Here is a 57,017-nt window from a genome sequence, read left to right on the forward strand (position 1 = left end):
ACGCCGATGGCATAGGCGAGCTGGATGGTGCATTTGTCCGACAGGCCCGCCGCCACCACATTCTTGGCCAGATACCGCGCCGCATAAGCCGCGGATCGGTCCACCTTGGTGGGGTCCTTGCCGGAAAAGGCGCCGCCGCCATGGGGTGCCGCCCCGCCATAGGTATCCACGATGATCTTGCGGCCAGTCAGCCCGGCATCGCCATCCGGCCCGCCGATTTCGAACTGGCCGGTGGGATTGACGAAGAACTTTTCCTCCGGCGGCATCCATCCTTCGGGCAGCACATCCACCACATGCCCGCGCACGATTTCGCGCAGGTCGTTCTGGTCGAATCCCTTTGCGTGCTGGGTGGACACCACCACGCTTTCGGCCCCCACCGGTTTGCCGTTTTCATATTTCAGCGTCACCTGGCTTTTCGAATCCGGCTCCAGCATGGGTTCGCTGCCGTCATGGCGGCGCGCGGCCAGCGACTTCAGGATTCGGTGGGAAAAGTCGATCGGGGCGGGCATCAGGCTGTCGGTCTCGTCACAGGCAAAGCCGAACATGATGCCTTGATCCCCGGCGCCTTCATCCTTGTCGGCGGCGGGGTCGCTATCCACCCCGGCGGCGATGTCAGCGGACTGCTCGTGCAGATAGTTGTCAAAGGCAGCGGTTTCCCAGTGGAATCCCTCCTGCTCATAACCGATCTCGCGCACCGCCTTGCGGGCCACAGCTTCGATCTCGGCATCCGTGAAGCGGGGGCCACGCACCTCGCCGGCCACCACGATGCGATTGGTGGTCACCAGGGTTTCGGCGGCGACGCGGGATTCCGGCTCGGCGCCGATAAACAGGTCAACGATTTCATCGGAAATGCGATCCGCCACCTTGTCGGGGTGGCCTTCCGAGACGGATTCACTGGTAAAGAGATAATGACTCATCGGGTACGTCCTTCCCTGAACACCGGGGCTCAATAGCGATAATGGTCAGGCTTGAACGGACCCTGCCGTTGCAGCCCCAGATAGGCGGCCTGCTCTTCGGTCAGCTCGGTCAGCCGGGCATTCAGCTTGCCCAGATGCAGCTTGGCCACCTTTTCATCCAGATGCTTGGGCAGCACATAAACCTGGCGCTCATAGGCATCGCCCCGCGTCCACAGTTCGATCTGTGCCAATACCTGATTGGTGAAGCTGGCGGACATGACAAAGCTGGGGTGGCCGGTGGCGCAGCCCAGATTCACCAGCCGCCCCTTGGCCAGCACGATCAGGCGCTTGCCATCGGGGAACACCACTTCATCCACCTGAGGCTTCACTTCCTCCCAGGTGTAGTTCTGAAGGCCGGCAATCTGGATTTCGCTGTCAAAATGGCCGATATTGCAGACAATGGCGCGGTCCTTCATGTCCCGCATATGGTCCACCGTGATCACGTCCTTGTTGCCGGTCGCGGTGACGAAGATGTCGCCAATGCTGGCGGCCTCGTTCATGGTGACCACTTCATAGCCTTCCATCGCCGCCTGAAGCGCGCAGATGGGATCGATTTCCGTGACCATCACGCGCGCGCCCTGGCTGCGCAGGGATTCGGCGGACCCCTTGCCCACATCGCCAAAGCCCGCCACCACGGCCACCTTGCCCGCGATCATCACGTCGGTGGCGCGCTTCACGCCGTCCACCAGCGATTCGCGGCAGCCATAGAGATTATCGAACTTGGACTTGGTTACACTGTCATTCACATTGATGGCCGGTACCTTCAGCGTGCCCGCCTTGGCCATTTCATAAAGCCGCATCACGCCCGTGGTGGTTTCCTCGGAAATGCCCTTCACGTCATCCATCAGATGGCTGTAATCCTCATGCATCATCAGGGACAGGTCGCCGCCATCGTCCAGAATCATGTTGGGGTGCCAGCCATCGGGGCCTTCCACGGTCTGGCGAATGCACCAATCATATTCTTCCTCGGTCTCCCCCTTCCAGGCAAAGACCGGCACGCCGGTGGCGGCGATAGCCGCCGCGGCATGATCCTGGGTGGAGAAAATATTGCAGCTCGACCAGCGCACTTCGGCACCGAGCGCGGTGAGCGTTTCGATCAGAACGGCTGTCTGAATGGTCATGTGCAGGCACCCGGCAATGCGCGCGCCCTTGAGCGGCTGGCTGGCGGCGTATTCTTCCCGCAGCGCCACAAGGCCCGGCATTTCGGTTTCCGCAATGTTGATTTCCTTGCGGCCCCAGTCCGCCAGTTCGATATCCCTGACCTTGAAGTCACCCATCTGATCGTTCTCCTGAAACTGTCATGGCTAAGGGGATGCCGCCGCCCGATGGCGCGCGACCCTCCCCGGTTGCGCGCTTGTATAACAGCCGACCGAGGAAAGATAAAGATTTCTTTATATAAGAAGGGCCTTATATGCGCGGCACCAGCACGACCGGGGCGCCGCGAAGGCACCGCGGGGGCAACACGGGTCGCCACGGGATCAGAAAGCGCGGAAAAAGGGCTTTTCGGGGATCAGCAATCCTCGCCGAAACGGTTTTCCACCAGGTCCGCCACCGCCGCCACGGCTTCATCCGCATCGGGGCCGGTGGCGGTCAGGGTCACGGTGTCGCCCTTGGCCGCGCCCAGCATCATCAGGCCCATAATGGATGTGGCGCCGACGCCGGTACCATCCTTGCTGACCGTCAAGTCCGCCTGAAAATCCGCCGCCCGGCGGGCCAGCGCCGCCGACGCCCGTGCATGAAGGCCGCGCTGGTTGACGATGGTGACCCGGCGCCCGTCCCCGGCGGAGGCGGACGGCGGTGCATCTTCCGTCGGGTTGGCCAGTTCAGGGGCGGGCTTGTCCGATGCCATGATCAGTTCCCCAACACGTGACTGGCCACGTTGATATATTTGATACCGGCCTCGCGCGCGGCTTCCACGGCCTCGTCCAGCGTGGCGGTGCCCCGCATACTGGTAAGCTTGATGAGCATGGGCAGATTGATGCCCGCCACCACTTCCACCTTGCCCTTTTCCATCAGGGAGATCGCCAGATTGCTGGGCGTGCCGCCGAACATATCCGTCAGCAGCACCACGCCCTGACCGTCGGCGCCCACATCCTTGACCGCCTTCATGATCTCTTCGCGGCGCTGTTCCATATCATCGTCCGGGCCGATGCACACGGCGCGGATATGGGTCTGCTCCCCCACCACATGTTCCGTGGCGGCGACGAATTCTTCCGCCAGTCGGCCATGCGTAACCAGCACCATTCCAATCATACTGTCATCCCATACTAAACTTCGCTCTTGCGCCCAAATCCGTCATATGGCGCCCTGAAGCGGCCTTAATCCGCCGCCGGCAACTCCCGGTGATACATATGCACGGTAACCGGGTCCCTCCCCAGAACACGGGCCATGGCCTCCGCCATCATCACCGAGCGATGTTTGCCACCTGTGCAGCCAAAAGCAAGAGTGAGATAGGATTTTCCCTCTTCCACATAGCGCGGCAGCAGAAAAGCGATCAGGCCCTGAACCCGATCGAAGAACTCCTGAAAGCCCTCATCGGCCCGCACATAATTGGCCACCCGTTCATCCAGACCGGTCAGCGGCTTCAGGGTCGGCTCGTAATGCGGGTTGCGCAGAAACCGCACATCGAACACCAGGTCCGCATCCCGCGGGGTGCCATGGGCAAAGCCGAACGACATGAAGGTGACCACCATGGCCGCCGTTTCGGAACCGGAAAAGCGGCGCAATATCAGGCGCTTCGTCTCCGCCTGAGTGCGCGTGGTGGTGTCGATGATGCCATCCACCACCTGGCGCACATCATCCATCAGGGCGCGCTCTTCCTTGATCGCCTGGCGAAGCAGCCGATCCTGCGCCAGCGGATGCCGACGGCGGGTTTCCGAGAAGCGCTTCATCAGCACATCATTGCCCGCATCCATGAACAGCACCTTCAGCGCCACATCACCGCGCCTGCGCAGGGCGCCCACCGTGGCCAGAAAGCTCTCGCTGGAAAACAGCAGGGTGCGGGCATCGGCCCCCACGGCCAGCGGCGGTGGCGGGCCGGTGTCACCGTGAGTCCGCATGTCCAGCACGTTTTCCAGCAGGCTGAGCGGCAGATTGTCCACCGTCTGATAGCCCAGGTCCTCAAAGGCGTTGAGCGCCGTGGTCTTGCCCGCGCCCGACAGGCCGGTCACCAGCACCACCGAACGGCGCCCTGCCCCTTTTGCGCCATCATCCCCGGCGCCCGGCTGCGGAACAGTCTGCTGCGTCATGGTGATCATACCTCCCCTGATGAGCCGATACGCGCCGCTTCGGCGAGCGCCAGCTCCACCTTGATCGGCGCACTCGGTTCGAATGCGAACATGAACAGTTCCGGCACGCGCATCGGCGCCGGATCGCCCGGCGGCTGCCAGGGGCGCGCATCCGGCAGCCGCTGGGGGCTGTCCATCGGGCCCAGCCGCACCACCAGATCAATGGGGCAGCGATCGAGACCCGGCATGTGGATAATGCCCAGCCCGCGCACCTCCAGCAAGCCCTTGAGCGCATCCGGCGCTGTGGCCCAGAGCCGACCGTCCGCCGCGGTTTCCAACAGCACCTGATCGTCGGCCACGAGCCGCGCCCCCCGATCGATCAGGCGCAGCGCCAGATCGGACTTGCCCAGCCCGCTGCCGCCGGTGAGCAGCGCCCCGCGCCCGCCCACCGATACCACGCTGCCATGCATCCGTATCGGCGCGTTCATGATCCGTCTCCGCTTCGGTTGGCCGGACGGGGCAGAATCACCTCAAAGCGCGCGCCCACCACGCCGCCCTGATCCCCCAGCCGGTTCATGGCCGTCAGCCGCCCGCCGTGCGCTTCCACGATCTGGCGGGAAATGGCCAGCCCCAGGCCGCTGTGATTGCCAAAGCCCTGACTGTCAGGCCGTTCGGAATAGAAACGCTTGAAAATCCGGCCCTCCGCCCCTTCGGGCAGGCCCGGCCCGTCATCGTCCACCAGCACCCGCACCTGTCGGCGTTCCGGCAGCAGGGTCAGGCGGACCACGCCATCCGCCTCGCTGAAGCTGATGGCATTGTCCACCAGATTGCGCCACACCTGCGACAGGCGTCGTTCCAGCGCCGCCACCATCACCGGAGTGCCCGGCCCGTCATAGCGCACGGTGGCGCGGGGCCGGTCCACGGCGCCATAGGCAGCCACCAGATCGGCCAGGTGCCGGTCCAGGTCCAGCATCTGGCTGGTGCCCCGTGTCAGGTCCGCATCCAGCCGGGATGCGTCGGACACGTCACCGATCAGCCGATCCAGGCGGCGCACATCATCGATCAGAATTTCCATCAGGCGGCGTTGAACGGCCGGATTGTCCGTTCGTTCCAGGGTTTCCAGGGCGCTGCGCATACTGGTCAGGGGGTTCTTCAATTCATGGGCCACGTCGGCGGCGAAACGTTCCACCGCATCGATCTGATTATAGAGCGCCCGCGTCATGTCCGCCAAAGACCGGGACAGGTCGCCGATCTCGTCGCCGCGCTCGGCAAATTCGGGCAGATCCTCCTGTCGGCCCGCATTGCGACGCACCCGCTCGGCGGCCCGCGCCAGCTTGCGCACCGGGCTGACCACGGTGCGCCCCAGAAAGAAGGACAGCAGCAGCGTGATCGCCAGTGCCCCGGCGAAAATGGCCAGAACGCGCACCTGCTCGGCCCGCACGATGCGCTCTATGTCGCCGGTTTCCCCGGTGATCAGCAGCGCCCCCAACACCCGGCGGAAACGCTGCACCGGCACGGCCACATTGATCATGTGCAACCCGCCCGAATCCCGGCGTATGGCGACCGCCCGCTCCCCCGCAAAGGACGTGGACAGCTCCAGCAACTGCTCGACCCTGAGCACCGGCTCGGCGGGCATGGGCTCGGCGGGCGGGCGGGGCATGATGCGATCCAGCAGCCGGTGCATCAGACCTTCAAGTCGTTCTGAAACCGGAACGGTCTGCCCCGGCGGCGGCAAAGGCTCCACCACCACGCGGGCGGCGCCTTCCATGAAGCGGCTGTCGAGCACCAGTCCACCCTCGGACCCGTAAAGCCGGGCGCGCAGATCGGTCGGCCCCACAAGGCGGCGCAGGATGGGGCGGGCGGCGGCCACGTCCACATCCGTGGATTCAGGCCCGCCCGCGGCGCTTTCGCCAAGCGCGCCCGCAATGATTTCCGCCTGAACCTGTAGCGCGTCCACCCGCGCCGCGATCAGGTCGGCCCTGAACGCACCCAGATAGAGGTACCCCACCAACCCCACCAGCAGGGCGATCACATTGACCGCCATGATCCGCACCATCAATGGCGACAGGCCGCGCGCATAGTGTCGGGGCCGCACCGAACGGAAGCTGCCCGTACCGGCGATCCGTCCCATCGGCGCGGCGGCGGGCGACTGGCTGTGGGCGGGCCGGGTCAAGGACTCTCTCCTTCCGGGTGGGGTCAGTCCTGCTTGAAGCGGTAGCCTACCCCGTACAGCGTTTCAATGGCCTTGAAATCCGGGTCCTCCTCGCGGAATTTGCGGCGCAAGCGCTTGATATGGCTGTCAATGGTGCGGTCATCCACATAAACGTCGTCCGTATAGGCGGCATCCATCAACTGGTCGCGGCTTTTCACATGGCCCGGATGCTGTGCCAACGTCCTGAGAATCAGGAATTCGGTGACGGTCAGGGTCACATCCACCCCTTTCCAGGTGACGCTGTGACGGCGCGGGTCCAGTTCCAGATCGCCGCGCACCATCACGGCATCCTCATCTTCCGCCGGTGCCTCCACCTCCTCGGCGGGGGCCCTGGCCATTTCCATGCGCCGCAACAGGGCGCGGATGCGCTCCACCAGCAGGCGCTGGGAAAACGGTTTGGGGATATAGTCGTCCGCGCCCATGCGCAGGCCGAGAAGCTGGTCGATCTCCTCATCCTTGGAGGTGAGGAAGATCACCGGCATGTCCGACACTTCCCGCAGTCGGCGCAGAACTTCCATGCCGTCCATGCGCGGCATCTTGATATCCAGCACGGCCAGGTCCGCCGGATTGGTGGACAGCGCGTCGAACGCCTTGCGGCCATCGGAATAGGTGCGCACGCGAAACCCCTCCGCCTCCAGCGCGATGGTCACGGAGGTCAGGATGTTTCTGTCATCGTCCACAAGCGCGATTGTGGCGGTCATGGCGGCTCCTTCGCTTTTGTCGCCCGCAGCAGTCTGCCTTTCTAGCGCACCCGGCGCCGGGGCAAAAGCCCCCTTGGGCGCCGGGACCCGTACCAACCCTGGGCGCCGGGGCAAAAACCCCCTTGGGCGCCGGGACCCGTACCAACCCTGGGCGCCGGGGCAAAAACCCCCTTGGGCGCCGGGAACACGCACGGGGCCAGCCAAGCGCGGGATTAAGGCGGCATCGTGGCAAGCCGGCAATCCGGGCACCATGCCGCATCCGGGGCTTACCCCGCGACAAACGCGGACAGGCTGTGATAGGCTTCGCCCCCTTGAATCGGGCCGGGCAGCCGGCCACAAAGAGCGCACCCCGAAAACGGGCGACAATCCGGCCCGAAGAAAAAGACAAAGACGAAGGAGTGGCCATGGCAGGCGGCACACGCGGTTTTGGATTTCCCCGATGGGGCGGGTACGGCCTGGACAAGGAGGCCGAGGCCGTGCGCATGTGCGACTATGTGGGCTGTTCCGAACGGGGCGAACACCCCGCGCCCAAAGCACCCGGCTCGCGGGAGCGGTGGTATTTCTGCAAGGCCCATGCGGCGGAATACAACAGCAACTGGGACTTTTTCCAGGGCATGACGGACGAGGAAGCCCGCCGCTATGCCGAGCGCACCGGCCAGGCATCCAGCGATGCCTTTGCCAGCGCCAACAGCTTTGAATGGGGCGGTGCCGCGGAGGACAACGGCTATACCGCGCGGGAAAACCGGGCTTTCGACACGCTGGAACTGGACCCCGGTGCCAGCCAGCAGGATATCAAGCGCCAGTATCGCAAACTGGCCAAGGTCTATCACCCGGATGCCAATTCCGGCGACCCTCTGGCGGCGGAGAAATTTTCGGAAATCCGCAAGGCCTATGACCTGCTGGCCCAATGACCGGGTCAGCGACACACCCACCCGCAAGGGCAAATCCGTCACCCCGAAATGCAGGAGCGCCAAGCCCGTGCCCGTTTTTTCATTCATGCTGAAAACCGCACAGCACGCGACCCCCGAACAGCCAACCCTGACCGCCGTTCTTGCCGGCGTCGCGCTCGCCCTGATGGGCGCCCTGACCGTCGATCCACCCGCCACCGCGCAGGACAGGGCGTTGAAAGGGGGCGTGCCCGACTGGACCTATCAGGACGGGGACACCGGCCCGCGCGCCTGGGGCGGCATGGACCCGGTCTGGCGCATGTGCACCCTTGGCAACCGGCAATCCCCCATCGACATCACCGCCACCGACCCGGTGCAGATCGCCCCGCTTTCGACGGACTTCAGAAAATCCACCCTGAATCTGGGCAATAATGGCCGCGCCCTGCACTGGACCGTGCAGAAAGGCAGCCGCCTGATGGTGGGGGAAAACATCTTCACGCTGGACCGGGTGCGATTTCAGGCCCCCGCCGAGCACCTGATGAACGGTGTGCGCGCGCCTGCGGAAATCCAGATGCGGTTTTCCAACCAGTTTGACCGCATCGCCATGCTGAGCATACTGGTGGATGTGGGGTCGGCGCATGAAGGCATGGCGCGCCTGCTGGATCAGGCGCCGCTGGAACCGGGCATGGCCCACGCCGCCGGGCCAAGCATCACCCTGCATCCAAATCAGTTCCTGCCCGACGATCTGTCCTATGTGCGCTATCTGGGCTCGTTGACCACGCCGCCCTGCACCCAGGGTGTCAACTGGTATGTGCTCACAACCATGATCAGCTTCAGTCTGGAACAGGTCGACGAGCTGATTGCGCTGATCGGCAACGGCTATCGCCCCGTGCAACCGCGCGGTGACCGCATGGTGCTGCAAAGCGTGCCCCGCCAGTGAAGCGGGCACAAAAAGGCGGAATCCGCGCCCGGGGCGCCCGCCCTGCCCATCCTCGAAAAACCAGTGACAGCCGGGCGCCGCTTTCATAGACTGCGCGCCACCGGGCATCCGACCCCTTCGCGGGCGGCGGGCCGGTTGGGGAGTGGTGATAAAAGGGGGCAGCATACCCATGGCTGTACAACACGCGCACTGGTCATCCCGCTGGGCTTTTCTGCTGGCCGCCGTCGGCAGCGCCGTGGGGCTGGGCAATGTCTGGAAATTTCCCTATGAAGCGGGCCAGGGCGGGGGCGGCGCCTTTGTCCTGATCTATCTGATCTTCGTCTTCCTGATCGGCGTGCCCGTTCTGGTCAGCGAACTGGCGCTGGGCCGCTGGGGGCAGCGCAGCCCCGTCAACTCCATGAAGCGGGTCAGCGAGGAAGAGGGCCGCGCCAGAAGCTGGACCCTGATCGGCTGGCTGGGGGTGCTGGGCGCCTTTTTCGTGCTCAGCTTCTATTCCGTGGTCGGCGGCTGGACCTTCTCTTATGTATTCTCCGCGCTCACCGGGGCCTTTTCCGGCATTACGGCGGACGAGTCAGCCGCCCATTTCACCGATTTCATCGCCTCCCCCACCCTGACCGTGCTGTGGCACGCGGGATTCATGGGGGTGACCATGTGGATCGTCTCCCAGGGCGTGAATGACGGGCTGGAACGCTATGTGAGCTTCCTCATGCCCGCGCTTTTCACCATGCTGCTGGTGCTGGTGCTGTATGCGGCGCTGGCCGGGGATTTCACCGCCACCCTCGCCTTCCTGTTCGAGCCGGACTTCACCCGCCTGACCACCGCCAATGTGCTGGAAGCGCTGGGCCAGTCCTTCTTCTCGCTGTCACTGGCCATGGGCTCCATCATGACCTATGGCTCCTATCTGACCTATCAGACCGATCTGGGCCGGTCGGCTGTCACCGTGGCCACCGCCGACAGCATGGTGGCCCTGCTGGCAGGGCTGGCGATCTTCCCCATCGTCTTCGCCAACGGGCTGGACCCGGCGGGCGGCCCCAGCCTGATCTTCGAGACCCTGCCCATCGCCTTCGGCGCCATGCCCTTTGGCGTTCTGGTGGCCACCATTTTCTTCAGCCTGCTGGGCGTGGCGGCCATCACCAGTTCCATTTCCCTGCTGGAACCGGTGGTCTCCTATTGCGAGGAACAGGGCAGCTTTTCCCGCAGGCAGGCCACCATGCTGGCAGGTGGCGGGGCCTTTATGGTCGGTATCCTGTCCGCGCTGAGCTTCAATCTGATGTCCCACATCACCCTGTTCGGGATGACCTTTTTCGACCTGCTGGATTTCCTGACCAACAATATCATGATGCCGCTGGGGGGCCTGGGCATGACCCTGTTCGTGGGCTGGTACGTAAAGCGCGGCAGCATGATCCGCGAACTGGCCATGCAGCAGCCCTGGTTCCGGCTGTGGTATTTCCTGGTGCGCTTCATCAGCCCCACCGCCATCGCCCTGATCTTCGCGTGGCTGATCTATGATAATGTGATCGCCTGAGGGGGCTTTGTTTATCGCTCACGCCTTGGCGCTGCGCGGCCCGGCTCCGCGGGGGCGGCGCAGGGGCGGCGGGGCGCGGTCGCGCCCTCCGCTCATCCCGCGCAGTGGCGGGATGGCGGTAGAAGCAACGCCGGGTGAAGGCTGTTTTTCCGCTCACGCCTTGGCGCTGCGCGGCCCGGCTTCGCAGGGGCGGCGGGCCACGCTTGTGGCCGTCGGATAGGTCTGTGGGCGGGATGACCGGTCGGGGGGTCAGGCGGCCATGCGGCCTATTTCGCGGATGCGTTCCAGCATGGCATACAGGCCATTGGCCCGCATGGGGGACAGGTGGTCCCGCAATCCCAGTTCCGCCATCAGGCCCTCGGCATCCGTTTCCACGATCTCGCGGCCCGTTTTGCCGGAAAAGGTCAGCAGCATCAGCGCCACCAGCCCCTTGACGATATGGGCATCGCTGTCGCCGCGCAGGTGAATATGGCCCTCGGCGTCCTTTTCCGGCACCAGCCATACCTGGCTCTGGCAGCCGCGCACCTTGTTGGCGTCCACCATGTCGCTGTCGGGCAGCGGGTCCAGCTTGCGGCCCAGATCGATGATGAACTTGTAGCGTTCTTCCCAGTCATCCAGAAAGGCGAAGGTGTCGCGCACATCGTCCAGGCTGGTGTCGTCAAGCGCCATGCTGTCTCCTCTTGGCTCCGGGGCCTTTGCATCTCGTGGCCGGTTATGTGGCGCAGATGACGGCGCCTGTCCAGTGCCCGGCACAGAAAAGGCCCCATCCAATGAGGACGGGGCCTTCAAGGGAGCCTGTGGGCGCGGGGTTGGCGGGAACAGGGATCAATGCCGGTCTCAGTCTTCCAATGACCGGATTTCCCGGTCCAGCCGGAACCGCCTGGAGGTCATGTAAGCCTCCATATCGGCGGTGCGGCGCTCCATCTCGCGAAAGCGGCGCTTCAGTTCCGCCAGCGAATAATCCGGCGCGGTACGGGTCTGGCGCCAGAAGCGCTCTTCCTCATCGTCGGCATACAGGCCCGCCGGTTCCGGCTCCAGGATGAAACCCAGAATGAAATAGATGATCAGCACGGGCCAGAAGCCGGTCATGAAGGCGCCGAACACGGTCAGCACGCGCACGGCGGTGACATTGATGCCGAAATAATCGCTCACCCCGGCGCATACGCCCATCACCTTGCCGTTTTCGGGCCGCTTGTAGAGCTTGGTCGGGCTATTGGTCGTCATGGGTCCGGCTCCTCCAGTTGGGCACCTCGTCCTCCAGGATGCGTTCCAGGGTCCGCAGGCGGTCTTCCAGCCGATCCGCGGTCTTGTGCAGGTCCGCAAAAGAGGCTTCGTCATCGGCGCTCATGGTCTTCATTTCCTTCCATTTGGTCACATAGTGGAAGAACATCGCCGGCAACACCAGAAACAGGCTGACGATGGCTATGATTGGTATGAATTCGTCCATTTCGTGATCCCCTCAAGCCTGGGCGGCCCGAACTGACGGGCCGCCCCCGGTTCATTTCCTGTTGGCTTTGCCGGATTTGGCGGACGCGGCGTCGCCCCCGGACTTCTTCGCCAGTTTCGCCTTCAGGGCCTCCAGCTCACTTTCCAGCGCCCCGTCCTTGTCCATCGCATCGATCTCATCAGCCAGGCTTTCACCGGGCGACGGGTTGCGGCCCATATCCAGGGCCTCCGCTTCCCCTTCCAGGCGGTCAATGCGGCTTTCAACCTTGTCGAACCGCTCAAAGGCATCATGAATGCGGTTGTCATACAGGTTCCGGCGCACCCGCACCTGATTGCTGGCGGAGCGGTGCCGCGCCTGAAGGCTCGCCTTCTTGGCGCGGGCCTCCTTCAGCTTGGCTTCCAGCTTGGACACGTCCTCCTCATGGGTGCTGAGCGCGTTGGCCAGCGCCTCCTTCTGCTCTTCCAGCGCGGCCTGTTGCTCCGCCATGCGGGACTTCTCGTACAACGCCCCCTTGGCCAGATCCTCGCGGCCCTTGCTGAGCGCCAGTTCGGCCTTGCGTTCCCATTCGTCGGCAGCCTTGCGGATCTTGGCGATCCGCCGGTCCAGATCCTTCTGGTCGGCGATGGTGCGCGCCGCGGAGGAGCGCACTTCCACCAGCGTATCCTCCATTTCCTGGATCACCATGCGGATGATCTTCTCCGGATCTTCCGCCCGGTCCAGAATGGCGTTGATGTTGGAATTGATGATGTCGGTCATGCGGGAAAAGATACCCATGGTGCCTGTCCTTCTGTCTGCTGCATCTCACTGTCGTGCTCGGCGGCGGCGCGGCCCCTTAGCGGGCCATCCGCGCCCGGCGGGCCTGACGGCGCTGACGGCGGGTCACGCCGGGCAGGCCGGTTACGACGGTGCCGGTCGCGCGCCCCATGGTGCCGCCCGCGGGCACAAGGCCGAAAATCTCGCCGCCCAGGCGGGTCTCCTCACAGCGGCCATGGCCCATGCGGGCCGGGCTTGCATTGGCGGTCATCAGGGGAGTCATTGCGGTCATTGGTCTATCCTCGCTGTCGTGCTCGGGTTGCGGTCTGTCGTGTGCTGTCGTCTTCTGTTTTGCTGTCGGGATATTTTTTATCCTCGCTCTCGTCACCCGGGCCGTGCCCGTTCGACACCCCCTGTATCGCAACCCGCGTGCCAAGTTTTGAATTTTTCATAAGGCATTGTATTTGAAAGACAAAATATTTTTTACGCCAAAAATTGCCACAACGCTTCGTAAAATTATACCAACTATTGGCATTTTTTGCTAATATATGGCACATGGAAGCACGCGCTGACAGCCTGATCGGGGAAGCCCCCGCTTTTCTGGACGTGATGGACCAGATCTCTCACGCCGCGCCCATGACGCGCCCCACCCTGATCGTGGGGGAGCGGGGCACCGGCAAGGAGATGATCGCCGCCCGGCTGCATTATCTGTCAGACCGGTGGAACGCCCCCTTCGCCAAGCTCAACTGCGCGGCCCTGCCGGAAAATCTCCTGGAAAGCGAGCTGTTCGGGCATGAGGCGGGCGCCTTCACCGGCGCCACGAAAAAGCGCATTGGCCGGTTCGAGGAAGCCGACGGCGGCACCCTGTTTCTGGACGAGATCGGCACGCTCAGCCTGAACGCGCAGGAAAAACTGTTGCGGGTGATCGAATATGGCAGCTTTGAGCGGATCGGCGGCAACCGGACGCAAACGGTGGATGTGCGGGTCGTGGGCGCCACCAATGTGGACCTGCCCGCCGCGGCGGAGACCGGCCATTTCCGGCTGGATCTGCTGGACCGGCTGGCCTTTGACGTGATCACCCTGCCGCCCTTGCGCGCGCGGGTGGAGGACATCCCCGTGCTCGCCCATCATTTTGGCCAGCGCATGGCGCGGGAACAGGAATGGCTCACCTTTCCCGGCTTCACGGATGACGCCATGGCGCGGCTGATGGCCCATCCCTGGCCCGGCAATATCCGGGAATTGAAAAATGTGGTGGAACGCGCGGTTCATTATTCCTGGGACGGCGAAGCCCCGCTGGATCAGATCATTTTCGACCCGTTCGACAGCCCCTGGCGCCCCGGCGCGCCCGGTGGTCCGATGCGGCAGGCCATGCCCGCCGGGCGCGAAGCGACCCCGCCCGAACAGGATGGCGCGTCGGCAAAGGCGACGGAACCGTCCCTGCCGGATGGCCCGTTCGACCTGAAGCAACATTTGCAGGATACGGAAAAGCGGCTGGTGGCCCATGCCCTGAAGCGCGCCCGCTACAATCAGCGGCTGGCCGCCAGTCATACCGGGCTCAGCTATGACCAGTTCCGTCATCTGGCGCGCAAACACGGGCTGATCGGCCCCGGCCAACCCGGTCACGGGGCGTAAAGATTACAGGGTGAAATCGCCCGGCGCGCGCCCGATCGGGCTGCTGGCCTCGTGCACATGCACCATGGTCACCACCTTGTCCACCTTGCCATCAACACCGCTGAAGGGCAGATACAGCGCGGCGGCCATCAGACCTTCCCGGCCCGGCGCAATGCCGCGCACCACGCTGAGCGCCGCATCCCGGCTGGCAATGACGCGATCCGCCATATGATAGATGCGCCGGGCGGCATCCCGGTTTTCCATGCGCTCGATCCTGCGATCGGTGAGTTCGCCGAAATGGGCGGTTACATGGCTGCCAATGAGCCGCACATGCAGGCCGAAGGGCTCACCATTCAGGCCGGGGCCGGACACCAGATCCATGATCACCAGATGCGGCAACAGGCGCGGAATGGCCTGCGGCCTGAGGTCTTGCCGCGTAGGCAGGCCCGATCCGGGCCGGATGCCGTGCCAGTGCGCCAGCATCCGGTCCACCAGCGGATCGCGGCGGGCCACATCGGCGCCCTCAAAAATATCGAAATGATAAAAGGCCGTTTCGCGGAACAGGGCCTCGGGAACATTAAACGCCATAGCTGAATATCTGCCGCATTGGGCGGGCACGTGAACATTAACCAAAATTTACCATTCCCCGTCAATGATCACCTTGGCCGGGGCCATTGACCGGGCATGGCGGAAAAATGCGGTTCGGTCTTGTCCCCGCACGGCACAAAGGCCACATTGGGGCCATGTCCGACAATCGCTTCATCGACAAAAGGCGCAAAAAACGCGGCGCCAGCGGCCTGGCCATACGGGCCAAGCATATATTGATGCTGATTCTGGTATCGCTGGTGGCTTATGGCGCCTTCCGCTATTGGGTGGGCCGACCGCAGGACAGCCTGTGCGATGGCCCCTGCGATCCGGCGATGGACCCCACGCTGGCCGTGGGCGCCTTTTTCGCCATGCTGATCGGGGTGGCCCTGATCGGGGCCGGGCTGGGGCTGGTGCTGGCCCTGATACGGCGATCCCGCCCCACCGGGGGGCTTAGCAGCTATCTTGCCCCGCCGAACGAACCGGCCCCCGATGAGAGCGACATGGACCAGCCGGACGAGAACACCACCCGCCAGGGCGAGGATGCCCGCCGCTAGACCGGTCGGCTGGCGTTCCCGCCACGCCCCGCCCGGCGCCCGTCTGCCCGGCTTTTTGGCCGCCAGCGCGGCAGGGCCAGTTCCGCATCATTCCCAAAATGGCGCCGCACCGTGCCACCATCCGACAGGGCAAGCGTGCGATCCCCCACCACCGAGCACATCACGATCAGGCCGAGAAAGTGGTAGAACAGATCAAAGGTGGCGATGTTCACGGTCAGCCCGCCCACGGCATAGCCAAGCAGCCCCACCTGAAGCATGGATGCCATGTCCCCGACCCACAGGGTTTCCTCGAACGCGCGGAAATGGCGGGCCACATGGCCGCCCGCGAACCAGCCGGTGAACAGCAGGCTCAGAAACAGGAACAGGCCCACATAGCCATGTTCGGCCAGCACCTCGAAATAGATGGAATGGGCCGCCCGCCCGATCTTGCCGCCGGGCGGGTCATACAGCTCCCGCGCGCGCCGCACATAGAAAATGTCGAAACCGCCGCCGCTGACCACATGGTCATCCGCGAAATTGGTGGCGAAGCGCCAGCTTTCCAGACGGCCCCGGAAACTGGAATCCTCGGTGGCCTGATCGATGGTGCTCATGCGCTGTGTCCAGCTTTCGGGCATGACGCTTAGCCCGATCAGCGCCAGCGGCAGCACGGCGCCGACAATGGCCACCTTGCGCTTGGTCTTGATCAGCAGCATCCCCATCACCGCCGCAAGCGCCACAAAACCACCGCGGCTGTGCGTGCCCAGCACCGCCAGAATGAACAGGCCGAGAAGCCCCAGCATGGGCAGGCGCAACAGACGGTGCGGCGGATAATAGACCAGATAGAGCACCAGCGGCACCATCATGGTCATGGCCATGGCCAGATGATTGTTGTCGATCATCATGCCGCCCGCACCCTGCACCCGGCCCACGCTTCCGCCGGTGACAAGGGTGAACAGCCCGCCCTTGACCGCCGTATAGGCCATGGACGCCACCATCACATAGAAAAAGGCTTTCAGCCGGTTTTCCGACTGCATCACCATCACGGCGATCAGGGCAAAGCCCATCACCTTGCCCAGATGGATCAGCTTTTCCATGCTGAGCGCCGGTGCCCAGCCGAACACGGTGGTGATCACGGTCCACAGCAGATAGACCACCATCAGCACCACCAGCGGATGGCCGGGCAGCCGCGCCCGGTCCCGACTGATGAACACGCCGAGCACGGTCAGCGCCGCCACGATATCCAGAAACTGGAAGTCCCGCGCAAAGCCATAGGTCTGGAATTGCGGGTTCATGTGGGACATCCAGTCCCATACCAGAACGCCGATATGCGGCTTGAAGATGATGAAAGGCAGCCAGGCAAATATCAGGGCCGCCAGGAACAGGCTTCTCATGCCACAGGGCTCCCGCGTGAAAGGCGTGACCCAGCCTAGCCCAGCCGCCCTTGGGGCCACAAGCGCGGCGGTCTGATCACGGTGCCGATTCCCCTGTCGAAGCCGGGCTGCTTGACAGCAATGGGGGCCGGGGCTTTCATGGGCGGCGCCCGCGCGCGCTGATCTGCAACCAGTCACGATACTGCCACGGCACAAGGATGGCCTCATGCGCTTTTTTCCACGCCCCCTGATGACAACCCTGATGGCGACCCTGAAGGCCCCCCTGATGATGGCGGCCCTGCTGATCGCCCCCGCCCTGTTCATCACGGCCCTGTCCATCACGGCCCTGTCCAGCGCCGCCCTGGCACAGGAAGGCGCGCCGCCGACGCCCGAATCCGATGCGGCGGCGGCACCGCTTGACCTGCTGATCCATGGCGGGCCCATCCACACCGGGCTTGACGGGTCGTCCCCCCAGAGCGTCGGCGTGCGCGACGGGCGCATTGTCCATGTGGGGCCGCTGGCGGACGGGCGGACCCTTGCTGGCCCCGACACCACCACGCTGGACCTGAAGGGCGCGGCCCTGTTTCCCGGCTTTACGGACGCCCACGCCCATCTCAAGGGTATCGGGGAGCGGGAGCGGACGCTGACGCTCGCCAATGCGGGCTCGCTCGACAGCCTGCTGGACCGGCTGAAACAATATCACGCCGCCCATGGCGACAAGCCGGTGATCACCGGGCGCGGCTGGCTGGAAACCCACTGGCCGGAAGGGCGGATGCCAAGCCGCTTCGACTTGGACCGGGCGGTGGCGGACACGCCGGTTCTGCTGACCCGCGCCGACGGCCACGCCATGGTGGTCAACACCGCCGCGCTTGACGCCGCGGGCATTGACCGCACCACCGGCGACCCCCGTGGCGGCACCATTGTCCGCAACCGGCTGGGTGAGGCCACGGGCCTGCTGATCGACAGCGCCATGGGCCTGATGGACCCGCTGTTGCCCGAAGAAACACCGGATACCCTGAAACGGGATCTCGGCACAGGCGCCGAGCTTTATGCCCGGCGCGGCTGGACCGGTATTCACAACATGTCCGTTTCCATGGCCGGTGTGGCCGCCATGGAAGCGCTGGACGACGCGGGCGCCCTGCCCATACGGGTCCATAATGCGGTGGACCGCCAGTTCGCCGAAACCCTGTTCGACACCGGCGCGCGGCGCAGCGAAAGTGGCCGCGTAGTGACGCGGGCGGTGAAGCTGTACATGGATGGGGCGCTGGGCTCCCGCGGGGCGGCGCTGCTGTCGCCCTATGCTGATGGCGACACCAGCGGCCTGATGCTGTCGGAACCGGGCGCCACAAAAGCCCTGATGCGCCGGGCGCGGGATGAAGGCATCCAGCTTGCCATTCATGCCATCGGGGACCGGGCGAACCGGGTGGCGCTGGACTGGGTGTCCGACGTGCTGGGACAGAACCCGGCAATGGGCCATCGCTGGCGGATCGAACATGCCCAGATCATTCATGGGGATGACCTGCCCCGTTTTTCCCGGCTGGGCCTGATCCCGTCCATGCAGCCCTCCCACGCCATTGGCGATCTGCATTTCGCCCCTGACCGGCTGGGCCGGGACCGGCTGGACCGGGCCTATCGCTGGGCCGATCTGCTGGCCAGCGGCACCATCATTGCCGGCGGGTCGGACGCACCGGTGGAAAAGGGCAGCCCGCTAATCGAATTCTATGCCGCCATCACGCGCGAGGACACGGACGGCTTTCAGGGGGAGGGATGGCACCCGGAACAGGCGGTCACGCGCCAGCAGGCGCTGAAAATGTTCACCCTGTGGCCCGCCCGCGCCGCCTTCGCCGATGATCGGCGCGGCACCATCGAGACGGGCAAACAGGCGGACCTGACCGCCTTTTCCAAAGACCTGATGACCGCGCCGCCCGCTGACATTCTGGACGCGGAAGCGGTGCTGACCGTGGTGGATGGCCGGATCGTCCACTCAATGCTGGAGTAATCCCGCCCCATGACCCTTATCCCCACCCTGATCGGGCTTGGCGTGGCGCTGCTGGTCTGGATGCTCGCCTGGTGGCGGGACAAACACTATGAACCGGGCCGCGTGGGGCTCATCTCCCCCATCGCGGTGCAGATGGTGGCGCTGGTGGCCATACTGGTCTTTGCCGCCCATCTGGTCTCGCTGCTCACCGGCTGGACGTGGCGTCCCCCTTATCGCGGCTAGACTCCGTGGTCCGGGCCGCCCCGGCCCTGTCGTCGCTCTCGTCCTCCCGCACATGGGGCGGATGGCGCAGTTCAAACAGCTTCCAGCCGAACATCCGATACAGCAGCGCATTGGGCAGATGGCCGAAGAAGCGCCGTTTGCCGTGCTTTCCGCGCACGATATAAAAGCCTTCCGGGTGCCTGTACACATGGGCGATCACCCGGCGGCTTTCCCGCAAAAGCTGATCCTTGAAGGCGCTGGCCACGCTATAATGCAGGTGCATACCGGCCAGTTTGTCCGTACTGCGCTGGCGCCAGGCCCGCACCCACAGCAACAGGCCGCTGATCAGGATGAAGAACAGCACCGCCATGGCCATGGCCAGATAGGCGGGGGAATAGCGGTCCCCCATGCGGATGCGGGCCATGGACTGTTCCACCGCTTCATCGACGCCGAGCGCACTGTCCCCGGCAAGGACGCCATCGGCGGCGAAGCTGTAGATCAGGCCGTCCCGCCGATCCAGCCCGTTAATGATGCCATTGCCGCCATAGACCGACACATAGCCGTTGGACGCCACCGTCACCCCGTAAAGCGGCGAACCGGAACACTTGATCTTGAAGTCCATCCGATTGCGGGCTTCTTCATAGGTCTGGAAGTCGGTCAGCCGGCTGCACCGGAACCGGAACAGGCGCACCAGTATGGTCAGGTCACGGGCAATGCTGGCGGGCGGGTCCTGCCGCTTGACAGCCTGGAAAATATCCAGCGCCAGCGTGCGCGGGTCCGCTTTGTCGCCGGTCTGCTGCGCCTGGGCGGACACTCCCGACGCCCACAGCATCAACACCCCGGCAATTATGCCCGCCATGCGCCCCTTATGCCCGAACCATATCATCATGGCGGCAGTACACGGCACAGATGGCCGGAATGCAAGCCCAAGCGAAAGCGGGAGGCGCGGCGCCGGCAAATGTGCATATACCGCACAAAAGAATGGAGCCGCAAGCGGGGGAACTTGCGGCTCCGGAGCGACACAGTCAGATCAAGGGAGCTAATATGCTGTATCTGCAAGGGTCACCATAACGCCGATTTCGTTAAAGTGCAGTAAACAAAATTCAAAAAACCGGAATTTTTTATCCGTTTCTGTCTCTCATACCAAACCGTATAGTTTGATTATTGCGCAACCCATCCGTCAGAACACATAAGGCATGGACCGCATCCAGCGCGAGGCGATCCATTTAAGACCCTGTTTTACCGCCACACTTTCATGCAGGGCGCGATCATCGCGCTGACCGTCGGCGGTGACATTGTCGAACAGCAATGCATCGCCCGGCGCCCCGCGATGCGACAGCTCCAGTCGGGGGAAACGGGTCTCTCCGCCCTCATAGCCGTCATTGAGGCTGAGCAGCACCGTGTGGGGACGCTGGCCGCTGCGGGACAGTTCCCGATTGGCGCCCTCTTCGCCGGGGGTCAGGCAATCATAATGGGGGCCATAGGTCATGCCCTGCTGATAGGCCAGCACGCTGAGCATCTCGCCCTGTTCATCCGGCAGCCCGGCCACCGCCGCCATGCGGGCCGCCACGGCCACACCCAGCAGGTCCTGCCCGTCGGGCCATAGCGTGGCGGTAAAGCAGTGGCGATAGGGATCGGGCCGCGCCTGACCGGTGGACGGGTCCACGATTCGCGCGGGCTGCATGGCCGGTGCGGCCAGCCCCACCAGCAGGTCGCATACCACCGGCGGCACCAGCCCGGCCAGAACCGCCACGCGGGGCGCATCATTCAGGGGTTTTGCCGTTGGCAGCGGCAGGCTTCCCGGATCGGCGGACAGCATGTCCCACAGCGACTCGCCTGCCTCTCCCGCCTCGGATATGTCGGGCACCGGGTCCGGCGCGCCGGAAAAGGGCACCGGCTGGGCCATGCCAGCGCGGGCCAGATCGGCGGCCAGCGGATGACCCGCCTGATGGGCGGCGCTCAGCCAGTGCGCCTGCAAACCGGGGTCCACCAGATCCACCCCCTGCTGCGACCTGCGCACAACGGCCAGCGCGGCGGGAATGTCGCCGCGCATGGCGGCGGCCAGAAAAAGCTGGTCGGCCAGGTCGGGCGCCGCCCCGTACAGATGGGCCAGCCCCGCCATGATCCGCATGGCCGCCGGGTCGCCCGCCTCGACCCCCGCCGCCATCAGCGCCACGGCGCCCGGCCAGTCCCGTTCCCGGCCATGGCCCATGGCGGTGAGCACCGCCAGCACATGGCGCGACGCGGCATGGCCCGCCGCCTCATTGCGGGCCAGGATGGTGGCGGCGTGGCCCGGATTGCGCTTCACCAGATGGCCTTGCAGGGTGAAACTGGCCAAAGTGAAGCGGGCATCCCGATGGCCGCTTGCCGCCGCCTTGCGCAACAGCGCCACCGCCCGGTCCTTGTGACCTTCGCCGGACAGCATGGCGGCCATCCGGTACTGGGCATCGGGATCACCGGCCTGGGCCTTGCGCGCCAGCGCGGCCATGTCCACCTGCTCGGCCATCAGTCGTCCTTCATCTTGAGGGCGGAAATAAAGGCATCATGCGGAATTTCCACCTTGCCATAGGTGCGCATCTTCTTCTTGCCGGCCTTCTGCTTTTCCAGCAGCTTCTTCTTCCGCGTGATGTCACCGCCATAGCATTTGGCGGTCACATCCTTGCGCATGGCGGGAATGGTCTCCCGCGCGACCACCTTGCCGCCAATGGCCGCCTGAATCGGAATCTTGAACAGCGCGCGGGGAATCAGGTCTTTCAGCCGTTCGCACAGCGCCCGGCCCCGGCTTTCCGCCTGGCTGCGGTGCACCAGAAGCGCCAGCGCGTCCACCGGTTCGGAATTGACCAGTATGGACAGCTTCACCAGATCGGACTGGGCATAGTCCGCGATTTCATAGTCGAAGCTGGCATAACCGCGCGTGACCGATTTCAGCCGGTCATAGAAATCATAGACCACCTCGTTCAGCGGCAGGCGGTATTTCACCATGGCCCGCGAACCGGCATAGGTCAGGTCCTGCTGCTCGCCGCGCTTGTCCTGGCACAGTTTCAGCACGGCGCCCAGATAATCGTCCGGCACCAGTATGGTGCCCTCGATCCAGGGCTCCTCCACATGCTCGATGGTCATCACATCGGGCATGTCGGCGGGGTTGTGCAACTCCTGCACGCTGCCGTCGCGCATATAAAGATGATAGACCACGCTGGGGCTGGTGGTGATCAGGTCCAGATCGAATTCACGGGCCAGCCGCTCCTGCACGATTTCAAGGTGCAACATGCCCAGAAAGCCACAGCGGAACCCGAAGCCCAGCGCGGTGGAGTTTTCCGGGTCATATTCAAAGCTGGCATCATTGAGCCGCAGCTTGCCAAGGGCATCGCGCAGCCGTTCATATTCCGCGGTATCGGCGGGGAACAGGCCGCAGAACACCACCGGCTGATTGGGCTTGAAGCCCGGCAGCCGCTCCGCACAGGGTTTTTTCGCATCCGTAATGGTATCGCCCACATTGGTTTCCGCCACTTCCTTGATGGAAGCGGTGATGAAACCCACCTCGCCCGCGGTAAGCCGGTCGGTCATCACGCCCTTGGGGGTGAGCACGCCCACCCGGTCCACCTGATGTTCGGCGCCGGTGGACATCAGCTTGACGGTCTGGCCTTTCTTCAGAACGCCATCCTTCACACGCACCAGCACCACCACGCCCAGATAGGGGTCATACCAGCTATCCACCAGCATGGCTTTCAGGGGGCCGTCGGCGCTGCCGTCCGGCGGCGGCAGGCGGTGGACGATGGCTTCCAGTATCTCCTCGATCCCGATGCCGTTCTTGGCCGACGCCTCGATGGCGTCCGAGCTGTCCAGCCCGATCACATCCTCGATCTGCTCCCGCACGCGATCCGGCTCGGCGGCGGGCAGGTCGATCTTGTTCAGAACCGGGATGATCTCATGGTCGTGCTCCACCGCCTGATACACATTGGCCAGCGTCTGCGCTTCCACGCCCTGACTGGCATCGACGATCAGCAGCGACCCTTCCACCGCGGCCAGGCAGCGGCTCACCTCATAGGCAAAATCCACATGGCCCGGCGTATCCATCAGGTTGAGCACATATTGCTCGCCGTTTTTGGCGGTATATTCCAGCCGCACGGTCTGCGCCTTGATGGTGATGCCGCGTTCCCGCTCCAGGTCCATGGAATCGAGCACCTGTTCCTTCATTTCCCGGTCCTGCAAGGCGCCGGTATTCTGGATCAGGCAATCGGCGAGCGTGGACTTGCCGTGATCGATATGGGCGATGATGGCGAAGTTGCGGATATGAGACTGGTCGGTCATGCGGGACATCCCCTGAGGCCGTCGCACCCCGACCCGGTCGGGGGCGCCAGCGCGCGGTTGCAAGTTCTGGTCATGGTCAGCGGATCGGCAGCACCCGATCGGGCGGGCGATGATTGTCCACGAATGTCTGAATGTTGATCAGCACCTTTTCGCCCATGGCGAGCCGGGCTTCCACCGTGGCCGAGCCCATATGGGGCAGCAGCACCACATTGTCCAGCGCCAGCAGCTTTTCATTGATGCTCGGCTCTTCCTCGAACACATCAAGCCCGGCCCCGGCAATGCGCTTCATTTCCAGCATCTCCGCCAGGGCCGTTTCATCGATGATCTCGCCGCGCGCGGTATTGATCAGCACCGCGTGGGGCTGAAGCCGTTGCAGGCGGCGCCTGTTCAGCAGATGATGGGTTTCGCTTGTAAGCGGGCAATTGACCGAAACGAAATCCATGCGGGACAGCATTTCATCCAGATCGTCCCAATAGGTGGCTTCCAGTTCCGCCTCCGTCTCGGCGGGCAGGCGGGTGCGCTTGTGATAATGCACCGCCAGATCAAAGGCGCGGGCGCGCCGGGCGATGGCCCGCCCGATCCGGCCCATGCCGATAATGCCAAGCCGCTTGCCCGCAATGCGGTGGCCCATCAGGAAGGTGGGGGTCCAGCCCGTCCACTGTCCGGCGCGCAGGATCTTTTCCCCCTCGAACAGGCGGCGGGGCACGGACAACAGCAGCGCCATGGCCAGGTCCGCCGTGTCATCGGTGAGCACGCCGGGCGTGTTGGTCACCATCAGCCCTTTTTCCCCGGCGCCGGCCATGTCGATATGATCCACCCCGGCGCCGAAATTGGCGATCAGTCTGAGCCGCTCCGGCGCGGCGGCGATCACGTCCGCGTCCAGCGTATCCGTGACCGTGGGCACCAGTACGTCCGCGTCCTGCATGGCGGCTTTCAGCGACTCGCGGTCATAGGGCACGTCCTTGAGATTGAGCGAGACATCGAAAAGCTCCGCCATGCGGGTTTCCACACTGTCGGGCAGCTTTCGCGTGACCACCACTCGGGGGCGCACGCGGGGTTCACTCTCGCTCATGGCAGGGCGTTTCCTTGTCTGTCTGGGTCCGGGTCTCGGTCTGTCTGGGTCTCGGCCTGTCCGGGCCTCGGCCTGTCCGGCAAGGCCCGATCGGCTATGTGCGCGCCCTCGTCTCTTGGCGCCGGGCTTCTGGCGTTGTATCTAGCAGAAGCGCCCAAGGCTTTCAAACCCGACACGGGCGCCCGCAGCCATCAGGGAGAGCCACCATGACCCTTTCCGCCCCCTTGTCGAACCGGGCCACGCCCGCCATCACGGTTTCGATCGGGCACCGTCTGGCCGCCTTGGCCGGTCTGCTGTGTCTGCTGTGCGCCTTGCTGGCCGGTTCATTCAGTGCCGCCGCGCAGGACCGGGTGGGGCCGAGCGGCAACCCGATTCCGCGCTTCGTCTCGCTGGATACCGACCGCGCCTATATGCGCAGCGGCCCCGGCACCCAGTATCCGGTGGATTGGGTCTATCAGCGCCGCGACCTGCCCCTGAAGGTGGTGGACGAGCACGGCCCCTGGCGACAGGTGGAAGACCATGACGGCACAAAGGGCTGGATTCACGTGCAATTGCTGAGCGGGCGGCGCACCGCCATGATCACCGGCCATACCCGGCGCCTGCATCATGCCCCCGATCCCACGGCCCCGGTGGCCATCATTGCGGAAGCCGGGGCGATCGGTACCCTGTCCGGTTGCGAGATGGACTGGTGCGCGCTCACCCTTCAGGGGCGCGAGGGATGGCTCAGGCGGGCCCATATCTGGGGTGTTCTGCCGGGCGAGCGGCCCGAATAAACCGCCCTCGCGGCCACCCGGTCACAGAATGAACAATTTGATCTGTATTATTAACGATTGTTGACTGATCTGAAGCGCGAATTTCATGCTTCGGGGTGGCAACGAAAACCCTGTGGCAGCAGGGATCAGAATTCGCAAGCAGGAGGCAAAAGCCATGAGCGAACTGACAGGCACAAGTGCAGCAGACACCTTAGAGGGCACCGAGGACAATGATACCCTGTTCGGTTCTGGCGGGGCGGACAGCCTCATCGGCGGCGATGGCGATGACGTGATCTCCGGCGGCAATGGCGACGACACCCTGAACGGATCGGACGGCAATGACACACTGACCGGCGGTGCGGGCGCGGATCGGTTCGTTTTCGAAGATGACGGCGACAGCGTTATCACCGATTTCAACCCGGCCGAGGACACGCTGCGCATCGACACTAGCGCCGATTCGCTAGACGACACGCGGGAAGACGGCAATATCATCCTGGAATGGGATGACAACCGCCTGGTGCTTCAGGACACCACGGACAATCTGGGCGACTCCCTGATCCTGGACTCCGATGATGACGATGATGATGATGACGAGGAAGAAGAACAAGAGAACGAGAACGCGGAGGACGACGAGGACGAGGACGAGGACGAAACCGAGGACGAAACCGAGGACAGCGGTGACGACGAGGACGAAGACGAGGATGATGACGACTCTGATGACGGCCTCCGCACCGACGGCGACAATGGCGACAACCTGCTGACGGGCAGCAATGGAGACGACGACCTGCGCGGCGGCAATGGCTTTGACACCCTGATCGGCGGCGATGGCGACGACGAGCTGCGCGGCAACCGCCAGGATGACAGCCTGGTCGGCGGCGATGGCAACGACGAATTGCGCGGCGGCGGCCAGCGGGACACCCTGTCCGGTGGCGCGGGCCGGGACGAGCTGGACGGCCAGTGGGGCAATGACACCCTTTTGGGCGGTGCCGGAAATGACGACCTGGAAGGCGGCTTTGGCAATGACACGCTGAACGGCGGCACCGGCAATGACACGCTGGAAGGCGACCAGGGCAATGACACGCTCACCGGCGGCGCCGGGGCGGACCTGTTCAAGTTCGAGGGCCTGAGCGGCCAGAATATCATCACCGACTTCAATGCCGACAGCGACCGTATCAAGATCGAACCGCGCACCGGCGATGTGACACAGACAGTAACCGATGACGGCCTGCTGCTGGATTGGGACGGTGACAGCCTGCTGGTAACGGGGCTGGACGACACGCTCGGCGGCGACGCGCTGGACGTATCCCTGGACGACGACGCCGACGACAGCGACGGCACCGCGGATGATGACGCGGATGACGATGCCGACGATGACGACGATGACGCGGACGACAACCCCGGTCAGGGCGAAACTCCCCGCAGTGATGACGATGGTGACGATGATACGAATCGCCGGGGCACCAATACGCCCGAAACCATCATTGGCACCGCCAATGACGACGACATCCGGGCCGGTGGCGGTGCCGATACGCTGGAAGGCGGCGCCGGAGACGACGAGATTCGCGGCAATCGCGGTGCTGACCTGATACGGGGCGGCAATGGCGATGACGACATTCTCGGCGGCGGACAGGATGACCTGATCTTCGGCAATGCCGGGGCCGACGAACTGAACGGTCAATGGGGCAACGACACCCTGATCGGCGGGGCCGGGGATGACGAGCTCAGCGGCCTGTTCGCCCGCGACCTGCTGGACGGCGGCGACGGCGACGATGAACTGAATGGCGGCTTCGGCAGTGACACGCTGAAAGGCGGCAATAGCGATGACGAGCTGGAAGGGGAACAAGGTGCCGACTTCCTGGATGGCGGCGCTGGCATTGACGAACTGGAAGGCGGCGTTGGCCGGGACACCCTGCTGGGTGGCAGCGGCAATGACGACCTGTCCGGCGACCAGGGCAGCGACAGCCTGGATGGCGGTGCCGGCAATGATGTGATTGAAGGCAATGTGGGCGCCGATACCCTGCGTGGCGGGGCCGGAAACGATACGCTGGACGGCGGCATCGGCCCGGATCAAATCACCACCGGCGCCGGGGCCGACACCGTGATAATGCGCACCCGCACCGGCGAGGACGTGGTCACGGACTTCAACACGGATGAAGACCTGCTGCGCCTGGACCTGAATGACCGGGCCAGCGAGTCACTGAACCTGGCCGCGCGGGACGGTGGCACGCTGGTAAGCTGGAACGGCGGCGAAATCTTCCTCGAAGGGGTGAACGTGGACGAAAATACCACCGCCGCCGACGTGGACTGGATAACCCTGAGCTAAAACCGGCTCAAGACACAAAAGGCACAAAAAGAGCGCGGAGGGCTGGCACCCTCCGCGCTTTTCTTGTGTGCATCGATCCGCGCGGGCGACGCGGCGGGAATCAATCCCCCCGCATCAATCCCCCGTTTTCAGGCGATCCATCAATTGTTTCACGGACGGAATGAATCCGTTGGAATAGAACGGGTCTTCAGCGAAGCGGAAGGCATTATGCCCGGCAAACACCAGATTCTGCTCCACCGATCCGCCATGGGCCACATCCTGCAAGGTCTTTTGAATGCAGAAGCTGCGCGGGTCCGCCAACTGGCCGGTGGACTTGTTGTCCGCCCGCTCGGCCCAGCTTGAGAAACTGCACTGGCTGAGGCAGCCCATGCAATCAGCCTGATCCTTACGGATGGTCTTGGCTGCGTCGCTGGTTTCGAAAACCAGGGTATCGTCCGGCGTCTTGAGCGCCACCTCATACCCGGCCTCGATCCATTTCAGCGCCTTTTCCTTGTCCCCTGGCCGCACATTGAACATCTTGCGCCCCACCTGCAAACGGACGGAATGCTCTTCGTCCGGCGTTTTGGCATGGGGTATCTGACGCTCCGACCGGGCCACCAGTTCGGCCAGAAAGCCGTTCTTCACCGCACTGGAAAAGAAGCCCGTGGGTGAAAAGCTGTGCAGCAGCACATCGCCGCGCTTCAGCTTCAACAACAGCTTCTTCCAGCCCTCGGAAATGGGGCTTTCGCGCGTCAGCAGCGGACGCGTGCCGAACTGAAAGGCAATGGGGCCCAGATCCTTGTTGTCGATCCAGTCCCGCCATTCCTTCAGATTCCAGACACCACCGGCCATGATGATCGGCGTTTCGCCCAGGCCCAGCTTGCGCATCATCTGCCTGAGCTCCAGAACGCGGGGAAAAGGATCACCGGGCTTTTCCGGGTCTTCCTTGTTGGACAGGCCGTTATGCCCGCCCGCGCGCCACGGGTCTTCATAGACCACGCCGCCCAGCAGATCGGATACATTCTTGTAGGCCCGGCGCCACAGCGCATTGAAGGCCCGGCCACTGGACACGATGGGATAATAGTGCACGCCATATCTGGCGGCGATTTCCGCCAGCCTGTAAGGCATCCCGGCGCCACAGGTTACCCCGTGCACCATGCCGCGGGTCTTTTCTAGAACACCGTGCAGCACACGCTGCGCACCGCCCATTTCCCACAGCACATTGATATTGATAAGCCCTTCACCGCGGGACAGTTCCCAGGCTTTCTTCACCTGATCCACCGAGCCGCGAATACCGTAATCCACCAGTTCTTCATGCCGGTCACTGCGGGTACGCCCATGATAAATCTGCGGCACCACATTGCCGTGTTCATCATAGGAATCCGCATTAACGGCGGACACGGTGCCAATACCCCCCGCCTCGGCCCAGGGGCCGGAACTGGCGCCGCTGGAAACGGAAATGCCCTTGCCGCCTTCGATCAGGGGCAGAACCTCTTTACCGCCCAGCCGGATGGGATTGAGATTGAAACTCATATAGCAGGCTCCAGAAAAGAAAGAACAGCCGGACCCTTCAGATCCGACCACGGGACCAAAACACAGCACCAGAGAAGGAACAAGACTTTTCAGCCCCGCCCTCAAGGGCGCGCTGTCCCGTCACTCTATACTGTGAAAACAGGGTGACGAAAAGATGACACAGGCCGCCGGGGATCGAAAGGAAATCTGGTGGCGGGCCCGGCCCCCGCGCCAAACAGCAAAGAGGGCGCGCCCATGGGGCCCGCCCTCCGCTCGTTCATCTCGCAAAAGGCTCAGTCCCGGCGGCGTCTCAATCCCGGCGGCGACGGGGGCCGGATTTCTCCTCCAGGCCCTCGATCGGTTCACCGGTTTCCTGATCCACCACGCGCATGGACAGGCGCACCTTGCCGCGATTGTCCACTTCAAGGCATTTCACGAACACCTCGTCGCCTTCCTTGACCACATCGGTCACCTGACCCACGCGGCCCTCGGCCAGTTCGGAGATGTGCACCAGCCCGTCACGGCTGCCCATGAAGTTCACAAAGGCGCCGAAGTCCATCAGGCGAACCACCTTGCCCTTATAGATCTTGCCGGGCTCCGGCTCGGCCACGATGCCCTCGATCCAGGTCTTGGCAGCCTCGATCTTGGCATTGTCGCTGGAAGAGACCTTGATGGTGCCGTCGTCCTCGATGTCCACCTTGGCGCCGGTGGTTTCCACGATCTCGCGGATCACCTTGCCGCCGGTGCCGATCACTTCCCGGATCTTGTCGGTGGGAATCTGAATGGTCTCGATGCGGGGCGCATGGTCGGACAGCTCGGTGCGGCTCTGACCCAGCGCCTTGTTCATCTCGTTCAGAATGTGACCGCGACCGTCACTGGCCTGATTCAGGGCGATCTGCATGATCTCTTCGGTGATGCCGGTGATCTTGATGTCCATCTGAAGGGCGGTCAGGCCCTTTTCGGTGCCGGCCACCTTGAAGTCCATGTCGCCCAGATGGTCCTCATCACCCAGAATGTCGGACAGAACGGCGAACTCGTCACCATCCTTGATCAGGCCCATGGCAATGCCGGATACCGGGCGCTTCAGCGGCACACCCGCATCCATCATGGCCAGCGAAGACCCGCAGACCGTCGCCATGGAGGAGGAACCGTTGGACTCGGTGATCTCGGAAACCAGGCGGATGGTGTAGGGGAAGTCATCTTTTTCCGGCAGAACCGCGTGCACCGCGCGCCAGGCCAGCTTGCCGTGGCCGATCTCGCGGCGGCTGGTAAAGCCCACACGGCCACACTCGCCCACCGAATAGGGCGGGAAATTGTAGTGCAGCATGAAGGGCGAACGATAGCTGCCTTCCAGCGCATCGATGATCTGCTCGTCATCGCCGGTGCCCAGCGTGCACACCACCAGGCCCTGTGTCTCGCCCCGTGTGAACAGGGCCGAACCGTGGGTGCGCGGCAGGAAGCCGGGCTCGCACGCAATGGAGCGCACCTCGCCCAGCTTGCGGCCATCGATCCGCTCGCCGGTCTTGAGGATGTCGCCGCGCACGATATCCTTTTCCATCTTCTTCAGGATATCGCCCACCAGGGTATCGCTGGCGATGTCGCCTTCGTCTTCGATCCGGGTGGCCAGTTTTTCCTTCACACCGGTCTTGATCTCGGACAGGCGCGCGGATCGCTCGGACTTGGCGCGCATACCATATGCCGCTTTCAGATCCTCTGCCGCCAGATCGCGGATTTCCGCTTCAAGCGCGCTGGTGTCGGGGCCTTCGTCCAGTTCCCACGGCTCCTTGGCGGCTTCTTCCGCCAGGGCGATGATGCCGTCGATCACCTTCTGCTGTTCCCGGTGGCCGAACATCACCGCGCCGAGCATCACGTCTTCGCTCAGCTCCGCGGCTTCGGATTCCACCATCAGCACGGCGTCACGGGTGCCGGAAACCACCAGATCCAGTTCGCTGTCCACAAGCTGGTCGGCGGTGGGGTTCAGGATATAGCTGCCATCGGCATAACCCACGCGCGCGCCGCCAATCGGGCCCATAAAGGGAATACCGGACAGAGTCAGCGCCGCGCTGGCGCCCACCATGGCCACGATATCGGGATTGTTCTCCATGTCGTGGCTCATCACGGTGCAGGTTACCTGCACTTCGTTCTTGAAGCCTTCCGGGAACAGCGGGCGCACGGGCCGGTCGATCAGGCGGCTGGTCAGCGTTTCCTTTTCCGTGGGTCGGCCTTCGCGCTTGAAAAAGCCGCCGGGAATCCGGCCTGCCGCATAAAACTTTTCCATATAGTTGACGGTGAGCGGGAAGAAATCCTGCCCCGGACGCACATTGCGCGCACCCACCACCGTGCACAACACGGAGGTTTCGCCATAAGTGGCCATCACGGCGCCGTCCGCCTGACGCGCCACATGGCCGGTTTCGAGGGTCAGCGTGCGCCCACCCCAGTCGATCACTTGTTTCTTGATATCGAACATTCTTCAACCTTCTGTTGGCCGCCCGGTTCAAAACCACCCCAACCGGCGCGACCCCGGCATGACCCCCATGGCCATGCCCCGCGTTTTTGCCTTGTCGCCTGCCGGAGCGAATCCCCGGATGCAGGCCCGTGACTCCGGGGACAATCCCCCCTGTGAGCCTTGGCGGCATGATGGTTTGCCGCCGGGTTTGTTCCATTCGCCCCCGGCCATGCCGATGCGGGACAAACGGAAAGGGCCGGCCCACCGGACCGGCCCCCATATTCTATTTCCTGAGGCCGAGACGGCCAATCAGGTCCTTGTAGCGCGCCTCATCCAGCTTGCGAACATATGTCAGCAAACGCCGGCGCTGATTGACCAGCTTCAGCAGACCACGACGGGAGTGATTGTCTTTCTTGTGGTCCTTGAAATGCTCGGTCAGATTGATGATCCGTTCGGTCAGAATGGCCACCTGCACTTCGGGGGAACCGGTGTCCCCTTCGCCGCGAGCGTATTCCTTGATCAGTTCCTGCTTACGGTCAGCCGTAATCGACATCGCTTTCTCCTTGACTTGCACTAGAGATGGAAAATCCGCACGGGTTTGAGCACGGCGCCCTGTCGCTGGGCCAGTGCGACCAGACGGTCTTCACTGGTAACAGCGACACGCACCGGCTCCGCACCGTTACGGGCCTCGGGAAGGCGAAGGCTGTCAGGCGCCACAAGCGCTTGCCCGTTTTTCAGGCGGGCGGCCTCCGCGCCGGTTACGGCACACACCGGGATGTCGTCCAGTGCGGTCTCAACCGGCAATACTGCCTCCTGGGCGCGCGCACTATGGCCTAACGCATCCAGTTTTTCAAAGGAAATCATGTGGTCCCCGGCGAACGGCCCCACCGCCAGGCGGCGCAGCGCCGTTACATGGCCGAACGTGCCCAGATGCCGGGCCAGATCGCGGGCCAGGCTGCGCACATAGGTGCCCTTGCCGCAGCGGACATGAAAGGCGCTTTCCCCCGCCGCCGCATCATGCCGGGCAAGGGTGAGCGCATCCACCCGCACGGGCCGGGCCGAAAGCGTCACGGCCTCCCCCGCGCGAGCCTTCTTGTAGGCGCGCTCGCCGTCGATCTTGATGGCGCTGTAGGCGGGCGGCACCTGCGCGATCACGCCGGTAAAGTGGGCCAGCGCGTCGGTGATGGCGGCCTGTGCGGGCACCGGGCCGCCGCTGACGGTCACCTCGCCTTCCAGATCATCCGTGTTGGTTTCCGCGCCCCAGCGCACCGTGAAATCATAGCTTTTTTCGCTGGAAACGATAAAGGGCATGGTCTTGGTGGCCTCCCCCAGCCCAAGGGGAAGACAGCCGGTGGCAAGGGGGTCCAGCGTGCCCGCATGGCCGATCTTTTGTGGACGAAGGCGCCGCTTGACCGCCGCCACCGCCTGCGCGCTGGTCATGCCAAGCGGCTTGTCCAGCACCAGCCAGCCATCGATCTTTTCACCTTTGCGCGTGCGGCCCATATCGGTGGCTCAAAGATCGGTATTGCCGTCACCCGCAAGGTCCTGCGCCACGTGCGGGTCCTTTAACAGGGTGTCGATATGGCTGGCCTCGTCAAAGCTGCTGTCCAGCTCGAAAACCAGATCGGGGGTGTATTTCATCCGCACCTGACGGCCCACACCGCCCCGGATGGCCCCGCTCAGACGGTTGAGCGCATCCAGCACCGCCGCCTGATCGCTGCCCATGAGGGGCATCACGAAAACGGTCGCGTGGCGCAGGTCCGGGCTGACGCGTACTTCCGACACGGTGATGGACGCGCCCTCCAGCGCGGGGTGCGTCAGGTCTCCGCGCATCAGAATGCTGGAAATGGCGTGGCGGACATTCTCCCCCACCCGCAATAGCCGGGTGGAGGGCTGCCCGCGTCCCTTGGACCGGCTCATGACATCCCTCGCTTCTGATCCATGAACAGCCTTGGCGGGGGCGGCGGAAACGACCCGCGCACCCTAAAGCTTCCGCTCCACCTCGTGCAGGGTATAGATCTCGACCACATCACCCTTCTTGAAATCGTGGAAGTTCTCAAAGGTCATGCCGCATTCCTGACCGGGATTAACGGTGGTCACATCATCCTTGAAGCGGCGCAGATTGCCGATCTGGCCTTCATAGATGATCACGTCATCACGCAGAATACGGGCCTTGTGGTCACGCCGGATATTGCCTTCCAGCACATAACAGCCGGCGGCCATGCCGGTTTTGCCCGCGCTGAACACATCGCGGATTTCGGCCTGGCCGATGATCTCTTCCTTGTATTCGGGGCCAAGCTCGCCAGCCATGGCGGCTTTCACCTCGTCGATGGCCTCATAGATCACCGAATAATATTTGATGGCGACGCCCTGCTGCTCGGCTGCTTCGCGGGCCTGCTTGTTGGGCCGCACATTGAAGCCGATCACCAGCGCATCGGATGCCTGGGCCAGCGCGATATCGCTTTCGGTGATGCCGCCCACGCCGCCATGGATCACGCGGCATTCGATGTCATCATTACCGGCCTTTTCCAGCGCGGTCTTCAAGGCTTCCACCGAGCCCTGCACATCGCCCTTGATCACCACGTCGAAGTTAACCTTGTCCTCGCTCTCTTTCATTTGGGTGAAGAGCGATTCCAGCGTCTTGGGCGCGGCGGCAGCGGCCTGGCGCTTGCGGCGTATTTGTTCCTGCCGGTAATCGGTGATTTCACGGGCACGGGCTTCATCCGTTACGACAGCGAAATCATCACCGGCGCCCGGCGCCCCGTTCAGGCCAAGAACCTCAACCGGCTGGCTCGGCCCGGCGGTTTCCACATTCTCGCCGCGATCGTTCAGCAACGCCCGCACCCGGCCCCATTCCGGCCCGGCCACGAAGATGTCGCCCAGATTGAGCGTGCCGCGCTGAACCATGACGGTAGCCACCGGCCCACGGCCCTTTTCCAGCTTGGCTTCCACCACCACGCCCTCGGCGGGGCGATCCGGGTTGGCCTTCAGCTCAAGAATTTCCGATTGCAGGGTGATCGCCTCTTTCAGGGCCTCGATCCCCGTACCATTGATGGCGGACACCTCCACCTCCTGCACATCGCCGGAGAAGGTTTCGGTCACCACTTCATGCTGCAACAGTTCGCTGCGCACCCGATCCGGGTCGGCGCCTTCACGGTCGATCTTGTTGATCGCCACGATGATCGGCACACCGGCGGCCTTGGCATGGTTGATCGCCTCGATGGTCTGGGGCATGACGCCATCGTCCGCCGCCACCACCAGGATCACGATATCGGTCACACGGGCGCCGCGCGCGCGCATTTCGGTAAAGGCGGCATGGCCCGGCGTGTCCAGGAAGGTGATCAGGTCGCCATCCTTGTCGGCCACCTGATAGGCGCCGATATGCTGGGTAATGCCCCCGGCTTCACCGCCGACCACATTGGTGGTGCGAATCGCATCCAGCAGGGATGTCTTGCCGTGGTCCACATGGCCCATGACCGTCACCACGGGCGCGCGGGGCTGCTTGGCCTCTTCGGCATCTTCCGCACCGAACAGACCGATTTCCACGTCCGCGTCGCTGACCAGCTTGGGCTTATGGCCGAATTCTTCCACCACCAATTGGCAGGTCTCCTGATCCAGTGTCTGATTGATGGTGGCGATCACGCCCATATTCATCAGCGCCTTGATCACCGCGGTGGATTTTTCCGCCATCCGGTTGGCCAGTTCCTGAACGGTAATGCCTTCCGGGATCGTGACTTCACGGCTCTGGCGCTGCTGTTCGCCGCCGCCACCGGTGCGGCCCTGCTTCTTGGCCTGTGCCCGGCGATAGGCCGCGACGGAACGCTGACGCCCGCCATCGGCCCCTTCCAGGGCCTTGGATACGGTCAGGCGCGAGCGGCCATTGCGATCGGTCTTGCCCTTGGCGCGCGGCGTGGCCACGGCACCGGACTTCTTTTCCTTTTTCTTGCGACGAGCCGTATCGTCCACCGGGGTCTCACCCTCGGCGGAGCGGCGGCGTGCCTCGCTCGCCTTGCGCATCCGCTCGGTCTGGGCCTCCAGGTCCGCCTTTCGACGGGCCTCTTCCTCGGCCTGTTCCTTGGCGGCGCGTTCCGCCTCGATCTTTTTGACGGTCTCGTCCTCGGTCTTCTTGCGCGCTTTTTCTTCCGCCGCCTTCTTGGCCTGCTCTTCGGCGCGGCTGCGGGCCTCCGTCTCGGCGACGGCCTCAGCCTGTTCGCGCGCGGCATTTTCCGCCGCTTCGCGTTTCTTGCGCTCTTCCTCTTCCGCCGCGCGGCGCACGGCCTCCTCGGCCTGGCGCTTGCGGGCCTCTTCCAGCACGCGGGACCGGTTGGCCAGCTCCGCGCTGGTCAGGCCATCGGCGCTGGTGTCCCGCGGGCCCCTGTCCTCGCTGGAGCGCCGGGGCGGGGCGGGCTTTTTCGGCTTGAAAGCGGGGGCCTGCGGGCGCGGTGCGGCCTGCTGCGGCGCAGCCGCGCTGCCCCCCTTCTTGACGAGTCGCTTCTTCTTGCGCTCGACAACCACCGTCTTGCCGCGACGGGCGCCACCCGACGACGCGCCAGCCGAGCCGGACTCCTTGCCCGCATTCACACCCAGCTTGCTCCGCCCAGACAGCGTCAGTTTCTTGTCGTCGCTCATACTATCCTTCAATCCCTTCCGCTTGGCTTGGCCGCGGTTGGTCGCGGTATGCCATAAGTCGGTCGCATTCGACCAGCAATTTTTCCGCCCCGGTTGCCGCGCTGGCAGCTTTTTCGGGGCCCAGAACCAGTATATGGGCCGTATTGTCCCGGCCCAGCGCCGCCGACAGACCGTCCCGGTCCAGCGGCGCACGCAGCGGCACCGGCCAATCCCCGGCCAGCGCCAGCTTCGCCAGCTTCCGGCGCCCGTCCGGCGCCGCGTCGCTGGCGGCAATCAACAGGCGCGCCCGGCGTCGCTCGGCCCCCTTGAGGGCGGCGCGCACCGTATCGAACCCGGCCAGCACATGGCCCGCCCGCCGCTCCAACCCCAGGCGATCCATCACCTGGCGGGCAAGCAGACGGTCAATCCGGGCCACCAGATCATCCGGCACCATGGCGGGCCTGACCGCCTGCTTCAAAGCGCGGCTGGCGCCCTTGTAAAAGGCGCCACTGTCCAGCCCGGCCTGAAGGTTCGGGCCATGGCACTGAACATACAGCCCGCGCCCCGGCAATTTGCCTTTCAGGTCCGGCGCCAGCACGCCGTCCGGCCCCGGCACCAGCCGGATCAGGCGCTCCGGCGGCAGGGTCTCACCGGTCAGCACACAGCGACGGCTGCACGCCTGCATCGGCCCGGCCACCGGCGCGGCCTCAGGCGCTGCCCTTCGGCGCGCTCTCGTCGGTTTCAGCGTCGGGCGCCGCGTCCGCGGTGTCTGCCGCCGGGGCCTCTGCCTCGGCAGCATCCGCGGCCACCGGGGCGTCCGCCTCGGCGTCGGCACCGGCTTCGGCGTCTGCGCCATCTTCCGCATCCACGGCTTCACCGTCCACGGCATCATCATTGCCGCCCGCCTCATCCTCGGCGGTGCCGAACGCGTCCTCCTCGGAAATCCAGCCAAGCTGCACCCGCGCCACCATGATCATGGTGCTGGCATCCGCCTCACTCAACGGGAAATCCCGAAGAATGCCGTCCTGGCTGCTGGTCAGTTCATCGGCGGCGCAACCGGCGAAGTCTTCCAGCGTCTTGACCTCTTCCTCGCCCAGCTTCACCAGCATGGGCGCGGTCAAGCCTTCAAGGTCGGCCAGATCATCGCTGACACCCAGTTCGCGGCGGCGCTCATGGGCGGCGTCCTCTTCCGCTTGCAGGAAATCGGCGGCACGGCGCTGAAGCTCCGCCACCAGATCCTCATCCAGCCCTTCCACGGACAGCAGCTCTTCCGGCTCCACATAGGCCACTTCCTCCACCTCGGTGAAACCTTCGGCCACCAGCAGGTGCGCCAGCGTGTCGTCCACGTCCAGGGCCTCCATGAAGCGCTTGCTTTGCGCCATGAACTCTTCCTGACGGCGCTCGCTCTCCTCCGCCTCGGTCATTATGTCGATGGTCCAGCCGGTAAGCTGGGATGCCAGCCGCACATTCTGCCCGCGCCGCCCGATGGCCAGCGAAAGCTGATCGTCCGGCACCACCACTTCCACGCGGCCACTGTCCTCATCCAGCACCACCTTGGTCACCTCGGCGGGCTGAAGGGCATTGACGATGAAGCTCGCCACATCCTCGGAAAAGGGAATGATGTCGATCTTCTCGCCCTGAAGCTCGTTCACCACCGCCTGAACCCGGCTGCCGCGCATCCCCACACAGGCGCCCACCGGATCGATGGACCCGTCAGAGGACAGAACGGCGATCTTGGCCCGGCTGCCCGGATCACGCGCCACCGAGCGCAGTTCGATGATGCCGTCATAGATTTCCGGCACTTCCTGCGCGAACAGGGCGGCCATGAATTCAGGCCGCGTGCGGGACATGAAAATCTGCGGGCCGCGCGTTTCCCGGCGCACATCATAGATATAGCCGCGGATACGCTCGTTCTGGCGGATATGTTCGCGCGGGATCACCTGATCGCGGCGCATGATCGCCTCGGCACGGCCAAGGTCCACGATCACATTGCCATATTCCACCCGCTTCACCAGGCCGGTGACCACCTCGCCCACACGGTCCTTGTATTCTTCATACTGGCGCTCGCGCTCGGCGTCGCGCACCTTCTGAACAATCACCTGCTTGGCCGTCTGCGCGGCGATGCGCCCGAAATCCATCGGCGGCAGGCTGGAGGCCAGATAGTCGCCCACTTCCGCATCCGGCTTGTCGTGGCGCGCATCCGCCAGGCCGATCTCCGTGGCGGGGTTTTCCACCGTGTCCACCACTTCAAGCACACGGAAGAGCCGGATTTCGCCATTATTGCGGTCGATCTGGGCGCGAATCTCGTTTTCCGCGCCATAGCGCGAACGCGCCGCTTTCTGGATCGCCTCTTCCATCGATTCCAGCACGATTTCCTTGTCGATCGACTTTTCCCGCGCCACCGCATCCGCGATGGAGAGCAATTCCAGCCGATTCGCACTGACTGCCGATGCCATTTTGCCTCACTCCTTGGCGTTCGGGGCCGCGCCCTTGCGGGGTGGCCACCGGTCTGTCCTGCCGGACGATCCGTCCGCTGCGTTTCTGTTCAAGGGCACCCGCGACCGGGCGCCCGCCCGCGGCCTCAGCCGCCAGCCTTTCCGGCCGCCTCGATCAGGGCGTCGGTCAGTACCAGCTTGGCCTTGGCCATGTCCTCGTAATTCAGGGTGACGGGGCCGAGATCCTCGGTCTCCACAGTCACCGTTCCATCGCCCACATGGGTCAGCCGACCGCGAAAACGGCGCCGTTCCCCCACTTTTTCGGTCATTTCGACCTTCACATCAAAGCCCTGCCAGCGGGCAAAATCCTTCATCCGGGTCAGAGGCCGATCAATACCGGGGGAGCTGACTTCCAGCAGATATTCGCCGCCGATCGGGTCCTCCACATCCAGCAAGGCGGACACTTCGCGGCTTACCGTCGCGCAGTCGTCCACATTCATTGTACCATCGGGCCGCTCCGCCATCACCTGAAGGGTGGGCTTGCGCCCGCCGCCATAGGTGACACGCACCAGTTCATAGCCCAGGTCCTCGACCACGGGGCCGATCAGGGTGGCGATCCGTTCTGACAAGGGGTCCAGCCCTTTCACCTGATTGGCTCCTTCCTGTCGCGCCGGGCCGATGGCCCGGAAGTCAATGCATTCTGGCGGCGGCCCGGTTTTCACCAAAGCATACGCGAAACAGTGTCCGCCGCCCGGTCCCGAAAGCCCGACAGGCAGTCACGGCCATAAAAAAAAGCGGGCTGAAAGCCCACCCCTTTCACCATCCAGTGCTTTCAGGAGAAGTGCCCTTTCTATAGCGCCTGTGCGGGCGCGGGGCAAGGACAAATCGGCCTCACCCCGTGCGGGGGCGGCGACGATAGATCAAATGGCTGGCGCGCCCCTCGATCGCCTTGGTTTCATAACGGGTGCGGGGCCAGTCATGGGGTCGGGTCTGCCAGTGAGAGACGCTTTCCGCCGTCCAGTGAAAATCATCGCGGTGGGCCATCTGAATGGCGGTCCAGCGCTTGTAGACGGGATGGTCGGTGCCGATGCGCAATTCGCCGCCATCGGCCATGACACGGGCCAGCAGATCCAGCATGGGCGGGTTGACGAAGCGCCGGCGGGCGTGACGGGTTTTGGGCCAGGGGTCCGGGTGGATCAGAAAGACCCGATCCAGGCTGGCATCTTCAAGCGCATGAAGCACATGGCGGGCATCATCGTCATACAGGCGCACCCGGTCCTGCACGCCCGCCTCGACCACCCGGTCCACCGCCGCGGCAACGCCGTTCAGATAAGGTTCGCACCCGATCAGCCCCACATTCGGGCCATGGCTCGCCTGCCAGGCCAGGTGCTCCCCCTTGCCGAAACCGATTTCCAGCCACACCCCCTCTGGCCGGGCCGGGAACAGCGTGGCCGGGTCCAGGCTTGCGGGCGGGGTATCCGGCCCCACCGGCACCCGGAGCGCAGGCAGCACATCATCAATCAGGGCCTGCTTGCGATCCGACAGGCGCGGCCCCTTGCGGCGCCCGAAAAAGCGATGTTCGGGGGGCGGCGCGACGGGCGTGTCAGGCGCGACGGGCGTGTCAGGGGCGCTGTCGGCATAGGCGCTGTCGGTATTGGCGTGTTCTGAAGTGGAAGCCATGCACGGGTCCGTTCGCGGCGGGTCGGGGACAATGATGCCCGTGGGATACACGGCCCGCCCCCATGCTGCAAGCCGGCTCGCCTTCTGGTTCAGAACTTTTCAGGGGCTTCGGTGTCCGTTGGGGTGCCTTCAAAGGTATCGCCCACGGCGCGCAGCAGATCCCGCAAACGCTGACGCACCGCCTCGTCGCCGATGCGCTCATAGGCCCGCACCAGTTCCAGCGTCTCGCGGCGGGTATAGCTGCGGTCCACCTCGAACGGCTCGCCATCCTCGGCCATGCCCTTGCGGCCATAGCCCGTCATGTCGCCGGGCATGTCCTCGAAAAAATAGGTGGGGGCCACATCAAGAATACGGGAAATGCGGAACAGGCGGCCCGCGCCGATCCGGTTGGTGCCCCGCTCGTATTTCTGAACCTGCTGAAAGGTAAGACCAAGTGCCGTGCCCAGCTTTTCCTGACTGAGACCAAGAAGCGTGCGGCGCAAACGCACGCGGGAGCCCACATGAACATCAATAGGATCCGGCATAAAAAAGCCCCTGAAAACTGACCGCATAACAAATAGAGCGCAAAATCGCCCTGAAAGCCGGGCTTTTTTATGAACCAGCCCTTGTCAAAAGAGCAAGTAAAGAACCCTTGAAGATGCATATTATTACTTTAAAGTGCTTTTATTATAAGTAATAATATTATAAGTTGCATAGATCAGAATCAGCGCGGCAAGCCCCAGAACCAGCAGGATTCTGACCCGTGTGGGCAGCCAGGGTGCGGCGAGCGCGCGCGGTAGCGGACTGTCCATGACACCTGCCCGGTCCAGCGCCAGATGGCTCACCACCCGGCCATAAGCATCGATAACCGCACTGATTCCGGTTCCCGCCGCGCGGACCATGGGCAAGCCTTCCTCCACACTGCGCAGTCGGGCCTGTGCCAGATGCTGGCGCGGGCCGTCAGACAGGCCGAACCAGCCATCATTCGTTACATTCAGCAACCAATGGGGGCGCTCCCCGGCGGGGATGACGGCGCCGGGGAAGATTACTTCATAGCAGATCAGGGGGGAAAAGGCGGGAATGCCCGGCAGGTTGATGCTTTCCGGCCCCGGCCCGCTGGAAAATCCGCCCCCGGCAGCGCCGCGCGCCAATTGACGAAGCCCGATGGCCCGGAAAAAATCGGCAAAAGGCATGTATTCACCGAACGGCACCAGATGCGCCTTGTCATAGCGGGCGAACAGGTCGGCGCGGGAATTAACCGCGAACAGGCTGTTGTAATAGTCCACCCCATTGGGTCCGCTGTCGAAACGCGGCCCGCCCACAATGGCGAAACTGCCAAAAGGCAGCAGGCGGGACAGCCGCCAGCGTTCCAGCGAGCCCTGCCGGTCGAAGCTGTCCGTCTGGATCGAGGCTTCCGGCCAGATCAGCAGGTCCACCGGTGGAATCTTGCCGTCTTCCCCGCCGGTACGGGACCGGCGCACATGTTCGGCGAAATGTTCGGGTATCAGGTGGCGGACCCATTTTTCCTTCTGATCGATATTGGCCTGCACCACCCTGAGCGTGATATCCGTATGCACACGGGTCGGCGCCATTCTAAGCGCCCCGGCCAGCGTGACTGCCACCATCAGCGCCAGCAGCATGGCCGAAGGAATCAGGCGGCGCGGCCCCAAATGGCCATCCAGCACCAGCACGGGGGCGCTGGCCGCCAGCAGGGTGACCAGGCTCAGCCCATAGACACTGAGCCAGTAAACCCCCTGCACCGGCCAGGCCCAGTCCGCCCAGAGCGACCCCAGAAGATGCCAGGGAAAACCGGTGAACCAGGTGCCGCGCGCCAGTTCCATCACGGTCCAGGCCGCCGCCAGCACGAACAGCCGCCCGGTGGCCGCCATCAGGGTGCGGCGGCCCGGCCACAACAGCCGCGCCAGACCAAAGGCACCCGCCACATACAGCGCCAGCAGCGCGGCCAGGGCCAGCACCGCCACCGGCGCCAGGGCCGGGGGCACCACATCCTGCCGGGAGAAGCTCTGGCCAATCCAGTTCAGGCCAATGGAAAACTGCCCGAATCCGACCCACCAGCCCAGATGAAAAGCCCGCCGGGGCCGGGGCGCGCGATCAATCAGCCGCACCAGAACCGGCGCCACCAGAAACAGCACGGGAAAGGCATTGGTGGGGGCAAACACCAGCGACAGCGCCATGCCCAGCAGCAGCGCCACCGCGGGAAGGCCGAAGCGGCTGTGCTCATCCAGCCAGGCCAGCGCCCGGTCCAGCGGCCCGAAAGGCGGCGCCTCGACCCCCGCCGGATCAGTCATCGTCATTCCGCACCGGCCCGGAATCGCCGCTCGATCCGTCCTGGCCCTGGTCCGCGCCTTTATCCGCGCCTTTGGCCTTATTCCTACCCCCGGACTCCCCCTGTCCAACGGTGGTCAGGTCGGTATGAATACGCAGTCGGCGAATCCGGCGCGGGTCCGCGTCCACCACCTCGAAGGCGATGCCCGCCTCATGGCCGATGGTCTCCCCGATTTCGGGCACGCGCCCGGCCAGCGCGAACACCAGCCCGCCCAGCGTGTCCACATCCTCGTCCCGGTCGGCGGGCAGAAGCGACATGCCCAGCGTGGCTTCCAGCGCCTCCACCTCGATCCGGGCATCGGCGTCATAGCTGCCGTCGCCCACGGCGACCAACTGAGGCTCCTCCGCCTCGTCGTGTTCGTCCTCGATCTCGCCGACAATCTGCTCCACCAGATCCTCAATGGTGACCAGACCATCCGTGCCGCCATATTCATCCACCACAATGGCCATATGCGTGCGGTTGGCCCGCATCCGGGCGAGCAGGTCCATCACCCGCATGGAATGGGGCACGAACAGCACGGGCCGTTGCAGATCCCCAAGGCGATCACTGACCAGGCGCTCTTCCGCCACCGCCTTGAGCACGTCCTTCACATGCACCATGCCGCGCACGTCATCCAGCGTTTCCCGGTACACCGGTATGCGGCTGTGGGCGGCATCCGCCACAAGGGGGATGAAATCCTTCAGCGGCAGCGCCACATCGGCGGCCACGATATCCGCCCTGGGCACCATCACATCGCCCACCCGGATTTCCCCATAGGCCAGAATATTCAGCAGCATGGCCCGCTCGTCGTCGGACAGGCGGCGGCCCACGCCGTCTTCGGCATGGTGTTCCTCGATGGTTTCTTCCAGGCTCTCCCGCAGGCTGCTGGTCCGGCCACCGCCGAACAGCGTTCGCACCAGCCCCACAATGCCCGATCCGCCTGCGCCCTGATCGCGCTCGTTCTGCTCAGCCATGAGCGGTCTCCTCCGCCTGCACGGCGAGCCGGGCCGGGCCATAGGGATCACCCCGCCCCAAAGCGGCCATGATATCCCGTTCCAGCGTTTCCATGCGTTCCGCCTCCGCGTCCGCCATATGGTCAAACCCCACCAGATGCAGACAGCCATGCACCAGCAGATGCAGGGCGTGATCACTCACCGTCTTGGCCTGTGACGCCGCCTCCGCCTGCACCACGCCGCGCGCTAGCACCAGATCGCCCAGCAACACGGGCGGCCCGCCCGTCGCCGACCAGGCGATCGCCTCCGCCAACGCATCGGGCGCCAGCCCCGGAAAGGACAGCACATTGGTGGGCCGATCCTTGCCGCGATAGGTGGCGTTCAGGCCCCGCACCGCATCATCGTCGTCAAAGCGCACGCCCAGTTCAAGCACGCTGTCCGCGGGCCGCGCCCCGGTGGCCGCCACCGCGGCCAGAACGCCCGCCTGACCGAGCCCCGCATACAGGGCGCGCCCCGCCGCCAGATGCGCCAGCGCGGCGGCATCGGGCAGCACCTGGCGCCACCCGTCCACGGCGCTGATATCCAGCGACAGGGCCGGGCCGTCGCCCGCCGACAGCGGTGGCGCATCCAGCAGCCGGGGCGAGCCCCCCGATTCCGGGGGCGACTTCGTGCCTGTATCTGGTCCGGGTTCCGGCGGGGGGCAGGTCATCTGGTCATCCGGTTGATGGGAAAAAAGAGGTGCGGTGTCACGCATTGCCCTCGCCATCATAGGCATCAATAATCCGGCTGACCAGAGGGTGGCGCACCACATCCGCGCTGGTGAAGCGCACCACGCCGATCTCGTCCACATCCCGCAGGATGTCAAGGGCATGGCGCAGGCCGGAAGGCGCGCCGCCGGGCAGGTCCACCTGGCTGGGGTCGCCGCAGATGGTCATGGAACTGTTCTCGCCGAAGCGGGTCAGGAACATCTTCATCTGCATGACGGTGGTGTTCTGCGCCTCGTCCAGAATGACCGCGGCATTGGACAGGGTGCGGCCCCGCATATAGGCCAGCGGCGCTATTTCGATCTGGCCGCTGTTCATGCGCTTTTCCACCTGATCCGGCGGCACCATGTCATAGAGTGCGTCGTATAGCGGGCGCAGATAGGGGTCCACCTTTTCCTTGAGATCGCCGGGCAGAAAACCCAGATTTTCGCCCGCTTCCACGGCGGGGCGGGACAGGATCACCCGGTCCACCTCCCCCTTCAGCAGGCGGGCCACCGCCATGGCCACCGCCAGATAGGTCTTGCCGGTACCCGCCGGCCCCACGCCGAACACCATTTCACAGGCGGCCAGCTTCTGCATATAGCTGGCCTGCCCCTTGGAGCGCGGCAGGATCACCTTGTTGCGGGTGGCAATCTTCAGGGCGGAGCCGTCCGCATCCGGGGTTTCCACCACCGGGCGGCTGCCCGTGGCCGTGGCGGGCTCGGCCACCAGGCCGTCATCCACCATGCGGATCACGCCGTCCACATCCGCCGGTTCCAGCGGCAGACCGGTCTTGACCATGTCGTAAAGGTCGGTCAGCACACGTTCCGCCTGATCGGCGCGTTCCGGCGTGCCTTCTATGGCGATGCGATTGCCGCGATTGATGAGAACGATGCCCAGTCTGTCTTCGATCCGGGCCAGGTGGCGGTCATGCTCCCCGAATACCTGGGCGGCGAGCCCGTTATCGGCGAATTCCACGACCCGGCGATGATCCCCGGTGCCGGTGGCGGATTTTCCCTTGGTCTCCATCACGTGCGGCAGCTCACCTTCCTTGATCATGCGGGCCGCCCTTCCCGGTCACGCGGGCAGCGGCACACCCCTGAGACTGTTCGGCCCGGCGGAATCGATGCTGACCCGCACCATCCGACCCATCCATTCCTTGTAAGCCTTCGACCCGGCATCGTCCAGCGCGCTATCGCCCGCCGCGCCATCCTGCGCCGGGTTCATGACAGCCACATGAACCGATTGCAGATAGGGGCTGCGACCGATCAACTGCCCCGCTTCCCGGCCAGGCCGTTCCAGCAGCACCGGCAGGGTCCGCCCCACCGTGGCCTGATTGAAGGCCAGTTGCTGATCATTGAGCAGGGCCTGCAATTCCGCCAGCCGGGCGCTTTTCACCGCTTCCGGCACCTGATCGGTATTGACGCTGGCGGGGGTGCCGGGGCGCGGCGAATATTTGAAGCTGTAGGCCTGCGCATAGCCCACATCCCGCACCAGGGCCATGGTATCGGCAAAGTCCGCATCCGTCTCGCCGGGGAAACCAACGATGAAATCGCCCGACAGTGCCAGATCGGGGCGCGCCACGCGCAGGCGATCGATGATGCGGCGATAGTCGTCCGCCGTGTGGCGGCGGTTCATCGCATCCAGAATCCGATCCGACCCGCTTTGCACCGGCAGATGCAGATAGGGCATACATTGCGGCACATCGCGGTGGGCTGCGATCAGGTCGTCATCCATGTCGCGCGGATGGCTGGTGGTATAGCGGATACGCTCCAGCCCCTCGATATCGGCGAGGCGACGGATCAGGCCGCCCAGCGAACAGATGCGCCCGCCGTCGTCGTCCCCGTGATAGGCGTTCACATTCTGCCCCAGCAGCGTGATTTCCACCGCGCCGCGCCTGACCAGATCACGCGCCTCCCGCACCAGATCGGCCACCGGGCGACTGTACTCCGCGCCGCGCGTATAGGGCACCACGCAGAAGGTGCAGAACTTGTCGCACCCTTCCTGAATGGTCAGAAACTGGCTGGGGCTGCTCACCGGCGAGCCGCCGGGCAGATGGTCGAACTTGCTCTCGGCGGGGAAATCGGTGTCCAGCACGCGGGCGTTCGGCCCCCTGGTGCGCTGGCGGGCCACCTCTTCCAGCATGGCGGGCAGCCTGTGATAGGTCTGCGGGCCGAGCACCATGTCAATGGCCGGCGCCCGGCGCATCATTTCCGGGCCTTCCGCCTGCCCCACGCACCCGGCCACGGCGATCACCATGTCCGAGCCGGACTTGCGGCGATATTCCTTGGCCTGGCGCAGGCGGCCAATCTCGGAATAGACCTTTTCCGCCGCCTTTTCCCGGATATGGCAGGTATTGAGGATCACCAGGTCCGCTTCGTCCGGGCTTTCCGAGGCACCCCAGCCGTGCGGGCGCAAGGCATCGGCCATGCGCTGGGAATCATACACATTCATCTGGCAGCCATAGGTCTTGATGAAGACCTTGCGGGACGGGCGCGGGGCCGCCGCTTCCCCATCGGTGGATGGGGCCGTCGGGATGTCCGTGCCGGGTCGGCTGTGGGCTGTTTCGGTCATGATGGCGTCCTTGCCTCATCACGGGGAAAACGGGGCGGTATCTAGGGTCTCGCCGGGGCCGGAGTCAAGCGCGCGTCAGTTCCCCTCCCCCGATGCCGTGCTTTGGGGGCCAAGGCGCTGTTCCGACCGCAGCGCCCGTTCCAGCCCGGCCCGCACGGCCACCTCGCAGGCGCGCGCCAGATGCTTGCGGTCGCCCGCTTCCGCCAGCGTCATGGGGGGGTGAAACTCCACCGTCACCCCGTGTCGGGCGCGGCCCAGCAAGTCCTTGAAATGGCGCACCAGTTCCACATCGCCCAGCCATGCCACCCAGGGCTTCTGGCTGCGCACCATGGGGATGCCGTTCACTTCCGTATAGGCGATGGTTACCGGCTGAATCTGCAAATGGTGATGGCTGGCCTCGTCAGCCCGTTCCGCAACCGAAAAGAGCGCGGATTTAAAGGGGTCCACCCGCATCCCATCCGTGGATGTGCCTTCGGGAAACAGGATCAGGCTATCCCCCGCCGCCACCCGGCCGGCCAGCGCATCCCGTTGCCGGGCGCTGTCATGGCGGCTCTGGCGGCGAATATACAGGGTACGGTGCAGCCCGGCCAGGTGCCCGAACAGGCCCCAGCCCGCCACTTCCGCCTTGGCAACGAAACTGGCGCCCGGCAACAGCCCGCCCAGAACGATGATATCCGCCCAACTGATGTGATTCGCCACATACAGCACCGGCCCGCCGCGCGCCCGGCACCCGCGCCGAACCACCTGGAAGCCCAGTATCCGGGATGCCAGCCGGTGCCAGGCCAGCGGAATCACCCACCATCCCGGCAGGCGCAGCAGCAGTACCAGGCTTTGAAACACATAAGTGGGCAGGGTGATCAGGATAATGGCGAAAAGGCGCAGCAGCGCCAGCGGGCGCCAACCTTCCCCGGCCAGCCCCTTCAGGCCGCCATATTCATCCGCCCCCACGGCAGGATCGGGGGCGGGGCCCGGCCCGCCCGCCATGCGCGCGCCCACGCCTGTCAGCCCTTGTCGTCCGACGATTTGGCCAGCGGCACACCGTACAGTTCCATACGATGATCCACCAGGCGGAACCCCATCTCGCGGGCAATCACTTCCTGCAAGCGCTCGATTTCCTCATGATGAAATTCGTGCACCTTGCCGCTTTCCAGATCGATCAGATGGTCGTGATGCTCGTCCGATACCGGTTCATAACGGGACCGCCCGTCCCGAAAGTCATGGCGTTCCAGTATCCCTGCCTCCTCGAACAGGCGCACGGTGCGATAGACGGTGGCGATGGAAATGCCACTGTCGATCCCGGTGGCGCGGCGATACACTTCCTCCACGTCCGGGTGATCCTCGGCATCGCTGAGCACGCGCGCGATGACCCGGCGCTGATCGGTCATCCGCATACCTTTTTCCAGACATAGCCGCTCCAGTTCACTGTCGGCCTGTTCGGCGCGACGGGCAGCGTTTTCAGCAGTTTCCGGCATGGGTCTGACCTCTCTGTTGGATGACATTCTCGATCCGCTCGCCGATGGGTGCGGTGGCCGTCATATGGTTACAGGCCCGCGCCCGGCAAGCATCCGCCTGTCAGGACTTGATTACTGACGGTGAAAATAGCGCAAGGGTGGTGGCAAAAAAAGAGGGCGTCGGCAAAACCGACACCCCCGGCGGGTTTTCGCTGACAGCGCGCCTTCAACAGGGCCCGCAATGCGGTGCGCCGGTCAGGCTTTTTTCTTGGGCGTGCGGCCCAGGCCGATCTTCTTGGCCAGTTCCCGGCGCTGCTTGGCATAATTGGGCGCCACCATCGGATAGTCACTGGGCAGGCCCCACCGCTCCCGATAGTCTTCGGGGGACATGTCATAGCGGGTCTTGATGTGACGCTTCAGCATTTTCAGCTTCTTGCCGTCTTCAAGGCAGACGATATAGTCCGGCTGAATGGACTTCTTGATCGGCACCGCGGGTTCCGGCTTTTCTTCAACGGCCTTTTCGCCACCGTCCACCCGGTTCAGGATATTGTACACATCTTCGATCAGTTTGGGCAGTTCCGTTGCGGTGACCGTGTTGTTGGTCACATGCGCGGAAACAATATCTGCCGTGAGAGAGAGTAGTTCGTCCTTGCGAAGGCTCTGCTCTTCCGCCGTTTTATCCATAAGACAACCCTTTTCCATCAGTGTGATCCGGCCCCTGGGGCCGGTTGAAACGCAAATCCCGCCCGACCTGAAGGGCGAGACGCCGGGTAAACACGATCCCGAATGAACTCGCAGCGTATATAAGCATCAGATGAGCACAAGTAAACAGATAGTTAAATCTTTTTCTATCCATTGGGCTTTTTACTGTCGGGTTGCTTGCCCTCGTCGAAATCCCAACGCAACAGGATGGCTTTTTCGGTGCCTCCACAACTGGTCCGATAATAATTTGGGCGCTCTCCAACCGGGGTGGCGCCAAGTCGCGCATAGAGCGCGCGGGCCGGGCTGTTGCTTTCGCGCACCTCGATCATCATGGCATGGACGCCATCAAGGCGTGCCGCCACCTGCCGCAGCAAGGCACGGGCAACACCATGCCCCTGTGCATCGGGCGCCACGGCCAGGGTAACAAGGTCCGTCTCCGGCTGAATGCCCTGCACCAGGCACAGCCCCACGGGCGCGCGAACCGGGCCGGTCAGAAACAGCGCCCCGCCCGGCATGGCCGCGATACGGGCCAGCGCCGACGCCGACCAGGGGGTTTCGGGCGTGGGATCGAAGGCGGCGGCGTGCAGCCCGGCGGCAGCCGTCAGCACGTGCCGATCCCCCCGCCAGCGCCAGACCGCCACGGGCGCGCCGCCCCGCCCGGCCCGCATCAGCCGTTCCGCGGGGCAATGGGCAGCACCGCCCGCGCACGGGCCGCATCCGCCGGGCGCACATATAGCGGTTCTGCCGGGTGGGTCGCCGGGTCCAGCGCCATGGCACACTGGGCAAGCGCCCGCACATCGGGCCAGTCCATATCCCTGTCCGGCGCACGGGAAAGCAGTGTCGCCCCCTGCCCCACCACCAGATCGGCGGCATTGGCAGCCACAGCGCAGTCCGTGGCCGGCTTGTTGGCCGCGGCGCCGGCGGGCCGTGGCACGCCCTGCTGATCGGGCGGATCGAAAGCCTGGCAGAACACATCCCCGCCACGCCCCGGCAGCAACGCCAGCACATGCCGGGCATCGGGCGCGGCCCGATATGCGGACAGGGCCAGCAGCGCCAGCCCGCTCAGCCCCACCACCGGCAACCGGCGCGGCAGGGCCAGCCCCCGCGCCGCCGACAGCGCCGCCCGCACACCGGTGAAGCTGCCCGGCCCCGTCACCACGGCCAGGCGGTCCATGGCATCAAAGCCGGTATCCGCCTGTTCCATCAGGGCATCCAGCATTGGCAGCAGATGATCCCCATGGCCGCGCCCGATGCGATCCGCCCTGTGGGCAAGCACCGTTCCGCCGCCGTCGGCATCCACCGCAACCAGAGCCGCGGCACAGGCCGGGCCGCTGGTATCCAGTGCCAGTATCAGGCGGTGCGGGCGTGCGGTCATGGGCGTCTCGTTTTCATATGGCGCGGTCGCGGGTCCGCTACAGGATGCGGCAGGCTTCGTCAAAGGGCAGGCGCGGGCTGCGCGGGAACACCTTTTCCGTGGTGGCATAGCCGATCGAACACAAGAAGTTCGAGCGGATATTGGTATCGGCGAAAAACGCCTTGTCCACGCCCTTCTGGTCGAAACCGGACATGGGGCCGCAATCAAGCCCCAGCGCCCGCGCCGCCATGATCAGATAGGCACCCTGAAGGGTGGCGTTGCGAAAACCGTTCTCGAACCGTGCATCGGGATCGTCGAACCAGTGCTTCGCGTCCGGGTTATGGGGAAACAGCGTGTCCATCTTGTCGGGAAAGTCCATATCGGTGCCGATCACCACGCAGACGGGCGCTTGCGTCACCTTGGGGCGGTTGCCTTCCATCACATGCTCGGCGAGCTGTTCCTTGCCCTCGCGGCTCATGACGAACAGGAAGCGCGCCGGGCAGCAATTGGCACTGGTGGGGCCCATGCGCAGCGCGTCGTACAGTTTGCGCACCATTTCCTCCCCCACCGGGGTGTCGGACCACACATTGGCGGTGCGGGCATCGTAAAAAAGCTGATCGAAAGCCTGCTGATCCAGCGGTTCGGTGTGCGGCAGCAAATCGCTCATGATATCCTCCTACCGGGTTCAGGCCCCGTCAGGACGGGGTGTGCCCCTTCATGTGGCATGAAGATCCCCGCCTGACCAGCCCCCCGCGCGCCACCCCCTTGCCAGAAGGCCGCGGCTTGGGCACTCTCACCGGTCACGGATGATGGAAAGGTTCTGACATGGCATATGCCCCCAACCGCCCCGCGCGGGCACGCCCAAACCGCTCTGTACGGGCGCGCATGGGCAGCGTGCTCGCATTGCTGGCCACAGGGTTGATCCTGCCCCTGCTGCCGGAATTGCCGGACGCGCTCACCCCGCCCAGTGCCCGCGCGGAGGAACGATCCGCCGTGGTGCTGCTCTATCACCGTTTCGCCGAGGAACGCTATGCCAGCACCAATATCACCGCGGATCAGTTCGCCGCCCATATGGAATTGATGCGCGACGGCGGATACAACTTCATTTCCCTGCCCGACCTGGCGGATCGGGTCGCCGCGAATGAACCCGTGGGCGAAAAAACGCTCACCATCACGGTGGACGACGCCTATAAAAGCTTCATGACCCATGGCTGGCCCCGGCTGAAAAAAGCGGGCATCCCCACCGCCCTGTTCGTGGCCACGGACCCGGTGGACCAGGGCCTGCCCAGCTATCTGAGCTGGGATAACATCCGCACCCTGGAAAAGGACGGCGTGGTGATCGGCCATCACACCGCCTCTCACCTGCACATGCCCAAGGCCGGGGTGAAAGCCGCCATGGCGGACGTGCGGCGGGCCAGCCGCCGCTTTGATGAGGAACTGGGCCATGTGCCCGACCTGTTCAGCTATCCTTTCGGCGAATACAGCCTGCCGGTGCGGGAAGCCATTATCGAGGCCGGGTTCAAGGCCGCCTTCGCACAGTATTCCGGCGCCGTTTCGGTGGACGGGGACCGCTTTTCCCTGCCGCGTTTTCCGCTGAACGAAAATTACGGCGGGGCGGATCGCTTCAAGCTGGTCAGCACCACCCGCGCCCTGCCGGTAAGCGAAGTGACCCCCCAAAGCCCGATCGTGGAGGCGGAAGACAACCCGCCGCTCTATGGCTTTACCCTGACCCGCGAGGTGGCCGGGATCGAAAACATGGCCTGCTTCCCCAGCCATCTGGGCCGCAAGGCCGAAGTGGCGGTGCTGGCGGGCAAACGGGTGGAAGTGCGTTTCGAAAAGCCCTTTCCCAAAGGCCGCAACCGGATCAACTGCACGCTCCACGCCGGGAACGGGCGCTGGTACTGGCAGGGTCATCTGTTCCTGCGCCCCGGCGCGGAGGAATGACCCACACGAAAAAGGGACGTGCCACCGGCGCGCCCCTTTAAAGTCAGTGCCTGTAATCGCTGTCGATCCGGCCTGCGTCAGGCCACCGGGCGCACGTCCGTCACTTCCGGCACATAATATTTCAACAGATTGGCAATGCCATGCTGAAGCGTGGCCGTGGACGACGGGCAGCCCGAACAGGCGCCCTGCATCTTGAGATAGACCACGCCTTCCTTGAAGCCGTGATACACCACATCGCCGCCATCCTGGGCCACGGCGGGGCGCACCTTTTCATCCAGCAATTGGCGGATCTGGACGATGATGTCCGAATCCGCCTCGTCATCATCGAAGCCGCCCGTATCACCCGTTTCCACCACACCTTCATGCACCACCGGTGCGCCGGACGCGAAAAAGCTCATCATGGCGGCCAGAACATCGGCTTTCAGGCTGTCCCAATCGGCGCTGTCCGCTTTCGTAACGGATACGAAATCCTCGCCCAGAAAAACGCCTTCCACGCCGGACACGCCAAAAAGCGCCTGCGCCAGCGGGCTGCCATCGGCGGCATCCGCCCGCTCAATATGCAGTGTGCCCTTTTCCATCACGGTACGACCGGGAAGGAATTTCAGGGTTTCAGGGTTGGGTGTGGGTTCTGTTTCAATAAACATGACCATATCCTTCCGGTTTTGTGTTGTCCCTGATGTGGCGTCTTGAGGCCGCGCCGTCAAGGCAAAACCGCCCACGGGATCAGGCCGCATCCCGCACGGGCACGGGTTTTCCGGTCAAACACCGCGCGACAAGGCCGAAAGCCGCCCCGCGCGCCTAGCGGCTGATCAGCCGCTTCAGATCGTCCAGCGTGTCATCCAGCGGGCGGCGGCTGCCTTCCACCCGGCACAGCACCAGCGCCCCCTGCACCCGTTCCAGCACGCGGCGGGCTTCTTCCGGCGCGCGCTCCGCCGGGCGGCCCACATCCACCAGCGCGCCGGTCAGCGCCCTGATCCAGGCCGCGACAGTGGCCCGGATCGCCGGCGCAAAGAGCGCGCGCCCTTCCCCCATCATCAGGGTGTTCATCAGGCACACCGGCACATCGCCGCCATAATATGTGCGCGCCCCTTCGATCGAGCGTATGATGCGGTCCTGCGCCGGGCCGCCATCATCCAGCGGTAACAGCACCAGCGTGTTGAGCCGCGCCCCCGCATGGGCCAGCACATGGCGCGCCATGTCCCGCTTGCCATCTGGGTAATGATGGTAAAGGCTGGCCTTCTTCAGCCCCGCCGCCGCCGAAAGCCGGGCCAGACTGGCCCCTTCATAGCCGTGCTCGCAGAATACCGGGGTCAGCAATTCCGCCAGCCGATGCCGCCCGGAGCGGGCCTGCGCACGGCGCCCCACCCCCTCGGCTGGGGCGGTACGGCTTTCGGTCTCGCGGGCATTCTGGCTCATGGGATCAATCGGCTCATCTTCCGGTCAGCTACACGGTCTGAAAGACCGACACACTTGACCGTAAAGGGCCGGGAACGGCAAAAGAAGAAAAAATATGCCCGAAATCGCCATTTTTTGATGCCCGGATCGCGCCTGCCTCCGTGCCGCGCCGGTCAGGGCCCGGAAAAACACTGCACGCAACGCGTAACAAGAACGAAAGGAATCCCCACTGGCCCGTCGTCGCCCCCCAAAAAACGGCCCCACAAAAACCGCCCCACAAAAACCGCCCCCCGAACCAACCCGAAAAAAGGCGGGGCAGCGGCCAAGGAGCCCGCTAAGGCGCCTTTTTTACTGGGGCGCCGTTGGCGGGGTATGGCTTGTCATCATATTGATGATCGCGCTGGGCTATCTGGCCCACGACATGCCGGATCTGGATAATCTGCCCGCGCCGGGCGCCGATCGCCCCTCTGTGCTGGTGAAGGCATCTAACGGCGCCACCCTGGTGCGCACCGGCCCCAGCTATGGGGACTGGGTTCCGTTCGAGGCCCTGCCCGATGCGCTGGTGCGTGCCCTGGTCGCGGTGGAGGACCGGGCCTTTTTCGAGCATCCGGGGGTGTCCATCACCGGCGTATTACGGGCGATGGTGGCCAATATCCGGGCCGGCAGCGTGCGGGCGGGCGGCAGCACGCTTACCCAGCAACTGGCCAAAAATCTGTTCCTGTCCCATCAGCGCACCTTCCGGCGCAAGGCCCAGGAACTGCTGACGGCCTTCTGGCTGGAGCAGAAATTCACCAAGCGACAACTGATCACGCTTTATCTCAACCGGGTCTATTTCGGCGGCGGCGCTTATGGCGTGGATGCGGCGGCCCGCAAATATTTCGGCCACGGCGCCACCCGCCTGTCCGTGGCGGAAAGCGCCCTGCTGGCAGGGCTTGTGAAGGCGCCGTCCAGCCTGGCCCCGCACATCAATCCCGACGGGGCGTGGGAGCGGGCCAGGCTGGTACTGTCCGCCATGGTGGAGACCGGTGCGCTGACCCGCGCCGCCGCGGACAAGATCGCCAGCGAACGGCCCCGCATCCTGAAAGACCCGGTGGGCGCCCATGTGCGCTATTTCACCGACTGGGTAACGGCGCGCGCCCGCGCCATGCTGCCGGAGGAAAAAGGCCGATCCCTGACCATCTTCACCACGCTGGACCCCGCCGCCCAGCGCGCCGCCCATATGGCCATCCGACGCGGGGTCACCAATGAAGACGGTACATTGCGCCACCAGGGGGCACTGGTGGCGATGGAGCCGGACGGCGCGGTCAAGGCCATGACGGGGGGCGCCAGCTATGGAAGCAGCCAGTTCAACCGCGCCACTCAGGCCCGGCGCCAGCCCGGCTCGGCCTTCAAGCTGTTCGCCTATCTGGCCGCCATCGAACAGGGCATGGCAGCCGACGCCCGCTTCATCGATGCGCCAGTGACCGTGGACGGCTGGACCCCGAAAAACTATAGCGGCCAGCATGACGGCGCCATGACGGCGCGGGAAGCCTTCGCCCGATCCATCAACACGGTGGCGGTGCGGGTGGCGGAAAAGGCGGGCCGGGAAAAAGTGGCGGCCATGGCCCGGCGGCTTGGCATCACCACGCCCATAGCCCCCCTGCCCAGCCTGCCGCTTGGCACGGAAGAAGTGCGGCTGATCGATCTGGCGGGGGCCTATGCCAGTGTGGCCAGCGGCGGCATCCGGGCCGAGCCCTATGGCATCGTGGAAATCACCAGCATGGAAGGCCAGGTGCTGTACCGGCGCGGCCTTGGCCGGACGGAACCGGTGCTGGCGCGGCCCCATGTGCGCACCATCACCGACATGCTGAGCGCTGTGGTGTCCTGGGGCAGCGGCAAGGCGGCCGCGCTGGATCGCCCGGTGGCGGGCAAGACGGGCACCAGCCAGGACAGCCGCGACGGCGTGTTCGTGGGCTTCACCAGCGATCTGGTCACCGCGGTCTGGGTGGGGCATGACGACGGCACCGCCATGCCGGGTGTCACCGGCGGCGGCACCCCCGCCCGCATCTTCCGGGATTTCAATCTGGAAGCCCATGCCGGGCATCCGGTGCGCCCGCTGCTGGCGGATATGTCACGCTATCGGGGGGACGAACGCGAATAAGCGTTGCCTGCGCCGCTCTGACTTGCCATTCTGCGCCCCATCCACGGCCATTCTGGCCGAGCCGTAGCGAGATACTGTTTTTCCGAGGACCCATCTTATGAGCGACACCAACGAACGCCTGATCCAGGCCCTGAAGGATCTGGCCGATGGCCGGACACCCGACACCTACGGGCTGGACGGTGATGTCCGCCCCCTGATCGAACGGGCCGCCGGGCGCCTGGACCAGGCTGGCCGGGAGCACGACACACTGAAATCCAAAGCCGCCGAGTTCGAGAAAACCATGAACCGGCTGCTGGAAGACGTGGCCCGCACCGCCGCCACCCTGGACAAAACCGCTGACGAGGCCCGCGAAACGGCGGGCAGCACCGATACGCAACTGGCCGATGTGGCCCGCGTGGCCGCGCAGGCCAGCGAAAACATCCAGACCGTATCAGCCGCCGCACAGGAGCTGTCGTCATCGGTACGGGAAGTGGCCCACCAGACATCGGAAAGCGCCGAGTCGGCGCGTAATGCGGTGAGCCAGTCCGAATCCGCGCGGGAAGACATTTCCCAACTGGTGAAGGCTTCCAACCGGATCGGCGACGTGGTGCAACTGATCAAGGACATCGCGGACCAGACCAACCTTCTCGCCCTTAACGCCACCATTGAGGCGGCGCGGGCCGGGGACGCGGGCAAGGGCTTCGCCGTGGTGGCCAGCGAGGTGAAAAACCTGGCCAACCAGACCGCCAAGGCCACCGACGACATTTCCAAGCAGGTTGCCGACATGCAAACCGCCACGGACACCACGGTGAAGGCGATCGACGGCATCCGGGACATCATCGCCGGGATTGAGAGCACCGTGACCTCGATCGCCTCGGCGGTGGAGGAACAAGACGCATCCAGCGCCGAAATCGCGCGCAATGTGGGCGAGGTATCCAGCAACACCGAAGAGGTCACCAGCACCATTGCCGACATCGGCAGGGGTACGGAAAAGACCACCCGCCACCTGGAAAAGCTGAAGGAAGACAGCGCCACGCTGAACCAGAAAGTGGAAGAAGCCAGAAAATCCACCAAAGGTTAAGACGGGCACGCACGCCCCATCGGCAATGCCACGGAAAAGGGCTGACTCCAAGGGGTCGGCCCTTTCTGCAAACCGCGTCTTACAGCCGGGTGTACGCGCGTTTACGGGCAGGATGCACACCCCACCGGCATGATATCAAATCGATCATTGTACCGTCGCCACCCCTGCCGGAAGTCCGGCGGGCGCCCATTTGGAGCCGCGTTCCTGGCACGCTGGCGTGACATCATTTATAGCGGCTTCATGCGAAGTGAACACGCATCAGCGCTGCCCCGTGGCGGCGCAACCAGTCTTTGTGGCGGGGATACCGGGGCATGAGTCGCGCCACCTCGGC

Annotated in this window: 56 protein-coding genes (1 of these 56 running past the window's edge); 12 read left to right on the forward strand and 44 right to left on the reverse strand. The window is 64.4% G+C overall.

What is annotated here, in order from left to right:
- The 8 genes from metK to WGH93_RS00040 all read right to left on the reverse strand — a co-directional run.
- Positions 1-917: methionine adenosyltransferase (gene metK, locus WGH93_RS00005; protein WP_374762784.1), on the reverse strand; the 917-nt coding region annotated here is incomplete at its 3' end.
- Between the two features lie 29 nt (positions 918-946).
- Positions 947-2,233 (reverse strand): adenosylhomocysteinase, encoded by a 1,287-nt coding sequence (gene ahcY, locus WGH93_RS00010; protein WP_374762785.1) that lies wholly within the window; start codon positions 2,231-2,233, stop codon positions 947-949.
- Between the two features lie 233 nt (positions 2,234-2,466).
- A complete protein-coding gene (locus WGH93_RS00015) occupies positions 2,467-2,805 on the reverse strand; it encodes an HPr family phosphocarrier protein (protein ID WP_374762786.1) in 339 nt (112 codons plus the stop codon).
- A 2-nt stretch (positions 2,806-2,807) separates the two neighbouring features.
- Positions 2,808-3,209, reverse strand: a complete 402-nt coding sequence (locus WGH93_RS00020) for a PTS sugar transporter subunit IIA (RefSeq protein WP_374762787.1) — start codon at positions 3,207-3,209, stop codon at positions 2,808-2,810.
- A 65-nt stretch (positions 3,210-3,274) separates the two neighbouring features.
- On the reverse strand, positions 3,275-4,204 hold the full coding sequence (gene rapZ / locus WGH93_RS00025) for an RNase adapter RapZ (protein ID WP_374762788.1): 930 nt from the start codon (positions 4,202-4,204) through the stop codon (positions 3,275-3,277).
- A 5-nt stretch (positions 4,205-4,209) separates the two neighbouring features.
- The gene (locus WGH93_RS00030) at positions 4,210-4,671 is read right to left on the reverse strand and encodes an HPr kinase/phosphorylase (protein ID WP_374762789.1); all 462 of its coding nucleotides are present in this window, start codon (positions 4,669-4,671) and stop codon (positions 4,210-4,212) included.
- Positions 4,668-6,356 carry a stimulus-sensing domain-containing protein gene (locus WGH93_RS00035; protein ID WP_374762790.1) on the reverse strand — a complete coding sequence of 563 codons (1,689 nt, stop codon included), beginning with the start codon at positions 6,354-6,356 and terminating at the stop codon, positions 4,668-4,670. Before WGH93_RS00035 ends, WGH93_RS00030 begins: the two co-directional genes overlap by 4 nt.
- A gap of 23 nt (positions 6,357-6,379) precedes the next feature.
- Positions 6,380-7,096, reverse strand: a complete 717-nt coding sequence (locus WGH93_RS00040) for a response regulator transcription factor (protein WP_374762791.1) — start codon at positions 7,094-7,096, stop codon at positions 6,380-6,382.
- Between the two features lie 404 nt (positions 7,097-7,500).
- On the opposite strand from WGH93_RS00040, the gene WGH93_RS00045 reads away from it, so the two are divergent.
- The 3 genes from WGH93_RS00045 (at position 7,501) to WGH93_RS00055 (ending at position 10,448) form a co-directional block, all read left to right on the forward strand.
- Positions 7,501-8,007, forward strand: coding sequence for a J domain-containing protein (locus WGH93_RS00045; RefSeq protein WP_374762792.1), 507 nt, complete (start codon positions 7,501-7,503; stop codon positions 8,005-8,007).
- Between the two features lie 67 nt (positions 8,008-8,074).
- Positions 8,075-8,923 (forward strand): carbonic anhydrase, encoded by an 849-nt coding sequence (locus tag WGH93_RS00050; protein WP_374762793.1) that lies wholly within the window; start codon positions 8,075-8,077, stop codon positions 8,921-8,923.
- A gap of 169 nt (positions 8,924-9,092) precedes the next feature.
- The gene (locus WGH93_RS00055; RefSeq protein ID WP_374762794.1) at positions 9,093-10,448 is read left to right on the forward strand and encodes a sodium-dependent transporter; all 1,356 of its coding nucleotides are present in this window, start codon (positions 9,093-9,095) and stop codon (positions 10,446-10,448) included.
- Positions 10,449-10,697: 249 nt separating this feature from the next.
- Here the strand turns inward: WGH93_RS00055 and WGH93_RS00060 are convergent, their stop codons facing one another.
- From WGH93_RS00060 to WGH93_RS00080, 5 genes are all read right to left on the reverse strand, one after another.
- A complete protein-coding gene (locus tag WGH93_RS00060) occupies positions 10,698-11,117 on the reverse strand; it encodes a SufE family protein (protein WP_374762795.1) in 420 nt (139 codons plus the stop codon).
- 168 nt (positions 11,118-11,285) lie between these two features.
- Positions 11,286-11,672 (reverse strand): envelope stress response membrane protein PspC, encoded by a 387-nt coding sequence (gene pspC, locus WGH93_RS00065; RefSeq protein ID WP_374762796.1) that lies wholly within the window; start codon positions 11,670-11,672, stop codon positions 11,286-11,288.
- Positions 11,659-11,895 (reverse strand): envelope stress response membrane protein PspB, encoded by a 237-nt coding sequence (gene pspB / locus WGH93_RS00070; RefSeq protein ID WP_374762797.1) that lies wholly within the window; start codon positions 11,893-11,895, stop codon positions 11,659-11,661. Before pspB ends, pspC begins: the two co-directional genes overlap by 14 nt.
- 51 nt (positions 11,896-11,946) lie before the next feature.
- On the reverse strand, positions 11,947-12,669 hold the full coding sequence (gene pspA, locus WGH93_RS00075) for a phage shock protein PspA (protein WP_374762798.1): 723 nt from the start codon (positions 12,667-12,669) through the stop codon (positions 11,947-11,949).
- Positions 12,670-12,727: 58 nt separating this feature from the next.
- Positions 12,728-12,940: a hypothetical protein gene (locus tag WGH93_RS00080; RefSeq protein ID WP_374762799.1), complete on the reverse strand. Its 213-nt coding sequence runs from the start codon at positions 12,938-12,940 to the stop codon at positions 12,728-12,730.
- Positions 12,941-13,203: 263 nt separating this feature from the next.
- On the opposite strand from WGH93_RS00080, the gene pspF reads away from it, so the two are divergent.
- Positions 13,204-14,280: a phage shock protein operon transcriptional activator gene (pspF, locus tag WGH93_RS00085; RefSeq protein WP_374762800.1), complete on the forward strand. Its 1,077-nt coding sequence runs from the start codon at positions 13,204-13,206 to the stop codon at positions 14,278-14,280.
- A gap of 3 nt (positions 14,281-14,283) precedes the next feature.
- Here pspF and WGH93_RS00090 read toward each other — a convergent pair whose 3' ends face one another.
- The gene (locus tag WGH93_RS00090) at positions 14,284-14,847 is read right to left on the reverse strand and encodes a PAS domain-containing protein (protein WP_374762801.1); all 564 of its coding nucleotides are present in this window, start codon (positions 14,845-14,847) and stop codon (positions 14,284-14,286) included.
- A 155-nt stretch (positions 14,848-15,002) separates the two neighbouring features.
- Between WGH93_RS00090 and WGH93_RS00095 the strand changes: the two genes are divergently transcribed.
- Complete coding sequence (locus WGH93_RS00095) at positions 15,003-15,401, forward strand: hypothetical protein (protein ID WP_374762802.1); 399 nt, start codon at positions 15,003-15,005, stop codon at positions 15,399-15,401.
- Here WGH93_RS00095 and WGH93_RS00100 read toward each other — a convergent pair.
- Complete coding sequence (locus WGH93_RS00100) at positions 15,398-16,771, reverse strand: putative O-glycosylation ligase, exosortase A system-associated (protein ID WP_374762803.1); 1,374 nt, start codon at positions 16,769-16,771, stop codon at positions 15,398-15,400. The two genes, WGH93_RS00095 and WGH93_RS00100, sit on opposite strands and share 4 nt — an antisense overlap.
- 205 nt (positions 16,772-16,976) lie before the next feature.
- Here WGH93_RS00100 and WGH93_RS00105 point away from each other — a divergent pair, with 205 nt between their 5' ends.
- Positions 16,977-18,749, forward strand: a complete 1,773-nt coding sequence (locus WGH93_RS00105) for an amidohydrolase (protein ID WP_374762804.1) — start codon at positions 16,977-16,979, stop codon at positions 18,747-18,749.
- Positions 18,750-18,758: 9 nt separating this feature from the next.
- Complete coding sequence (locus WGH93_RS00110) at positions 18,759-18,971, forward strand: hypothetical protein (RefSeq protein ID WP_374762805.1); 213 nt, start codon at positions 18,759-18,761, stop codon at positions 18,969-18,971.
- Here the strand turns inward: WGH93_RS00110 and WGH93_RS00115 are convergent.
- The 4 genes from WGH93_RS00115 to WGH93_RS00130 all read right to left on the reverse strand — a co-directional run bounded on the left by WGH93_RS00115 (position 18,934) and on the right by WGH93_RS00130 (position 24,330).
- The gene (locus WGH93_RS00115; protein WP_374762806.1) at positions 18,934-19,809 is read right to left on the reverse strand and encodes a hypothetical protein; all 876 of its coding nucleotides are present in this window, start codon (positions 19,807-19,809) and stop codon (positions 18,934-18,936) included. The two genes, WGH93_RS00110 and WGH93_RS00115, sit on opposite strands and share 38 nt — an antisense overlap.
- Positions 19,810-20,130: 321 nt before the next feature.
- Positions 20,131-21,456, reverse strand: a complete 1,326-nt coding sequence (locus tag WGH93_RS00120; RefSeq protein ID WP_374762807.1) for a 2OG-Fe(II) oxygenase — start codon at positions 21,454-21,456, stop codon at positions 20,131-20,133.
- Positions 21,456-23,258, reverse strand: coding sequence for a translation elongation factor 4 (lepA, locus tag WGH93_RS00125; protein ID WP_374762808.1), 1,803 nt, complete (start codon positions 23,256-23,258; stop codon positions 21,456-21,458). Before lepA ends, WGH93_RS00120 begins: the two co-directional genes overlap by 1 nt.
- Positions 23,259-23,334: 76 nt before the next feature.
- Positions 23,335-24,330: a 2-hydroxyacid dehydrogenase gene (locus WGH93_RS00130; RefSeq protein WP_374762809.1), complete on the reverse strand. Its 996-nt coding sequence runs from the start codon at positions 24,328-24,330 to the stop codon at positions 23,335-23,337.
- A gap of 206 nt (positions 24,331-24,536) precedes the next feature.
- Between WGH93_RS00130 and WGH93_RS00135 the strand changes: the two genes are divergently transcribed.
- Together WGH93_RS00135 and WGH93_RS00140 are read left to right on the forward strand one after the other, a co-directional pair.
- Positions 24,537-25,103: an SH3 domain-containing protein gene (locus WGH93_RS00135; protein WP_374762810.1), complete on the forward strand. Its 567-nt coding sequence runs from the start codon at positions 24,537-24,539 to the stop codon at positions 25,101-25,103.
- 154 nt (positions 25,104-25,257) lie between these two features.
- Positions 25,258-27,405 carry a calcium-binding protein gene (locus tag WGH93_RS00140; RefSeq protein WP_374762811.1) on the forward strand — a complete coding sequence of 716 codons (2,148 nt, stop codon included), beginning with the start codon at positions 25,258-25,260 and terminating at the stop codon, positions 27,403-27,405.
- A gap of 114 nt (positions 27,406-27,519) precedes the next feature.
- Here the strand turns inward: WGH93_RS00140 and WGH93_RS00145 are convergent, their stop codons facing one another.
- The 22 genes from WGH93_RS00145 to WGH93_RS00250 form a co-directional block, all read right to left on the reverse strand.
- Positions 27,520-28,917, reverse strand: a complete 1,398-nt coding sequence (locus WGH93_RS00145; protein ID WP_374762812.1) for an NAD(P)H-dependent flavin oxidoreductase — start codon at positions 28,915-28,917, stop codon at positions 27,520-27,522.
- Positions 28,918-29,206: 289 nt separating this feature from the next.
- Positions 29,207-31,363 (reverse strand): polyribonucleotide nucleotidyltransferase, encoded by a 2,157-nt coding sequence (pnp, locus tag WGH93_RS00150; protein WP_374762813.1) that lies wholly within the window; start codon positions 31,361-31,363, stop codon positions 29,207-29,209.
- A 262-nt stretch (positions 31,364-31,625) separates the two neighbouring features.
- Positions 31,626-31,895, reverse strand: coding sequence for a 30S ribosomal protein S15 (gene rpsO / locus WGH93_RS00155; protein ID WP_374762814.1), 270 nt, complete (start codon positions 31,893-31,895; stop codon positions 31,626-31,628).
- A 20-nt stretch (positions 31,896-31,915) separates the two neighbouring features.
- Complete coding sequence (truB, locus tag WGH93_RS00160) at positions 31,916-32,845, reverse strand: tRNA pseudouridine(55) synthase TruB (protein ID WP_374762815.1); 930 nt, start codon at positions 32,843-32,845, stop codon at positions 31,916-31,918.
- A 9-nt stretch (positions 32,846-32,854) separates the two neighbouring features.
- Positions 32,855-33,262: a 30S ribosome-binding factor RbfA gene (gene rbfA / locus WGH93_RS00165; protein ID WP_374762816.1), complete on the reverse strand. Its 408-nt coding sequence runs from the start codon at positions 33,260-33,262 to the stop codon at positions 32,855-32,857.
- 63 nt (positions 33,263-33,325) lie between these two features.
- A complete protein-coding gene (gene infB, locus WGH93_RS00170; RefSeq protein ID WP_374762817.1) occupies positions 33,326-35,971 on the reverse strand; it encodes a translation initiation factor IF-2 in 2,646 nt (881 codons plus the stop codon).
- 1 nt (position 35,972) lies between these two features.
- Positions 35,973-36,635: a DUF448 domain-containing protein gene (locus WGH93_RS00175; RefSeq protein WP_374762818.1), complete on the reverse strand. Its 663-nt coding sequence runs from the start codon at positions 36,633-36,635 to the stop codon at positions 35,973-35,975.
- A gap of 22 nt (positions 36,636-36,657) precedes the next feature.
- Entirely contained in the window at positions 36,658-38,406 is a 1,749-nt protein-coding gene (gene nusA / locus WGH93_RS00180) for a transcription termination factor NusA (RefSeq protein WP_374762819.1), read from the reverse strand.
- Positions 38,407-38,531: 125 nt separating this feature from the next.
- Positions 38,532-39,032, reverse strand: a complete 501-nt coding sequence (gene rimP / locus WGH93_RS00185) for a ribosome maturation factor RimP (protein ID WP_374762820.1) — start codon at positions 39,030-39,032, stop codon at positions 38,532-38,534.
- Positions 39,033-39,276: 244 nt separating this feature from the next.
- On the reverse strand, positions 39,277-40,065 hold the full coding sequence (gene trmB / locus WGH93_RS00190) for a tRNA (guanine(46)-N(7))-methyltransferase TrmB (RefSeq protein ID WP_374762821.1): 789 nt from the start codon (positions 40,063-40,065) through the stop codon (positions 39,277-39,279).
- An 89-nt stretch (positions 40,066-40,154) separates the two neighbouring features.
- The gene (locus WGH93_RS00195) at positions 40,155-40,589 is read right to left on the reverse strand and encodes a helix-turn-helix domain-containing protein (RefSeq protein WP_374762822.1); all 435 of its coding nucleotides are present in this window, start codon (positions 40,587-40,589) and stop codon (positions 40,155-40,157) included.
- A 123-nt stretch (positions 40,590-40,712) separates the two neighbouring features.
- Complete coding sequence (lnt, locus tag WGH93_RS00200) at positions 40,713-42,359, reverse strand: apolipoprotein N-acyltransferase (RefSeq protein ID WP_374762823.1); 1,647 nt, start codon at positions 42,357-42,359, stop codon at positions 40,713-40,715.
- Positions 42,346-43,344 carry a hemolysin family protein gene (locus WGH93_RS00205; protein ID WP_374762824.1) on the reverse strand — a complete coding sequence of 333 codons (999 nt, stop codon included), beginning with the start codon at positions 43,342-43,344 and terminating at the stop codon, positions 42,346-42,348. The genes lnt and WGH93_RS00205 overlap by 14 nt, the downstream gene beginning before the upstream one ends.
- The gene (gene ybeY / locus WGH93_RS00210; protein ID WP_374763208.1) at positions 43,337-43,915 is read right to left on the reverse strand and encodes an rRNA maturation RNase YbeY; all 579 of its coding nucleotides are present in this window, start codon (positions 43,913-43,915) and stop codon (positions 43,337-43,339) included. The genes WGH93_RS00205 and ybeY overlap by 8 nt, the downstream gene beginning before the upstream one ends.
- A gap of 154 nt (positions 43,916-44,069) precedes the next feature.
- Positions 44,070-45,125 (reverse strand): PhoH family protein, encoded by a 1,056-nt coding sequence (locus WGH93_RS00215; RefSeq protein ID WP_374762825.1) that lies wholly within the window; start codon positions 45,123-45,125, stop codon positions 44,070-44,072.
- Positions 45,126-45,143: 18 nt separating this feature from the next.
- On the reverse strand, positions 45,144-46,640 hold the full coding sequence (gene miaB / locus WGH93_RS00220; protein WP_374762826.1) for a tRNA (N6-isopentenyl adenosine(37)-C2)-methylthiotransferase MiaB: 1,497 nt from the start codon (positions 46,638-46,640) through the stop codon (positions 45,144-45,146).
- A 75-nt stretch (positions 46,641-46,715) separates the two neighbouring features.
- Entirely contained in the window at positions 46,716-47,636 is a 921-nt protein-coding gene (locus WGH93_RS00225) for a lysophospholipid acyltransferase family protein (protein WP_374762827.1), read from the reverse strand.
- Between the two features lie 5 nt (positions 47,637-47,641).
- Positions 47,642-48,112: a Fur family transcriptional regulator gene (locus WGH93_RS00230; protein ID WP_374762828.1), complete on the reverse strand. Its 471-nt coding sequence runs from the start codon at positions 48,110-48,112 to the stop codon at positions 47,642-47,644.
- A 234-nt stretch (positions 48,113-48,346) separates the two neighbouring features.
- Positions 48,347-48,775 (reverse strand): Ros/MucR family transcriptional regulator, encoded by a 429-nt coding sequence (locus tag WGH93_RS00235; protein WP_374762829.1) that lies wholly within the window; start codon positions 48,773-48,775, stop codon positions 48,347-48,349.
- A 164-nt stretch (positions 48,776-48,939) separates the two neighbouring features.
- Complete coding sequence (locus WGH93_RS00240; protein WP_374762830.1) at positions 48,940-49,461, reverse strand: GNAT family N-acetyltransferase; 522 nt, start codon at positions 49,459-49,461, stop codon at positions 48,940-48,942.
- On the reverse strand, positions 49,461-50,168 hold the full coding sequence (gene tsaB, locus WGH93_RS00245; RefSeq protein WP_374762831.1) for a tRNA (adenosine(37)-N6)-threonylcarbamoyltransferase complex dimerization subunit type 1 TsaB: 708 nt from the start codon (positions 50,166-50,168) through the stop codon (positions 49,461-49,463). Before tsaB ends, WGH93_RS00240 begins: the two co-directional genes overlap by 1 nt.
- A gap of 37 nt (positions 50,169-50,205) precedes the next feature.
- The gene (locus WGH93_RS00250) at positions 50,206-50,814 is read right to left on the reverse strand and encodes a malonic semialdehyde reductase (protein WP_374762832.1); all 609 of its coding nucleotides are present in this window, start codon (positions 50,812-50,814) and stop codon (positions 50,206-50,208) included.
- A gap of 158 nt (positions 50,815-50,972) precedes the next feature.
- Between WGH93_RS00250 and WGH93_RS00255 the strand changes: the two genes are divergently transcribed.
- On the forward strand, positions 50,973-52,091 hold the full coding sequence (locus tag WGH93_RS00255; RefSeq protein WP_374762833.1) for a polysaccharide deacetylase family protein: 1,119 nt from the start codon (positions 50,973-50,975) through the stop codon (positions 52,089-52,091).
- Positions 52,092-52,168: 77 nt separating this feature from the next.
- On the opposite strand, the gene WGH93_RS00260 is transcribed toward WGH93_RS00255, so the two are convergent.
- Entirely contained in the window at positions 52,169-52,735 is a 567-nt protein-coding gene (locus WGH93_RS00260) for a NifU family protein (RefSeq protein ID WP_374762834.1), read from the reverse strand.
- A gap of 154 nt (positions 52,736-52,889) precedes the next feature.
- The gene (locus tag WGH93_RS00265) at positions 52,890-53,507 is read right to left on the reverse strand and encodes a TetR/AcrR family transcriptional regulator (protein WP_374762835.1); all 618 of its coding nucleotides are present in this window, start codon (positions 53,505-53,507) and stop codon (positions 52,890-52,892) included.
- 370 nt (positions 53,508-53,877) lie between these two features.
- Between WGH93_RS00265 and WGH93_RS00270 the strand changes: the two genes are divergently transcribed.
- Positions 53,878-55,626 (forward strand): transglycosylase domain-containing protein, encoded by a 1,749-nt coding sequence (locus WGH93_RS00270; RefSeq protein WP_374762836.1) that lies wholly within the window; start codon positions 53,878-53,880, stop codon positions 55,624-55,626.
- 97 nt (positions 55,627-55,723) lie between these two features.
- On the forward strand, positions 55,724-56,686 hold the full coding sequence (locus WGH93_RS00275; RefSeq protein ID WP_374762837.1) for a methyl-accepting chemotaxis protein: 963 nt from the start codon (positions 55,724-55,726) through the stop codon (positions 56,684-56,686).
- Positions 56,687-56,924: 238 nt separating this feature from the next.
- On the opposite strand, the gene WGH93_RS00280 is transcribed toward WGH93_RS00275, so the two are convergent.
- Positions 56,925-57,017, reverse strand: partial view of a M48 family metallopeptidase gene (locus tag WGH93_RS00280; protein WP_374762838.1) — the final stretch only. The gene runs 624 nt beyond the window's last position; only the last 93 of its 717 coding nucleotides appear in the window; its start codon lies off the right edge, out of view; its stop codon occupies positions 56,925-56,927.

Source organism: Yunchengibacter salinarum (assembly GCF_037658235.1).
GTDB lineage: Bacteria > Pseudomonadota > Alphaproteobacteria > Sphingomonadales > Kordiimonadaceae > Yunchengibacter > Yunchengibacter salinarum.

Coding starts and splice junctions, on each gene's coding strand:
- WGH93_RS00270 (WP_374762836.1), top strand. CDS start 53,878: ATGATCGCGCTGGGCTATCTGGCCCACGACATGCCGGATCTGGATAAT.
- WGH93_RS00120 (WP_374762807.1), bottom strand. CDS start 21,456: ATGGCCGAGCAGGTGGACATGGCCGCGCTGGCGCGCAAGGCCCAGGCC.
- infB (WP_374762817.1), bottom strand. CDS start 35,971: ATGAGCGACGACAAGAAACTGACGCTGTCTGGGCGGAGCAAGCTGGGT.
- WGH93_RS00060 (WP_374762795.1), bottom strand. CDS start 11,117: ATGGCGCTTGACGACACCAGCCTGGACGATGTGCGCGACACCTTCGCC.
- truB (WP_374762815.1), bottom strand. CDS start 32,845: ATGGGCCGCACGCGCAAAGGTGAAAAGATCGATGGCTGGCTGGTGCTG.
- rpsO (WP_374762814.1), bottom strand. CDS start 31,895: ATGTCGATTACGGCTGACCGTAAGCAGGAACTGATCAAGGAATACGCT.
- lnt (WP_374762823.1), bottom strand. CDS start 42,359: ATGACGATGACTGATCCGGCGGGGGTCGAGGCGCCGCCTTTCGGGCCG.
- WGH93_RS00145 (WP_374762812.1), bottom strand. CDS start 28,917: ATGAGTTTCAATCTCAATCCCATCCGGCTGGGCGGTAAAGAGGTTCTG.
- WGH93_RS00040 (WP_374762791.1), bottom strand. CDS start 7,096: ATGACCGCCACAATCGCGCTTGTGGACGATGACAGAAACATCCTGACC.
- WGH93_RS00195 (WP_374762822.1), bottom strand. CDS start 40,589: ATGCCGGATCCTATTGATGTTCATGTGGGCTCCCGCGTGCGTTTGCGC.
- WGH93_RS00110 (WP_374762805.1), top strand. CDS start 18,759: ATGACCCTTATCCCCACCCTGATCGGGCTTGGCGTGGCGCTGCTGGTC.
- WGH93_RS00275 (WP_374762837.1), top strand. CDS start 55,724: ATGAGCGACACCAACGAACGCCTGATCCAGGCCCTGAAGGATCTGGCC.
- WGH93_RS00235 (WP_374762829.1), bottom strand. CDS start 48,775: ATGGATAAAACGGCGGAAGAGCAGAGCCTTCGCAAGGACGAACTACTC.
- WGH93_RS00080 (WP_374762799.1), bottom strand. CDS start 12,940: ATGACCGCAATGACTCCCCTGATGACCGCCAATGCAAGCCCGGCCCGC.
- tsaB (WP_374762831.1), bottom strand. CDS start 50,168: ATGACCGCACGCCCGCACCGCCTGATACTGGCACTGGATACCAGCGGC.
- WGH93_RS00105 (WP_374762804.1), top strand. CDS start 16,977: ATGCGCTTTTTTCCACGCCCCCTGATGACAACCCTGATGGCGACCCTG.
- pspC (WP_374762796.1), bottom strand. CDS start 11,672: ATGACGACCAATAGCCCGACCAAGCTCTACAAGCGGCCCGAAAACGGC.
- pspF (WP_374762800.1), top strand. CDS start 13,204: ATGGAAGCACGCGCTGACAGCCTGATCGGGGAAGCCCCCGCTTTTCTG.
- WGH93_RS00215 (WP_374762825.1), bottom strand. CDS start 45,125: ATGATCAAGGAAGGTGAGCTGCCGCACGTGATGGAGACCAAGGGAAAA.
- pnp (WP_374762813.1), bottom strand. CDS start 31,363: ATGTTCGATATCAAGAAACAAGTGATCGACTGGGGTGGGCGCACGCTG.
- WGH93_RS00250 (WP_374762832.1), bottom strand. CDS start 50,814: ATGAGCGATTTGCTGCCGCACACCGAACCGCTGGATCAGCAGGCTTTC.
- WGH93_RS00030 (WP_374762789.1), bottom strand. CDS start 4,671: ATGAACGCGCCGATACGGATGCATGGCAGCGTGGTATCGGTGGGCGGG.
- WGH93_RS00090 (WP_374762801.1), bottom strand. CDS start 14,847: ATGGCGTTTAATGTTCCCGAGGCCCTGTTCCGCGAAACGGCCTTTTAT.
- WGH93_RS00020 (WP_374762787.1), bottom strand. CDS start 3,209: ATGATTGGAATGGTGCTGGTTACGCATGGCCGACTGGCGGAAGAATTC.
- lepA (WP_374762808.1), bottom strand. CDS start 23,258: ATGACCGACCAGTCTCATATCCGCAACTTCGCCATCATCGCCCATATC.
- WGH93_RS00260 (WP_374762834.1), bottom strand. CDS start 52,735: ATGTTTATTGAAACAGAACCCACACCCAACCCTGAAACCCTGAAATTC.
- pspA (WP_374762798.1), bottom strand. CDS start 12,669: ATGGGTATCTTTTCCCGCATGACCGACATCATCAATTCCAACATCAAC.
- miaB (WP_374762826.1), bottom strand. CDS start 46,640: ATGACCGAAACAGCCCACAGCCGACCCGGCACGGACATCCCGACGGCC.
- WGH93_RS00205 (WP_374762824.1), bottom strand. CDS start 43,344: ATGGCTGAGCAGAACGAGCGCGATCAGGGCGCAGGCGGATCGGGCATT.
- rbfA (WP_374762816.1), bottom strand. CDS start 33,262: ATGAGCCGGTCCAAGGGACGCGGGCAGCCCTCCACCCGGCTATTGCGG.
- WGH93_RS00135 (WP_374762810.1), top strand. CDS start 24,537: ATGACCCTTTCCGCCCCCTTGTCGAACCGGGCCACGCCCGCCATCACG.
- pspB (WP_374762797.1), bottom strand. CDS start 11,895: ATGGACGAATTCATACCAATCATAGCCATCGTCAGCCTGTTTCTGGTG.
- rapZ (WP_374762788.1), bottom strand. CDS start 4,204: ATGACGCAGCAGACTGTTCCGCAGCCGGGCGCCGGGGATGATGGCGCA.
- trmB (WP_374762821.1), bottom strand. CDS start 40,065: ATGGCTTCCACTTCAGAACACGCCAATACCGACAGCGCCTATGCCGAC.
- WGH93_RS00265 (WP_374762835.1), bottom strand. CDS start 53,507: ATGAGCCAGAATGCCCGCGAGACCGAAAGCCGTACCGCCCCAGCCGAG.
- WGH93_RS00230 (WP_374762828.1), bottom strand. CDS start 48,112: ATGCCGGAAACTGCTGAAAACGCTGCCCGTCGCGCCGAACAGGCCGAC.
- WGH93_RS00100 (WP_374762803.1), bottom strand. CDS start 16,771: ATGAGAAGCCTGTTCCTGGCGGCCCTGATATTTGCCTGGCTGCCTTTC.
- ahcY (WP_374762785.1), bottom strand. CDS start 2,233: ATGGGTGACTTCAAGGTCAGGGATATCGAACTGGCGGACTGGGGCCGC.
- nusA (WP_374762819.1), bottom strand. CDS start 38,406: ATGGCATCGGCAGTCAGTGCGAATCGGCTGGAATTGCTCTCCATCGCG.
- WGH93_RS00240 (WP_374762830.1), bottom strand. CDS start 49,461: ATGCGGGCCGGGCGGGGCGGCGCGCCCGTGGCGGTCTGGCGCTGGCGG.
- WGH93_RS00095 (WP_374762802.1), top strand. CDS start 15,003: ATGTCCGACAATCGCTTCATCGACAAAAGGCGCAAAAAACGCGGCGCC.
- WGH93_RS00115 (WP_374762806.1), bottom strand. CDS start 19,809: ATGGCGGGCATAATTGCCGGGGTGTTGATGCTGTGGGCGTCGGGAGTG.
- WGH93_RS00140 (WP_374762811.1), top strand. CDS start 25,258: ATGAGCGAACTGACAGGCACAAGTGCAGCAGACACCTTAGAGGGCACC.
- WGH93_RS00175 (WP_374762818.1), bottom strand. CDS start 36,635: ATGCAGGCGTGCAGCCGTCGCTGTGTGCTGACCGGTGAGACCCTGCCG.
- WGH93_RS00015 (WP_374762786.1), bottom strand. CDS start 2,805: ATGGCATCGGACAAGCCCGCCCCTGAACTGGCCAACCCGACGGAAGAT.
- WGH93_RS00255 (WP_374762833.1), top strand. CDS start 50,973: ATGGCATATGCCCCCAACCGCCCCGCGCGGGCACGCCCAAACCGCTCT.
- WGH93_RS00055 (WP_374762794.1), top strand. CDS start 9,093: ATGGCTGTACAACACGCGCACTGGTCATCCCGCTGGGCTTTTCTGCTG.
- WGH93_RS00130 (WP_374762809.1), bottom strand. CDS start 24,330: ATGAGCGAGAGTGAACCCCGCGTGCGCCCCCGAGTGGTGGTCACGCGA.
- WGH93_RS00045 (WP_374762792.1), top strand. CDS start 7,501: ATGGCAGGCGGCACACGCGGTTTTGGATTTCCCCGATGGGGCGGGTAC.